This is a genomic window from Aliiglaciecola sp. 2_MG-2023, assembly GCF_030548145.1.
Lineage (GTDB): Bacteria > Pseudomonadota > Gammaproteobacteria > Enterobacterales > Alteromonadaceae > Aliiglaciecola > Aliiglaciecola lipolytica_A.
Genome location: NZ_JAUORY010000020.1, coordinates 1 through 57,671, shown reverse-complemented (window position 1 = coordinate 57,671; position 57,671 = coordinate 1). Strand labels below are relative to the sequence as shown.

Annotated in this window: 47 protein-coding genes and 1 rRNA gene (1 of these 48 running past the window's edge); 23 read left to right on the top strand and 25 right to left on the bottom strand. The window is 40.9% G+C overall.

Annotation, left to right across the window (positions count from 1 at the left end; translation table 11 throughout):
• From Q4567_RS17230 to Q4567_RS17195, 8 genes are all read left to right on the top strand, one after another.
• Positions 1 to 100, top strand: partial view of a hypothetical protein gene (locus Q4567_RS17230; protein ID WP_303501230.1) — the end only. It extends 287 nt beyond the left edge of the window; 100 of the gene's 387 nt are visible here — the last part of the coding sequence; the start codon falls outside the window, past its left edge; it ends in the stop codon at positions 98 to 100.
• Between the two features lie 186 nt (positions 101 to 286).
• A complete protein-coding gene (locus Q4567_RS17225) occupies positions 287 to 880 on the top strand; it encodes a DUF2726 domain-containing protein (RefSeq protein ID WP_216049710.1) in 594 nt (197 codons plus the stop codon).
• 171 nt (positions 881 to 1,051) lie between these two features.
• A complete protein-coding gene (locus Q4567_RS17220; RefSeq protein ID WP_216049709.1) occupies positions 1,052 to 1,759 on the top strand; it encodes a 5'-methylthioadenosine/adenosylhomocysteine nucleosidase in 708 nt (235 codons plus the stop codon).
• Between the two features lie 6 nt (positions 1,760 to 1,765).
• A complete protein-coding gene (locus tag Q4567_RS17215; RefSeq protein ID WP_303501228.1) occupies positions 1,766 to 2,725 on the top strand; it encodes a cobalamin biosynthesis protein in 960 nt (319 codons plus the stop codon).
• 151 nt (positions 2,726 to 2,876) lie between these two features.
• Positions 2,877 to 4,268: an adenosylhomocysteinase gene (ahcY, locus tag Q4567_RS17210; RefSeq protein ID WP_303501227.1), complete on the top strand. Its 1,392-nt coding sequence runs from the start codon at positions 2,877 to 2,879 to the stop codon at positions 4,266 to 4,268.
• 177 nt (positions 4,269 to 4,445) lie between these two features.
• On the top strand, positions 4,446 to 4,883 hold the full coding sequence (locus Q4567_RS17205; protein ID WP_303501225.1) for a hypothetical protein: 438 nt from the start codon (positions 4,446 to 4,448) through the stop codon (positions 4,881 to 4,883).
• Positions 4,876 to 5,445 (top strand): GNAT family N-acetyltransferase, encoded by a 570-nt coding sequence (locus Q4567_RS17200; RefSeq protein ID WP_303501224.1) that lies wholly within the window; start codon positions 4,876 to 4,878, stop codon positions 5,443 to 5,445. Before Q4567_RS17205 ends, Q4567_RS17200 begins: the two co-directional genes overlap by 8 nt.
• 128 nt (positions 5,446 to 5,573) lie before the next feature.
• Entirely contained in the window at positions 5,574 to 6,905 is a 1,332-nt protein-coding gene (locus Q4567_RS17195) for an FAD-binding oxidoreductase (protein ID WP_216049704.1), read from the top strand.
• Between the two features lie 157 nt (positions 6,906 to 7,062).
• On the opposite strand, the gene tyrS is transcribed toward Q4567_RS17195, so the two are convergent.
• On the bottom strand, positions 7,063 to 8,262 hold the full coding sequence (gene tyrS, locus Q4567_RS17190; protein WP_303501223.1) for a tyrosine--tRNA ligase: 1,200 nt from the start codon (positions 8,260 to 8,262) through the stop codon (positions 7,063 to 7,065).
• Between the two features lie 212 nt (positions 8,263 to 8,474).
• On the opposite strand from tyrS, the gene Q4567_RS17185 reads away from it, so the two are divergent.
• The 3 genes from Q4567_RS17185 to Q4567_RS17175 are packed head-to-tail and all read left to right on the top strand — an operon-like array spanning position 8,475 to position 11,420.
• Positions 8,475 to 9,770 carry a peptidoglycan DD-metalloendopeptidase family protein gene (locus Q4567_RS17185; RefSeq protein ID WP_216049702.1) on the top strand — a complete coding sequence of 432 codons (1,296 nt, stop codon included), beginning with the start codon at positions 8,475 to 8,477 and terminating at the stop codon, positions 9,768 to 9,770.
• Positions 9,771 to 9,783: 13 nt separating this feature from the next.
• Positions 9,784 to 10,896, top strand: coding sequence for an anhydro-N-acetylmuramic acid kinase (locus Q4567_RS17180; protein ID WP_303501221.1), 1,113 nt, complete (start codon positions 9,784 to 9,786; stop codon positions 10,894 to 10,896).
• 47 nt (positions 10,897 to 10,943) lie between these two features.
• Positions 10,944 to 11,420: an Lrp/AsnC family transcriptional regulator gene (locus Q4567_RS17175; protein ID WP_216049700.1), complete on the top strand. Its 477-nt coding sequence runs from the start codon at positions 10,944 to 10,946 to the stop codon at positions 11,418 to 11,420.
• A 61-nt stretch (positions 11,421 to 11,481) separates the two neighbouring features.
• Here Q4567_RS17175 and Q4567_RS17170 read toward each other — a convergent pair whose 3' ends face one another.
• Entirely contained in the window at positions 11,482 to 13,284 is a 1,803-nt protein-coding gene (locus Q4567_RS17170) for a PLP-dependent aspartate aminotransferase family protein (protein ID WP_303501248.1), read from the bottom strand.
• 154 nt (positions 13,285 to 13,438) lie between these two features.
• Here Q4567_RS17170 and Q4567_RS17165 point away from each other — a divergent pair, with 154 nt between their 5' ends.
• From Q4567_RS17165 to Q4567_RS17150, 4 genes are all read left to right on the top strand, one after another.
• Positions 13,439 to 14,374 (top strand): D-2-hydroxyacid dehydrogenase, encoded by a 936-nt coding sequence (locus tag Q4567_RS17165; RefSeq protein WP_303501219.1) that lies wholly within the window; start codon positions 13,439 to 13,441, stop codon positions 14,372 to 14,374.
• 162 nt (positions 14,375 to 14,536) lie between these two features.
• Positions 14,537 to 15,523 carry a GGDEF domain-containing protein gene (locus tag Q4567_RS17160; RefSeq protein ID WP_216049698.1) on the top strand — a complete coding sequence of 329 codons (987 nt, stop codon included), beginning with the start codon at positions 14,537 to 14,539 and terminating at the stop codon, positions 15,521 to 15,523.
• 153 nt (positions 15,524 to 15,676) lie between these two features.
• Positions 15,677 to 15,889 (top strand): hypothetical protein, encoded by a 213-nt coding sequence (locus tag Q4567_RS17155; protein ID WP_216049697.1) that lies wholly within the window; start codon positions 15,677 to 15,679, stop codon positions 15,887 to 15,889.
• Between the two features lie 325 nt (positions 15,890 to 16,214).
• Positions 16,215 to 16,595, top strand: a complete 381-nt coding sequence (locus tag Q4567_RS17150) for a DUF2750 domain-containing protein (RefSeq protein WP_216049696.1) — start codon at positions 16,215 to 16,217, stop codon at positions 16,593 to 16,595.
• 93 nt (positions 16,596 to 16,688) lie between these two features.
• On the opposite strand, the gene Q4567_RS17145 is transcribed toward Q4567_RS17150, so the two are convergent.
• From Q4567_RS17145 to Q4567_RS17130, 4 genes are all read right to left on the bottom strand, one after another.
• On the bottom strand, positions 16,689 to 19,802 hold the full coding sequence (locus Q4567_RS17145) for an efflux RND transporter permease subunit (RefSeq protein WP_216049695.1): 3,114 nt from the start codon (positions 19,800 to 19,802) through the stop codon (positions 16,689 to 16,691).
• Positions 19,803 to 19,816: 14 nt separating this feature from the next.
• On the bottom strand, positions 19,817 to 20,902 hold the full coding sequence (locus tag Q4567_RS17140) for an efflux RND transporter periplasmic adaptor subunit (RefSeq protein WP_216049694.1): 1,086 nt from the start codon (positions 20,900 to 20,902) through the stop codon (positions 19,817 to 19,819).
• Between the two features lie 220 nt (positions 20,903 to 21,122).
• On the bottom strand, positions 21,123 to 21,467 hold the full coding sequence (gene erpA / locus Q4567_RS17135; RefSeq protein ID WP_216049693.1) for an iron-sulfur cluster insertion protein ErpA: 345 nt from the start codon (positions 21,465 to 21,467) through the stop codon (positions 21,123 to 21,125).
• Between the two features lie 78 nt (positions 21,468 to 21,545).
• Positions 21,546 to 22,262 carry a DUF6776 family protein gene (locus Q4567_RS17130; protein WP_303501217.1) on the bottom strand — a complete coding sequence of 239 codons (717 nt, stop codon included), beginning with the start codon at positions 22,260 to 22,262 and terminating at the stop codon, positions 21,546 to 21,548.
• Between the two features lie 133 nt (positions 22,263 to 22,395).
• On the opposite strand from Q4567_RS17130, the gene Q4567_RS17125 reads away from it, so the two are divergent.
• The 5 genes from Q4567_RS17125 to folE all read left to right on the top strand — a co-directional run bounded on the left by Q4567_RS17125 (position 22,396) and on the right by folE (position 27,790).
• Positions 22,396 to 24,072, top strand: a complete 1,677-nt coding sequence (locus Q4567_RS17125) for a chloride channel protein (RefSeq protein WP_303501216.1) — start codon at positions 22,396 to 22,398, stop codon at positions 24,070 to 24,072.
• Positions 24,073 to 24,092: 20 nt separating this feature from the next.
• The gene (locus Q4567_RS17120; protein WP_216049690.1) at positions 24,093 to 24,521 is read left to right on the top strand and encodes a CopD family protein; all 429 of its coding nucleotides are present in this window, start codon (positions 24,093 to 24,095) and stop codon (positions 24,519 to 24,521) included.
• Positions 24,522 to 24,618: 97 nt separating this feature from the next.
• Positions 24,619 to 24,801: a hypothetical protein gene (locus Q4567_RS17115; RefSeq protein WP_216049689.1), complete on the top strand. Its 183-nt coding sequence runs from the start codon at positions 24,619 to 24,621 to the stop codon at positions 24,799 to 24,801.
• Between the two features lie 221 nt (positions 24,802 to 25,022).
• Complete coding sequence (locus Q4567_RS17110; RefSeq protein ID WP_303501215.1) at positions 25,023 to 27,056, top strand: S9 family peptidase; 2,034 nt, start codon at positions 25,023 to 25,025, stop codon at positions 27,054 to 27,056.
• A 179-nt stretch (positions 27,057 to 27,235) separates the two neighbouring features.
• Positions 27,236 to 27,790 carry a GTP cyclohydrolase I FolE gene (folE, locus tag Q4567_RS17105; protein ID WP_216049687.1) on the top strand — a complete coding sequence of 185 codons (555 nt, stop codon included), beginning with the start codon at positions 27,236 to 27,238 and terminating at the stop codon, positions 27,788 to 27,790.
• A gap of 77 nt (positions 27,791 to 27,867) precedes the next feature.
• Here folE and glnG read toward each other — a convergent pair whose 3' ends face one another.
• The 16 genes from glnG to Q4567_RS17025 form a co-directional block, all read right to left on the bottom strand.
• Positions 27,868 to 29,274, bottom strand: a complete 1,407-nt coding sequence (gene glnG, locus Q4567_RS17100) for a nitrogen regulation protein NR(I) (protein ID WP_216049686.1) — start codon at positions 29,272 to 29,274, stop codon at positions 27,868 to 27,870.
• Positions 29,271 to 30,341 carry a nitrogen regulation protein NR(II) gene (gene glnL, locus Q4567_RS17095; RefSeq protein WP_216049685.1) on the bottom strand — a complete coding sequence of 357 codons (1,071 nt, stop codon included), beginning with the start codon at positions 30,339 to 30,341 and terminating at the stop codon, positions 29,271 to 29,273. Before glnL ends, glnG begins: the two co-directional genes overlap by 4 nt.
• A 100-nt stretch (positions 30,342 to 30,441) precedes the next feature.
• Positions 30,442 to 30,957 carry a DUF4124 domain-containing protein gene (locus Q4567_RS17090; protein ID WP_216049684.1) on the bottom strand — a complete coding sequence of 172 codons (516 nt, stop codon included), beginning with the start codon at positions 30,955 to 30,957 and terminating at the stop codon, positions 30,442 to 30,444.
• Positions 30,958 to 31,038: 81 nt separating this feature from the next.
• Positions 31,039 to 32,448 (bottom strand): glutamate--ammonia ligase, encoded by a 1,410-nt coding sequence (gene glnA, locus Q4567_RS17085; protein WP_303501214.1) that lies wholly within the window; start codon positions 32,446 to 32,448, stop codon positions 31,039 to 31,041.
• Between the two features lie 306 nt (positions 32,449 to 32,754).
• Positions 32,755 to 33,993: an alginate export family protein gene (locus Q4567_RS17080; RefSeq protein WP_303501213.1), complete on the bottom strand. Its 1,239-nt coding sequence runs from the start codon at positions 33,991 to 33,993 to the stop codon at positions 32,755 to 32,757.
• A gap of 86 nt (positions 33,994 to 34,079) precedes the next feature.
• Complete coding sequence (locus tag Q4567_RS17075; RefSeq protein ID WP_216049682.1) at positions 34,080 to 34,946, bottom strand: ABC transporter ATP-binding protein; 867 nt, start codon at positions 34,944 to 34,946, stop codon at positions 34,080 to 34,082.
• Positions 34,947 to 34,959: 13 nt separating this feature from the next.
• Positions 34,960 to 35,925 (bottom strand): ABC transporter permease, encoded by a 966-nt coding sequence (locus Q4567_RS17070; RefSeq protein WP_252729346.1) that lies wholly within the window; start codon positions 35,923 to 35,925, stop codon positions 34,960 to 34,962.
• A gap of 57 nt (positions 35,926 to 35,982) precedes the next feature.
• Positions 35,983 to 37,326 (bottom strand): CmpA/NrtA family ABC transporter substrate-binding protein, encoded by a 1,344-nt coding sequence (locus Q4567_RS17065; RefSeq protein WP_216049743.1) that lies wholly within the window; start codon positions 37,324 to 37,326, stop codon positions 35,983 to 35,985.
• 390 nt (positions 37,327 to 37,716) lie between these two features.
• Complete coding sequence (locus Q4567_RS17060; protein ID WP_216049680.1) at positions 37,717 to 38,805, bottom strand: CmpA/NrtA family ABC transporter substrate-binding protein; 1,089 nt, start codon at positions 38,803 to 38,805, stop codon at positions 37,717 to 37,719.
• A gap of 8 nt (positions 38,806 to 38,813) precedes the next feature.
• Positions 38,814 to 39,428 (bottom strand): ANTAR domain-containing response regulator, encoded by a 615-nt coding sequence (locus Q4567_RS17055; protein WP_303501211.1) that lies wholly within the window; start codon positions 39,426 to 39,428, stop codon positions 38,814 to 38,816.
• Between the two features lie 172 nt (positions 39,429 to 39,600).
• Positions 39,601 to 40,650: a glycosyl transferase family protein gene (locus tag Q4567_RS17050; protein WP_303501210.1), complete on the bottom strand. Its 1,050-nt coding sequence runs from the start codon at positions 40,648 to 40,650 to the stop codon at positions 39,601 to 39,603.
• Positions 40,651 to 40,730: 80 nt separating this feature from the next.
• Entirely contained in the window at positions 40,731 to 43,553 is a 2,823-nt protein-coding gene (locus Q4567_RS17045) for a nitrate reductase (RefSeq protein ID WP_303501209.1), read from the bottom strand.
• Positions 43,554 to 43,901: a nitrite reductase small subunit NirD gene (nirD, locus tag Q4567_RS17040; protein WP_216049676.1), complete on the bottom strand. Its 348-nt coding sequence runs from the start codon at positions 43,899 to 43,901 to the stop codon at positions 43,554 to 43,556.
• A gap of 6 nt (positions 43,902 to 43,907) precedes the next feature.
• The gene (gene nirB, locus Q4567_RS17035; protein ID WP_303501207.1) at positions 43,908 to 46,508 is read right to left on the bottom strand and encodes a nitrite reductase large subunit NirB; all 2,601 of its coding nucleotides are present in this window, start codon (positions 46,506 to 46,508) and stop codon (positions 43,908 to 43,910) included.
• A 314-nt stretch (positions 46,509 to 46,822) separates the two neighbouring features.
• Complete coding sequence (locus Q4567_RS17030; protein ID WP_303501206.1) at positions 46,823 to 48,550, bottom strand: bifunctional protein-serine/threonine kinase/phosphatase; 1,728 nt, start codon at positions 48,548 to 48,550, stop codon at positions 46,823 to 46,825.
• Positions 48,551 to 48,584: 34 nt separating this feature from the next.
• Positions 48,585 to 50,051, bottom strand: coding sequence for a NarK family nitrate/nitrite MFS transporter (locus tag Q4567_RS17025; protein WP_303501204.1), 1,467 nt, complete (start codon positions 50,049 to 50,051; stop codon positions 48,585 to 48,587).
• Positions 50,052 to 50,594: 543 nt separating this feature from the next.
• On the opposite strand from Q4567_RS17025, the gene typA reads away from it, so the two are divergent.
• Together typA and Q4567_RS17015 are read left to right on the top strand one after the other, a co-directional pair.
• Positions 50,595 to 52,421, top strand: a complete 1,827-nt coding sequence (gene typA / locus Q4567_RS17020) for a translational GTPase TypA (RefSeq protein WP_216049672.1) — start codon at positions 50,595 to 50,597, stop codon at positions 52,419 to 52,421.
• A gap of 142 nt (positions 52,422 to 52,563) precedes the next feature.
• Entirely contained in the window at positions 52,564 to 53,127 is a 564-nt protein-coding gene (locus tag Q4567_RS17015; protein WP_303501203.1) for a GNAT family N-acetyltransferase, read from the top strand.
• Between the two features lie 19 nt (positions 53,128 to 53,146).
• On the opposite strand, the gene Q4567_RS17010 is transcribed toward Q4567_RS17015, so the two are convergent.
• Both Q4567_RS17010 and Q4567_RS17005 read right to left on the bottom strand, forming a co-directional pair.
• Complete coding sequence (locus tag Q4567_RS17010; protein ID WP_303501202.1) at positions 53,147 to 54,550, bottom strand: GntP family permease; 1,404 nt, start codon at positions 54,548 to 54,550, stop codon at positions 53,147 to 53,149.
• Between the two features lie 194 nt (positions 54,551 to 54,744).
• Positions 54,745 to 56,565, bottom strand: coding sequence for a DUF885 family protein (locus Q4567_RS17005; protein ID WP_303501201.1), 1,821 nt, complete (start codon positions 56,563 to 56,565; stop codon positions 54,745 to 54,747).
• Between the two features lie 236 nt (positions 56,566 to 56,801).
• On the opposite strand from Q4567_RS17005, the gene Q4567_RS17000 reads away from it, so the two are divergent.
• Complete coding sequence (locus tag Q4567_RS17000; RefSeq protein ID WP_216049669.1) at positions 56,802 to 56,948, top strand: hypothetical protein; 147 nt, start codon at positions 56,802 to 56,804, stop codon at positions 56,946 to 56,948.
• A 357-nt stretch (positions 56,949 to 57,305) separates the two neighbouring features.
• Here Q4567_RS17000 and rrf read toward each other — a convergent pair.
• Positions 57,306 to 57,421: ribosomal RNA gene (rrf, locus tag Q4567_RS16995) — 5S ribosomal RNA — on the bottom strand.
• Between the last annotated feature and the right edge of the window lie 250 nt (positions 57,422 to 57,671).

Genomic DNA, 57,671 nt, shown 5'->3' with positions numbered 1-57,671 from the left:
CAAAGGCCGCATTCTAATGCAGTATGATAGCGCCAAAAAAATCATAATCCTTTCCAAAGATGGAGCCGGTACACAAGTCGATGTGCTAGTGAAATCCTAGTACCCAGCACTTGTCCACAACCACAATTCGTCCACTTGAACGTCAACATATTGGTTTTCTAGATAATTTATACACCCGCACGCTACCTTATGGCACTGTCTTTGCTATTTCCAATTGAAATCTACAGGTTTGATGATTATTCGACGAAAGCGTCAAATTTTTGTCTCTTTTTTGAGGAAAGGTCTTATGGAACTAGCCATTATTTTAATGATGATGTTGATCATTGTAGCAATAGCTGCGCTTAAATTGAGTGACGGTGGTTTATCATTTCCGTTTAAACGAAAAACATCTTTACTCACGCAAACTGAACTCAGTTTTTTAGATTTAATTGAAAGTGCCATGGGTCAGCGATATCGGGTGCTGTGTAGAACAAGGTTGTCTGAAATTGTTTCGTTGCGTCAAAATACTGACAAACGAGCAGCCAAAAACGCACTGCTCAAAGCATCCAGTCGTCAATTAGATTTTGTACTTTGTAACAAATCCGACATGAGTCCCGTCATGGCAATTGACTTAGTGCGTGACGGTGGCAAAGATGGCTACAAAACCCAGCGTGATTGGTATGTCACTAGTGCTTTGGATGCCGCCCGAATTCCTCACTTACGCATTAAAGTAAAAGCAGGTTACAGCAAGGCAGAAATAAAAGAATGTATCGATGCAAAACTTGCCCCACTGCAACGCAAAACACCAAAGCCTGTAATGCCTGGAACTAACAATCCAGATAATCCCCGTGCAGATAAACCGAAAAGACCAATGCGTTCCACTCGTCCAGTGGCGGCCTAGTGAATATCAACGCGCTGAACAGTTAATTTAAACGCCCTTTGTTTGAAAAATCGACAAAGGGCTTTTTTCTAAGCAAAAAATCATCATCTTTTCACATAATGTTGCCGCAAACCTCGCAATTTGAGCCCGTAAATATTAAAATCCGCGCAAATTCATCCAACTAAAAATATCATGAAAATAGCAATCTTAGGCGCTATGGATCAAGAAGTAGCGTTACTAAAAGAGACGCTTGAAAACGTAGAAGTATCTGAATACGCTCACCTTAATTTTTATGCAGGTAAGTTACACGGCGTCGATGTAGTAGTCGTAAAATGCGGAATTGGTAAAGTCGCTGCATCCGTAGCCACGACAATATTAATTGATAGGTTCGCTCCTGATTTTGTGGTAAATACCGGTTCTGCAGGCGGTTTTGACACAGATCTTAGTATTGGTGATCTGGTAATAGGTACTAGTGTTCAGCATCACGATGTAGATCTCACTCACTTTGGTTATGAACGTGGGCAAGTATACGGTATGCCAGCCATCTTCCCCTGTGACCAACGTTTAATCGAAGCAGCAGAACATGCGGCTAAAGACGTGGTGCATGTTAAAAGTAAGCGCGGGTTAATTTGTACCGGTGACTCCTTCATTGGTTGTGATGACGCAGCGACGCGACTTCGAGGTTTATTTCCTGACATGCGTGCAGTTGAAATGGAAGGAGCTGCGATAGGCCAGACGTGCTATATGCTAGATACGCCTTTTGTAGTGATACGATCGCTATCAGACATCGCAGGACAGACGTCCTCCGTTTCGTTTAAATCATATATTGACCAAGCCGCTAAGAATTCTGCAGAACTGGTAATGAGTATGATTGCAGAAATGGCTCAACAGCAGATATAACCCATTATGATGGCTATTTATGAAGCCCTACAGCAATCCGGTTTTTTACCTTTATTGGTAATAATAACCGCATTGATACTGGAGTGGCTCATACCCTGGCCCGAAAAAGCTCATCCTTTGACACTATTGCGGCTAATGGCACTAAACCTGGCCGCAAGAGTGAACCCCAATGCCCCAAGAAGTGCTGCCCAGCAACGTATTTCTGGGAGTCTGGCGATCATAGTGCTGTTAGCTCCGATATTAGTGATCATTTCTATCCCGTTATTTCTTGCCGAATACCCATTATTTTTCGATACCCTAATGTTAATTGTGGCGATTCAATTTCAACCTGTACGACGCCATTTTAAAGGCGTGCAAAAAGCGTTGAAATCGGAAAAGAAAAATCTCGCAAGGCACCATTTAAATGGGCTTGTGCTTCGAGAAACCAACACACTAACACCAATGGGTATTGCTAAAGCGGCAATTGAATCCCTAAATCAACGATTCATCTACCAACAATTCGCTATTATCTTTTGGTATTTATTGGCAGGAGGATTAGCAGCGTTGGTCATTCGCATGTTGTATGAGTTAAACCAAATTTGGAACATGAAACTTGTTAAAAACCGCCAGTTTGGTTTGCCCATCGCTTTGTTAACCCAATTATTGTTGTTTGTACCACAAGTTATTTTTGCTTTGATTTTTTCGATTGGCACTGGCTTTGTAGGCGCTTACAAAGGGTTTAAGGGTGTGTCGCAAAAACAATTTTTTAATAGTTATATTAAAGCCATCATTGGTGGTGGTTTGGGGGTTCAACTAGGGGGCCCTGCAATTTATCAAAATATCAAAATACGTTCACAACGCGTAGGCGCCAGCCGAGAAGTTCGCTATGCCGATTTGCAACGAAGTTGGCAATCCATGTATCAGACGTTATTTATATTTTTAACATTAATAGCGTTAGTCTTGGCAGTCACTTATAAATTATTTTAAGTGATCTTTTCTATACTTCCTTTTCTATAATGTTAACTAGCACAAATTAATAAGTTGTAGTTTAATTGAACAGTTAACAAAAAAGCATACACTGTAGTTATCGTATTCTAGAAACGATATATCTTTCACCTTTGTAAAATCGGAAGTTTATATGAATCAAGAAAATCATGTCATGGTCACCGGCGATTATAAAGTCGCCGACATCAATCTAGCTGATTGGGGACGTAAAGAACTCACTATTGCAGAAAGTGAAATGCCTGCACTGATGAAGATTCGTGAAAAGTATCGTGCTTCACAACCGTTGAAAGGAGCCAATATTCTAGGTTGTATTCACATGACGATTCAAACCGGTGTATTAATCGAAACCTTAGTAGATTTAGGCGCGAATGTCCGTTGGTCTTCATGCAATATATTTTCTACTCAAGATCAAGCTGCCGCAGCAATTGTAGCTGCTGGAGTGCCAGTTTATGCTTGGAAAGGTGAAACCGAAGAAGAATACGAATGGTGTCTTGAGCAAACCATATTAAAAGATGGTCAGCCATGGGATGCTAATATGGTTCTAGATGACGGCGGCGATCTCACACAAATGCTGCATGACAAATACCCTCAGGTGCTAAACAATGTGCACGGCATCACTGAAGAAACCACTACAGGTGTGCACCGTCTATTAGAAATGTTAGAAGCTGGCACGCTCAAAGTGCCTGCTATAAACGTAAATGATTCAGTAACCAAATCCAAAAATGATAATAAATACGGCTGTCGTCATAGTCTCAATGATGCCATAAAACGTGCAATCGACCATTTGATGGCCGGTAAAAAAGCACTGGTAATCGGCTATGGTGACGTTGGAAAAGGCTCTGCCCAGTCACTCCGTCAAGAGGGTATGATAGTGCGCGTTGCGGAAATTGACCCGATTTGTGCAATGCAAGCCTGCATGGACGGTTTTGAGTTAGTCTCACCCTATATTGATGGCAATAATAGTGGCAAGATCGAAGACATCAACACAGCCTTATTGAGTAATATAGATTTAGTGGTAACTACCACTGGCAACGTCAACGTATGTGATTCAAATATTCTTAAATCTTTAAAATCCGGCGCTGTGGTATGTAATATTGGTCATTTTGACAATGAAATCGATACCGCTTTTATGCGTAAAAATTGGCGCTGGGACGAAATTAAACCTCAGGTTCATAAAGTCTTTAGAAGTGATGATGAACAAGATCATTTGTTATTACTATCCGAAGGCAGATTAGTCAATTTAGGTAATGCGACAGGGCATCCCTCACGTATTATGGACGGCTCTTTTGCGAACCAAGTTTTAGCCCAAATCCTGTTGTTCGAGCAAGGTTATGCCAATCTTGATGATGTGAAAAAGGCCGAATTGCTGCGAGTAGAAGTGCTGCCAAAACATCTTGATGAAGAAGTTGCTCGTTATATGGTGGAAGGTTTCGGTGGCGTGATCACCAAATTAACCCAGCAACAAGCAGATTATATCAATGTACCTCTGCATGGTCCTTTCAAAACCGATGCCTATCGCTATTAAACCTTATTAAATACGATTTTTATCGGTTCCTAGATAACTGACTGTCATTTGCGACACCAAATAATGGTCGGTTATTAACCTACTTTAGTCTAATTGCATAGATACTCTGTTTGAAAATTCGCGCTAAGTGCTATTATTAACCTAGTATAATCTGAACTTTGAACCAGAAGAGAAACGATGACTGAATACTCAGGAAGAGATAGGTTTGCCAGTTACACATTGTCTTATAGTGACAAAATTCTTACGGGTGTAGTTACCGGACCAATAGGATTCCAATTGGCCACTCAGTACGATCGAGATTTGACTAAAATATTACAAACTATCCCAGATAAATACTTTGGATATGTCGGTGATTTCTCAGCTTGTCAAGCATATACCGACGATGCAACGAGCGTCGTTCATATAACTCATCAAAAGACTGAACAAGCAGGCTGCGTGGTTGACGCCTACTGCGTAGGCACAGCATTATCTACCGAGCAGCTTCGTCGCATTCGCAGCGCGGCGAAAAATCCAGCATCATTAGATGAAAGGGTTTATGAAAATTACCAACAATGCGTCAGTTTTGTTCACTCAGTTTTACAACAAATAGAGTCCTCCATTGAACCTAATGCATAATCAACAAATTCAATTTTGTCCTTTAGACCCTTCACATTTCGAGCGCGTTCTAAATTTGGCCAATCATGTTCATGGAGCTAATTATCTTAATCAAAACGCGATAGAAACTTTATACAAGCAGTCTTTCGCAAATAATATAAATGCGAGCTTTGTGTCACTAATTGGAGACGAATTAATCGGTTTTAGACTGACAATAGCGGCCAACAACTGGATTCCAGATAAATGGTGTACGCCAGAGCGATGGGGAGTGCCTGTAGAGCAAGTTTGTTATTTTAAGTGTAACACCGTTAACGACAACTACCGCGGAGCAGGTATCGGCTCTAAATTACTTTCATTGTCGATTAAAAAAGCACAACAACAAGGTGCATTGGCTGGTCTGGCACATATCTGGCTAGCAAGCCCTGGGAATAGCGCATTTCGGTATTTTTCCAAATGCGGAGGAAAGCTGGTAAAGCAGCATCCAGGGAAATGGCAATCTTCCAGTATTGAAGACGACTATGTTTGTCCCGTTTGCAAAGACCTCTGTGAATGCGTCGCCGCTGAAATGCTTTTGAAGTTCTAATATTTATCCCTTGAAGTTTCTAACGCATAAAGGCAATTAAATTTATCGGTCTTAGAATGCACGAGGTCCCTAATTAAAATGAAACTCAATCTTTATAAACGACATATACAATAGGCACTTAATAGAATATGTATGATCCTATCGTTGAGCCATATCCAAAATCTCATCAACAATATCCCGATTCATATTGGGCTAAAAGTATCGAAAAATTTCCAGAAACAACGTCATTAGTTAATGATATACAAGCTGATATCGCCATCATAGGCGCCGGATATACAGGCCTTTCCTCTGCTTACCATCTAGCTAAAAAGTATGGCAAGTCTGTGGTCGTAATTGAAGCCAACGATCCTGGTTGGGGTTGCAGCGGGCGTAATGCCGGTTTCGTGCTGCCAGGAACTGGCCGATTATCACTGCTTGATATGGAACAAAAATGGGGCAGAGAGACAGCTCAAAGTGTTTTCCAAGAATATATGGAGTCGATTGACACTGTTAACGACTTTATCGAGCAAGGTAATATTGATTGTGATAAAACTCCTGGCGGTTACCTTAAACTTGCCCATAAACGCGCAAAAGTAGAAGGGTTAAGAAAGCAAGCTGAAAAATTAAGTGAGCGCTACGGTGAATCAGTCAAGTTCGTTTGCAGTCAGGAAGTAAATAACGCGTTTTTAAAAAGTGCCAATATGTTCGGTGGTATCTATTTTGATAAGAGTTTTGCAGTCAATCCAATGAAATTGGTGCTCGGCTATTATCAAATGGCAACAGAAGCTGGAGTTAAGGTTTTTTCTAATTCACCGGTGATTAATTGGCAGCAAAAAACCAATCATCATTGCCTATATACTCAAAATGGCCGAGTAACCGCGGAAAAAGTTATTATTGCCACTAATGGTTATACGGGCTCAAAGATGCATCCGTTAATCGCAAACCGTCACTTCCCAGTGCTCTCTAGCATCATTGTGACACGGCCTCTTAAAATTTCCGAATTGGCGACCATCCAGCTCAAGGCAGGTTTAATGGCAATGGATACACGCCGTATGAAATACTATTATCGATTGCTACCGGATAATCGAATCTTATTCGGCGGTAGAGGCGCGATAAATGGCAAAAAAGCCAACAACCCAATCAATAAAAAGCGGCTCGCCCAAGGCCTTAAAAATACTTTCCCAGTGTTAGATAAAATAGATATCGATCATTTTTGGAGTGGTTGGGTCAGTGCGAGTTACGACAATTACCCAAGAATTAATCATAGTGAGGATAAGAGCATCCATTACTCGATGGGATACTGCGGTTCGGGATTGGCTTTTTCGACGCTGGCAGGCAAACGTCTTGCGCAAAACATCTGTGAGCCTGAAAGCTTACCAAACTTACCATTTTGGCAGTCGCAATTACCCAAGTTTCCATTTTCTCAATTTCGGCGTGTTGGGCTTAGCGCTTATTACGCGTTAGCTTCACTACGAGATTAACCCCCTAGTGATAAGGCGTTCGCCTTGTCACATCGCCGACCTCTTGCAAGGCTACCCTCGCCTTTCAAATATGCTGTTGTCTCTAAAAAAATAATGCGCAAACATTGCTGTATGCGCATTATTCGAAACCTAGCATAGTTGTTAAACTTGACTAGGATTAGCCTAGTTTTATCTTTGCAAATTTACGTTTACCAACTTGATAAACCGCTTCGCTACTATTGGCGATTAACAAACGTGTATCCTCGACCTTTTCACCGTCTATTTTTACCGCGCCTTGTTTTATCATGCGCATAGCTTCTGAAGTTGAGCCAACCAAGTTTGCTTCTTTTAATAGATTAGCAATAGGCATTCCTTCACCTTCTGGAACCACTTCAATTTCAGGAATATCATCGGGAATCGCATTTTTTTGGAAACGCTGGATGAAATCCTGATGAGCTCCTTCAGCAGCTTGCTCTGAATGAAAACGCGCAATAATTTCTTTTGCTAATTCAATTTTAATATCTCGAGGATTTGCGCCACTTTCCACTGTTTGTTTAAGTTGCGTTATTTCCTCGATCGGTCTGAAGCTAAGTAAATCAAAATAGCGCCACATCAGTTCATCAGAAATAGACATTATCTTACCGAACATTTCATTCGGTGCATCGGTTATACCAATGTAATTCCCCAAAGACTTAGACATTTTCTGAACACCATCGAGACCTTCTAAAAGCGGCATCATCAGCACAGTTTGTTGTGACTGACCTTCGGCTTTTTGTAGTTCCCGCCCCATCAACAAATTAAATCGTTGATCTGTACCACCTAGTTCCACATCCGCTTCCAACGCCACTGAGTCCCAACCTTGAACCAATGGATATAGAAATTCATGGATTGCGATAGCTTGGCCATTATTATAACGCTTTTTAAAATCGTCTCTTTCCAACATACGAGCTACGGTTTGTCTAGCGGCTAGTTTGATCAAACCTGCTGCGCCAAGATTATCCATCCACTCTGAATTAAAGCGAACCTTAGTCTTTTCAGGATCAAGAATTTTAAAGACTTGCTCTTTATAGGTTTCGGCGTTCGCAATAATATCTTCACGGCTCAACGGTTTTCTGGTTGCATTTTTTCCCGTAGGGTCTCCAATCATGCCTGTAAAGTCACCAATCAAAAATATGATTTCGTGTCCAAGAGACTGAAAAGTGCGCAGTTTGTTAAGTAATACTGTGTGCCCTAGGTGCAAATCCGGTGCTGTGGGATCAAAGCCAGCTTTGATTTTTAAAGGTTTACCCTCTTTTAACTTGGCAATGAGTTCTTCTTCGATCAAAATTTCGTCCGCGCCGCGCTTAATCTCACGAATTGCGTCCTGCCAATTTGTCATTTTGCTACCTCAATTTTCACACATTAGTTTTTTATCAGCCGCGCATTTTACCCATGCAGAGTCGATTGTGAAAGGAATTCTGTATATTTTTATATAATCATGTATCCTGTAACATGCTCACTTAACTGGTTATTATTTAACCTGAAACTAGAAAATTAACTTAAATCGTTATATTCTCAACTTAGCTAACTAATTCAGAGATTTTCGTTACAGTGGTACAAAGAACTTTAAAACGCTTACCAACCAAACACAAAGCCTTATTATCTGGCTTTGCGTTATTTTTCTTACTCTTGTTGTTCATCCCGACTGAATCCGCTAAAGCATCCAAAAACAGTCAAATATTAGAAGTTGGCAAAAGGTACGAAGTACCGCTTACTATCAACTCTCAACAACAGTTAACAGAAGCTTTGGATGAAGAACCTTTGCAGTGGCAATCTTTCACTGTTGCTAAAGGTGATAACTTAGCCAAGATATTTAAGCGCGCCAAGCTTACTCCGCAGGAAACCTACTATGTTAGTAATGCCGGCGATGACGCAAAAAAATTACTCAAAATTCGACCTGGTCAAAGCTTACAATTATTAATTGATGAGCAAGGAAAACTTGAATCGTTAAGTTATGAGCTATCTTCAACTCAAACCTTATATATCAAACGTCAAGAACAGAATAGTTTTGCAAGTAATATCGAAACTAAACAGTTGGATACTCGTTTCAACTACGCCCAAGGCGAAATAGAAAATAATTTCTGGAATGCTGCCGTAAAAGCTAATTTATCAGAAAAGCACATTATGAGCTTAGCTGGCATTTTTGGTTGGGATATCGACTTCGCGTTAGGATTGCGTGAAGGTGATAGTTTTAATGTGGTATTTGAAGAACACTTTATCGACGGTGAATTTGTTGAAAGTGGTAAAATAGTTGCAGCTGAGTTTATTAATCAAGGTCAATCATTTACCGCAATACTATATGATGACGGCAATTATTACACACCGGAAGGACGCAGCATGCGCAAGAGCTTTTTGCGTGCTCCAGTGAACTTCAAATACATCAGTTCAAGCTTTAAGAAAAGACGTTTTCATCCGGTTCAAAAACGCTGGAAGGCCCATAGAGGCGTTGATTACGCAGCAAACACGGGAACGCCAGTCATTGCAGCGGGTGATGGTAAAGTTATTCGATCAACCTATGATAAATACAACGGCAACCATGTGTTTATCCAGCACGGCGAAAAATATGTGACTAAATACTTACATTTTTCTAAACGAGCTGTGAAAAATGGCCAAACTGTTAAACAAGGACAGGTTATTGGTTATGTAGGTTCAACAGGATTAGCCTCAGGTCCGCATTTGCATTATGAATTTTTAGTCGACGGAGTTCATAGAAACCCACGTACAGTGACTTTGCCTAAAGCTCAGCCGATAGCAAAATCTGAAGCGCCTCTATTTGCAAAAATTGCAGAACAACGAGTGAATCAACTTAACAATACAAAACGAATTATGCTTGCAATGAACCGTTAGCATTAGGAGCATTATGTCAAACCTTTATGTAGGCTTGATGTCTGGCACCAGTATGGATGGTGTTGATGTAGCGATTGTAGATTTTTCGAAAATTAAACCCTCTATCATAGATTGTAAAACCTATGACTATCCTCCTGCATTAGTACGCACTTTGAATTCATTGTGCGCTTCCTCGGGCAATGAGTTAGTGGCTATGGGACATGCTGATCGTGAAGTTGCTGAGGTCTTCGCCCATGCTGTTAATGACATTCTATTGAAGAATGAAATATCAGCATCCAAAATCGCCGCAATTGGTTCCCACGGGCAAACAATTCGACATCACCCATGTGGCAACAATGGATTTACCCTACAAATTGGCGATCCGAATACCATAGCAGTATTGACGGGTATTGATGTAATTGCAGATTTTAGGCGTAAAGACATCGCCTTAGGCGGCCAAGGAGCTCCATTAACACCGGCATTTCACCAAGCGATATTCCGTCACTCACATCATTCAAGAGTGATCCTAAATATTGGTGGTATTGCTAATATCACTCATATTCCTAGTGATGCACAACAATCAGTCTTAGGTTTTGATACCGGTCCAGGAAACACGCTAATGGATGCTTGGTGTCAAAAACATCTCAGTCTACCTTACGATGCAAATGGCGCTTGGGCGGCCAAAGGAAGTCACGACGCGCAACTTTTAAAGAAGCTACTTAATGAACCTTTTTTCACTTTACCGGCACCCAAAAGCACTGGCAGGGAATTATTCCATTTAGCTTGGTTAGAGCAACACCTTGCGGATTATCCCAAAAGCGTTTCCAAAGAATGTGTGCAAACCACACTTGCCATGTTGACCGCATGCTCAATAGCACAACAAATCAACCAACTTGAGGGTGTTGAAGAAGTTTTTGTCTGTGGTGGTGGTGCGAGCAATGATTTTTTGATGGAATGTTTAGAAAACGAACTTGTTGAGTGCGACTTGCGTACAACCGATGACCTTGGGGTTTCCCCCGACAGCGTAGAAGCGATTGCGTTTGCTTGGTTAGCCTATGCATTTAATCTAGACATGCCAGGGAATTTACCTTCAGTAACCGGTGCTAGTCGTCCAGCGGTGTTAGGCGCTTATTTTCCCGCCCATTAGGTTAGTAAAAATGCATAAACAACCCTTAACTAAATTGAAATTATAACGTGAAAAATCCACAGCGAGCGCTAGATAAAATAGACTTAGAGATCTTAGCAACCATGTATGCAGATCCCAGTTTAAGTAATAAGGACATCGCCGCGAAAGTTAAGTTAGCGCCATCTTCAAGTCTGGAAAGAGTTAAAAAATTACAGTCTGATGGCATTATCGAAAACTTGAGTATGCAAGTTAACTTGAACGCTCTAGGAGGGCATATTCAAGCAATGATTTCGGTACGCTTAAAGGATCACAATCGCGCAACAGTAGACAACTTTCAAACATCACTATTACCAATGGCCGAAGTGTTAAATATATTTCATATGGGCGGTGAAAATGACTTTTTTGTACATGTGGCGGTAACTGATTCCATTCATCTCAGAGACTTTGTGTTCAATGCAATTACTGCCCGAAAAGAAGTTAGCCATGTGGAAACTGCGCTGGTATACGAGCATCAAATAAGCCACACCCTACCTAACTTCAAATAGCGAAAAGTAACGCCGTTTATAGGGTTACTATTTGCGCTTTAAAACTCACCTTAGTGTATGCTTATTTGGGCATTTCTTGATGTACTAATCCATGCATTTTAGGTCCTGAACCATAATGTTGCTGACAAACTTGCATACATATTTCCATATACAATTTATCAATTTCTTCTAGGCTCATAAATTGCTGGCTAAAATTCGCAATACAGGGATCAATATGCAATTTTGCGCTATTGATTAAATGAGCCATTAACTGTTTAACGTTATCGGTTCCCATTGCAATACGCATGGTAGTAGGGTGAATCCCACCTTTTTGTTGTTCTGCAGTTGATAGCTCAGAGTGTGAGGTTAAAGCTGGACATAAGATAATCGTATTATTTTGTCCAATACTTACCTGATGACTAAAAGCCGGTTCCAATGCGTCAAAGAAGCGAACAAATGCTTCTCGGGTTAACCCCGCCTTTTCAAGATCGATGGTGAATAATGCACAGGGCCAACCATGCCGCATTTGGTTCTTTCGTAATTCAGCATTGGGGTGGTTTGGTAATGCGTGACTATTTACATTAAATAAAGGATGGGCCTCTAAGAATCGACTAAATACTTGGGTATTTATCACCTTATTCATTATTCGTTGCTCAAGTGTTTTCATACCACTTAAGACATCAAAAGCTTTTTCCGAATCAAGAAAAGCCCCTTTAATGTAATATACATCCCAAAACATTGTACGCGACCAATCAACTCCATTGACACAGCTTCCCTTAGGTTGAAACATTCGAAATCCTTCGCCTATAACTACACCTGCTGTAGTTGCTCCCGTTCCACATATGTCTTTGGTATAACTGTGTACTACATAATCTGGTCTTTTAGATTTATCTTTTTGCTGCAATGGCTGATGTAAAATGGGCGTAGCCAAGGTTGCATCTAGCATTACTAAATGATTTTCTCTATGGGCAATTTCGCAGATGCCTGCCACATCCAATACGTAACCATGAGGGTTACATGGTGATTCCAAATACACATGTAGGTTTTGTGTTTTTAAGCTAATTTTATGTTTGCTTTTAACCTGCTTAATAAAATCAGAAAACTCTTCTGCACTGTAACCATCAAACCACTCTAACTGAATATTCATTCTATTTTCACGGGCAAAATAGTCGTGTAAAAGCTGGTAAACACCGCCATATACATTGCGCGAAACAATTAATATATCCGAGTGGGAAAGTACATTTGAAAGTAAAGCGTCAATCGCAGCCATGCCAGAGTTGAAATTCCATGCCAAGTAATCAGCTGAATAAGGGCCTGCTTCTAAATCAACAATCGCATTAGCTAAAGAGATATTGGTAGGATTGAGTAATCTTGAGTATATTTGGTGAGTAAATTCTTTACCGTGAAAAGCATCATCGACCCATTCAGTGCACGCGTAAACGTAAGTTGCAGTGCGCACGATCACTGGTGTAGCAGAAAATAATGCTGGAATATTGTCAAACAATGGGTAGTGACTTTTAGACACCTGTGAGCCAGATTGTTGAGTCATGCTCTGATAAGTTGCCCTAAAAGGATTCTGCAGAGTGTCGAGTATTTTCGCAATTTGGAATGAAAGAAACTTCTTCGCATTAAAATAAGCCAACTTGTTTTCTTTGCTTAAACCATCCAAAGTCTCATTGGTTATTGTCCAAAGTCTATTAACATCAAGTTGGGCTAAGTAAAGATGTTTGGCTGTAGCAAACAATGCTTTACCATACTCAGAGTGAGGCTCAATTCCGAAATGTGCCAACTGCTCTTGTGCAAGTTCATCAATACTAACAGCCTCTGTAGTATTACGTCTTGGAGAAAGTAATTTAGCTTGGTTTACTTGTTGCTCATTTTCCATAAGGTTACTCTGCATTCAGTTGTTACTAAAACGTATAATGTTTTGTTAAAAACAATATTAAGCAATTAAATAAGCAAATTTAAACAATATTACGAATATAATTTTGATAAATTCGGCAAAAATAGGAAAGTTAAGTTTACTATGAGAGAACTAAATGATTAATTTATTGATTAGTAGCAAAGATGCAATTGACTATGTAGAGCATATTGAACGGGCTAAAATAGCTGATCTCAGTATTCAAATTTGCCCCAAAGATCCGGCCTTAATTTCCGACGCTCACACTATTGATGTAGTGCTAGGCGAGCCTAATCTGTGTATTGATGTTTTACCCCATTGCCCAAATGTGAAGTGGATTCAATCGACTTGGGCAGGCATAAAACCGTTTTTTGATTCGGCTCCCCACGATTTTAAATTGACTGGTGTAAAAGATATTTTTGGGCCGCAAATGCGTGAATATGTGTTCAGTTATTTGCTGTATTTCGCAAGAAGAATTCAAACTTTTAAAGACTTGCAGACAAATCGAAATTGGACGCAACCCCTTTGCGCTCCTTTACAGGGAAAAACCATTGGTATTCTGGGTATGGGTTCAATCGGTACAGAAATAGCGAAAACTGCTAAACACTTTGGAATGCACGTCATAGGTATTGCACAAAACATACGACAATTGGATTTTGTAGATGAGTTTTATCAACTTAATCAGCTTCAAGAATTTGCCCATTCATTAGACTACCTCGTTGTACTATTGCCACATACAGATAATACTGAAAAGTTAATAGACAAAGGGGTTCTGTCATTATTAAACCACCAATGCATATTAATAAACGCAGGTAGAGGCCAAGTTATTGATGAGAATGCGCTGCTTCATGCTCTTTCACATAATCAATTACAGGCCGCGGTTTTAGACGTTTTTATTAAAGAACCATTAGCTGAAGATCATCCGTTTTGGGGTTTAGACAACCTCTATATCACCCAGCATACTGCGGCGATTTCTAAACCAGACGAAATATCTAAAATCTTTCTGCAAAATTTGCGCTTATTTAATCGAAACGAAAAACTAATAAATTTAATCGATTGGGAAAAAGGCTACTAATAACTCAATTGTTTCCGGTAAAATTACAACTGACTATGGTTATTAAAGATGACTATATTAGTGTAAATAATCATAAGTGGCGTCCTTATACTTTGATATGCTGTATTAAACCTATACAGAGAATTATTAAGTGGTTTAAGCATCACGGAGGATGCAGAAATTATGATTACTCATTCTGCCCCCATAAAAAAGCGTAGTGCTGAAGAAAGCATTATCCTTACTCTCAGCGGCGCAAGTACGATCGGCGTATTGCCTTTTGCTATCTATCGAATCATGGAACAAGATTGGGCTGTCGCGTGCTTAGATCTATTTGCGGTATTCGCAATAGGTTCTCTTTTTGTTTATGTTTACCGAACTCATCAGACCCTGATACCTGGCCGCATACTAGCTTTTGTTGCCATGTTTGTTGTGTTTGTAACTATATTGCTCAAAGGTATAAGTCAATTGATGTGGATTTTTCCAGCATTGACCGCCATATTTTTCTTATTACCTGCAAACATGGCTGCGATATACAGCTTGGTGATTTTACTCTCTATCGGATATGTGCTGCGCGAACAACTCACTGTATTTTTGGCTTTAGAGTTCTACGTAACAGCAATAGCGACTTTACTATTTAGTTATGCATTTGCAGATCGCATGCGCAAACAGCAACAACAATTGACCGAGCTGGCCACTAGCGATCCGTTAACCGGAGCCGGCAATAGACGAGCAATGGAAGAAAAATTATTAGATGTGATTGCGTTTCAAAGAAGAGAACAAAGCTTACCTGTTTCCCTTATATTGATGGATCTAGATAACTTCAAAAAGGTCAATGATGCTTATGGTCATGCTAAAGGCGATGATATTTTAAAGGCATTTGTGGAAACCATAGAAAAGCGCATTCGCTCTACTGATAAACTGTATCGGTTTGGTGGCGAAGAGTTTGTGATTATTGCCGAAAACACCCCTCTCAAAGATGCAATCAAACTAGCGGAACAGTTTCGCTTTGCTATTGAAAATGAAGGTTGGTTAGCTAAACACAATATTACAATTTCAGTAGGCACAGCCAAATACGAGCCCCACGAAACTGCTTTTGAATGGTTGGGTCGTGCTGATCGGGCGATGTACCAAGCAAAGGATTTGGGCCGAAATAATTGCTGTGTCGCATAAAAACAATCGATTGAGATTAGTTTGTGGGATATTTTGAAATAGATTTTTCTCCCACTCGTTTACCTCATCTAATTAACCTTTAGTTATTGCACATGGCACTCAATAAGATCAAAATGTCACATCTTCTCATTTACGATTAATAAAGATAATTTCATGGCACCTCCACCGGAAAGTAAACCCAACTTCATCACAAAGTATCTAAATAAGATGGAATTATTTGGCTGGTTATTGTGTGCATCCTCAATGTTGACCATAGTATTTGCTAAAGAACTCAATCCGCAAATACTGCCATTTGCTTGGATAGGCGCAATTCTTGGTGCTGGCATCATTGGCTGGGGGGCGGGCCAAAAACACAAAAGAAAGTAAGCCGCACCAGCCAGTTTAGAGTTAGTACTTACTACCTACATATACACAAATTATTCAAGCATTGATTAAATATCAGTTGTGCTTAAATTTGTACATTCCAGAATGACAAAGAAAATAATCGCTACTTTGTTCTAGACTATTAATAATGCAGAATCAGAATTCCATTGCTAAATACTAGTATCACCATGGGTTTTAGTGATATAAGTCTGTGCATATTCATATGCGCTATTTAATCCATAGTTTCTCAACCAGGTGTTTTGATTTTTTTAACACCAATATTGGATTTATCTTGTACCTAACTTCTGCTTCTTATAAGGAAACATTTATGCCTTCGCAACTTAACGATGTTATTCAAATGTCCCCAGAAAAACGGCATGCCTACTTGTTAACTCAGGTAACAATCAACCAAAAAATTTGGATCCTCACTGACGAGCATGGCTGCGTTATGCTTAATAGTGAAGATGAGGACTGCGTGCCAGTATGGCCTTCTGAAGAATTTGCTGAATATTGGGCAACGGGTGATTGGGCACAATGCACACCTAAAGCGATTCCATTGCAAGATTGGTTCGAGCGCTGGACTGGCGGTCTAGAGGAAGACGGGGTAAATATTGCAGTTTTTCCAAACCCTGATGAAGAGGGAATTGTTGTTTTTCCAGATGTTTTTGATTCTGAATTAAAACAAAGAAGTCAGTCTAAATTAAACTAAAGTTAATTTTTGATAAAACCTATCATTAGAGTGAGGCGCAAGGCCTCACTCTAGATAATCTATCTCAGCAAATTCGCGATTCCCAAATAATGATTATTCAATTGCAGTCCGTGGTTTGGGTAAATATGCTCGTAAATTATCTTTAAACGCCAACATGCATGGTGTTAATACTAGTGTTAACACAGTCGCAAAGGCTAATCCACCAGCCACTGCCGTAGCTAACTGAGACCAATATTCAGTTGATGGACCACCAATATCAACATTGCGCCCCATGAAGTCGATATTAACACCCATTACCATTGGTAATAACCCGAGAATGGTCGTCACCGTAGTCATCATTACGGGTCTTAAACGTTGTGCTCCTGTGCGCAATATTGCCTCGGTCGTTTTTAGCCCTTCACTTTTTAATATGTTGTAGGTATCAATCAACACAATATTATTATTCACCACGATCCCGGCTAGGGCGATAACACCCACTCCAGACATGACTATGCCGAAGGGTTTCTGGAATATAAGCAGACCGAGTACCACACCTACAATTGAAAATAATACCGCACTCAAAATTAAGAAAGCCTGGTAGAAACTATTAAACTGCGTCACTAAAATAATAGCCATAACAAACAAAGCTATCAAAAATGCATTGAGCAAGAATGCTTGGGACTCTTCTTGTTGCTCATTTTGGCCTTTAATTGTGATCTCTACTCTGGGATCTATATTCAACTTAGGTAGCTGCTCCCGTAGCTCAGGCAAAGCAATGCTTAATAACTCGCCAGGTACCATATTCGCTTCAACTTGCAACACACGTTTGCTATCCACATGACGAATTAAATCGGTTTTCAATTGGGCAGTGCGTTCTACAAAATTACTTATGGGTACCAGACCATTTGCTGTTTTTAATCTCAATTCATCAAGCTTACCAATGTACCTGTCAGTGCGTGGAAATCTAACCCGAATATCTAATTCATCATCCACGTCATCTGGTCGATATTCCCCGATTCGTAAGCCTGTCGTCACAAATTGTACCGTGTTACCCACTAAGGTAGCATCAGCGCCAAACCTTGCAGCATCACTTCTATTAACTTTCAACTGCCACTCAATACCGGGCTTTGACGCAGTGTCACCGATAGACGTAAATTTCGAGTTCGCATCTAACGCCTTACGAATTTTTAATGCTGCATCATTCAATAATTCAGGGTATCGAGAAGATATTTCAATTTGTAAATCTTTACCAGACTGAGGCCCTTCTTGGTCAGGTGCGACTTCTATGTCGAGCCCAGGCATATCTCCAATTCGTTTTTCTACGTCAATTAAAACCTCATCTGAGTGGGCTCGTAAATGCCAGTCGAGAAGGTTCAACCGCAGCGTTCCAATTTGATCTTGACCACCAGAACGAGAATACAAAGTATCGATTTCAGGCATATCAATTAACTTTGCTTCCACTTCTTTGATGATATTGTCTTTTTCGTAAACCGAATAATCACCGGTAGATCTCACTGTGATGTTCACGCCTTGACTATCGGCCTTTGGAAAAAACTCCACGCCTAAGCCTGATGAAATATATAAAGTAAAAATCACTAGACCAAAAACAACAGCAATTGATAAACTTTTTAAAGGGTGAGCAATGGCCTTTGATAAAAATCGAATGTAACCACCGGTGTATCCATCAAGTGCAAGCAGATCGCCGTGTTCAGCTTGTTCAAGTTGTTGTCTGGTTTTCTCACTGATATATCGAGGTTTACCAAAAGCGGCTCCTAAAGTTGGTACAAATACCAATGCCATTAACAGTGATGCGGTTAATACTGCTATCAGGGTAAAAGGTAAGTACTTCATGAACTCACCCATAATACCCGGCCAGAACATTAACGGAGCAAACGCGGCTAACGTCGTAGCGGTAGAGGCGATTATTGGCCATGCCATGCGCAGAGCTGCGTTTTTGTAAGCACTTTTCTTGTCTTGACCTTCGCTCATGCACCTATCGGCATATTCTGTCACCACTATGGCACCATCGACCAACATACCAACAGCCATAATTAGAGAAAACAAAACCACCATGTTCAAGGTATAGCCAAACAAGGAAATAACCAAAATACCGGTTAGAAAAGAACCTGGTATAGACACGCCCACCAAAAACGCGGTGCGCACGCCTAATATAGCAACTATTACTATAGCCACTAAGACTACTGCACTGGTGACATTATTCTGTAGGTCACCGAGCATCGTATTTATGTTTATTGACTGGTCGCCTGTGTATGTAACATTCACACTATTCGGCCAAATTGAAGACCCTTTGGCTTGCTCCACAAAGGCTTTGACTTTTTCCACGGTAATCAGCAAGTTCTCACCCGGACGTTTTTTTATTTCAAGCGACACTGAGGGATGAGAATCTAAACGAGCAAAGCCTGCCGGATCTTTATAAGAACGGCGCACCTGAGCTACATCTTCAAAGGTGATCACTCTGTCACCATCAACTTTTATTGGCTGTTCCAATACGTCTTTAACCGTTTCAAAAACCGACGGAACTTTAACCGCGAAGCTACCAACTCCGGTATCCATAGTACCCGCAGGTACCAATCGGTTGTTGCGAGATAAGAGGGTTAAAATTTCACTTTGATCAAGCCTGTAAGACTCCAACAACAAGGGATCGACAATAATTTCCACTAAGTCTTCACGGTCACCACCAATGTCCACCTCAAGCACTTCAGACAGTCCTTCAAGTCCATTTTGTAGTTCTCGGGCGGTGGTTATCAGTGCTCTTTCAGAAACAGGGCCAGACAGCACCACCGTCAAAACGGCCTGCTGCCCCGCCATTGTAATTTCGTGAATCGTTGGCTCTTCTGTCTCTTCTGGGAGTTTCGCGCGAGCCACTGTAACTTTATCGCGCACATCTGCTAACGCTTCTTTGGAATCAAAACCAGCAACAAATTCCATAGTAATACTGGCGAAGCCCTCGCCTGCTGTTGCTTTCATTTCTTTTAAGCCGTCAATGGAGCGTAATTCCCTTTCCATTGGTTTGACGAGCATTCGCTCAGCGTCTTCCGGCGCAATGCCATCATGGACAATCGAAACATAGATGAAGGGAATAGGTACATCAGGATTTGATTCTTTGGGAATATTTAAATAGGTTACTGCACCAGAGACCAGCAAGAGTACAAAAATCATTAATACTGTGCGCGTGTGGTCGATGGAAGCGGATATAATATTTTTCATAGGAAATAATACTGCTATTTTTCAGACATTGAGTCGTCAACAATTTCTACTTTATCGCCATCACGAACAAATCCTTGCCCTCGGGTAATAATGCGCGCTTTTTCACCTAATCCTGATAGCCAGACACCTTCACTGTCACTCTTAACAATATCGATTGGCACAAACTTAACAATGTCACCTTCAACGGTTTTAACACCTAAATTACCTTGTTCGTCCAAAGCCATCACCGCTGGCGTAATCTTAATTGCCCAATCTTGTTGCAGTGGTATTTTTAATTCTGTGCTCATTCCTGCCAACAATGCACCGGTTGGATTAGCCACTTCAACTTCTAAGTTAAATGTATTGGTACCGGTATTTGAAATACTGGAGATATAACGAATTTTCCCTGAAGCAGTCTGCCCTGTAGTAAGTCTGCCACTTGCCTGCTGGCCAAGGTGAATTTTTTGAATCCAGTTTTCAGTAACATCTGCGGAAATAACCAAAGGATCTAAATCAACCACAGTAGCGATGGTATCGCCATCTCTGAGTAAATCGCCAATTTCAACTTCACGGGTATTCAGTATTCCATCGAAAGGCGCAACAATAGTGGTTTTAGTTATCGCCAATTCTAGGCGCTCTATTTCTGCTTTTGCCAGCTCTACATTGGCGTCAGCTTGAGCCAAAGCAGATTGCGATTGGAATCCTTTTTTACCCAAAGACTGCGCGGCATCAAGTTCAATTTCTCGCTGTTTTAAAATCGATTTCGCCGAGCGCAAGAGAGCATTAAGATCATTTCCATCAATGCTCAGAATCTTCTGCCCCTGCTTTACCGCCTCTCCTTCCTGCACAAAAATGTCAATGACTTGGCCCTTAATTTCCGAGCGCAAAGTAGCAATTCGGTCCGGTTCAGTGCGACCGTAGACGCTCACTTCGCGACTGACTTGCTGGGCATAGAATGTGTCGACCTTAACTTTGGTCAATGATTCTTCGGCTGACTCTTGTTTGCTTTCGACTTGCTCATTTAGAAGATGTCCAGAGGCAACCCATAAAGATAAAAGTATGAAAATAAACAGCGCTATCCAAGCCGGTTGGCGTCGAATTTTAGTTAGAACATTTGACATTTTATCTCCTAGTCCGATAGAACCAACGTTACTACTGCTAAACTGATACTGCCAACTTTAAATCGTATCGAAATGTGAACGACTAGGAGTGACATTCTAATACTCAGTTTATGAACGAATAAAATCACTTATGAATACGTTAAATAAGCAACAAAAGTTTTTGAACAGACACAAAAAAGCCAGCTTGAACGCCGGCTTATTGTAGTTATTAGTTGCTTGATTAAACGCTAAAAGAAGAACCACAGCCGCAGGTAGTTGTGGCGTTAGGGTTGTTGACTAAAAATCGAGACCCTTCCAGCCCTTCAACGTAATCCACAGTCCCACCAACCAAATACTGTAGGCTCATAGGATCAACGACCAAGGTGACTTCGTTTTTATCGATAGTCATATCGCCTTCATTTACTTTTTCATCGAACGTAAAACCGTATTGAAACCCAGAGCAACCTCCTCCAGTGACATAGACCCGTAGTTTCAGATTTGGATTCTCTTCCTCTTCTATTAACGTACGAACCTTTGCGGAGGCGGCTTCAGAAAATTCAATTGGCACCGCCATTTCTACCGACATATATTACCTCTACCTTTGCTAACAGGGGAAATACCCTATTTATATGCTAATTATCTAATACCTGAGTAATCTAATCAACTATTCTGTGCTGGTTTGTAATGTTTCTATATTCCAATCAAAGGTTCTTTCCAATTCGCCGCGTTTACGCTTGAATTGAAAAATTTTAGTTTTCACCAGTATTTTCTCAGGTGAAAAGTTTTCTGGCAAGATCATTTCCCCTTGAATAGTTTGGAAGTACTTGAAACTAAAGCTTAATTCAGATGATTCTTGGGTGACAAGTTCGGATAAATTATATTGTTTAGGTTTACCCGCTTCACTGCCAATTATACTTACCTCGATTGAACCTTTTACGACATTTTTAATTTTGTCTTGCTGCATTAACACCAGTTCAAACCAATATGCTCGGTCACTGAGGGACTTTTTAATTTCGAATGCCTCAATCACAAAACCATCTTGCTCCAATTCAGGGGCCATGACTCTTTGATAAAATTGGATTTCTTCTTTAAGTTTAGCTTCATTAGCTAACCCTTGCTCAAGCATCTGCTGGGATTTTTTAACCGCCAATCTTTGTACTTCCAACTCTACGCCAAGAATATTTAACTGTTTAGTTAAACGTTGATTATCAAGTGATAGGTTTTCTATTGTATGTTCAAGGGTGCTGATTTTTGCATTTTGGCTTTCAAAGTGCGAATTGCCGTACATAAATGCAAAATATGCCGTGCAAATAAACAAAATCAGCAAAACTGTATAAAATTTAAATGCACTCCACGTTTTACGAATTTCATCAGGTATCACTACGTATTTTTCCTAAAATAATTTTATCATTGTTTACAAGCACTTGTGGTAAGCTAAATTTGGCCTAAGGGTGCAACGGAAAATCAATACAGAACACCATTATTACCCATTGAAAGTATAAGCCCAACAGATAATGACATTAAAATCTTTCAGACAGGAATTAGCGAATCCTCGCACATCAATTCAACTATGTATATTAGGCATAGTGGGTGGGATGAGTGCTGCATCTTTAATTATTGTATTTCGACTCTGTGTTGAGTGGATACAGTTATCTTTTTTAGAAGAATTAAACCGCTATTCTGACTTAACGCCAATCGCACGTTTTGCATTGCCTATAGCTGGCGCCCTGCTGATTATCTTGTTTGCCTTTCTAACTGGTTTTAAACACTATCGAATGGGGATTCCATTCGTTATTCACAGACTTAAACAACGATACGGACATATTCCTTTTCGCACCACAATTAATCAATTTTTTGGTGGCATGATAGCGTTGGCCAGTGGATTTGTTGTTGGTCGAGAAGGTCCTTCTGTGCATTTAGGAGCGGCTGGCAGCAGTTTCATTGGACACGGTTTAAAATTACCCTATAACAGCATTCGTATTTTATCCGGTTGCGGAATCGCTGCGGGGATATCTGCATCCTTCAACACCCCTTTTGCAGCCGTTATTTTTGTTATGGAAGTGGTACTTCGAGAATACCGTATACATTTATTTATTCCAGTGATGTTAGCCGCGGCTTGCGGTTCATTAATGACGAGGGTGGTGTTTGGCCAAGTCCACGAATTATCCTTTTTATCATTTCAATATATCAACCATTGGCATTATCCGTATTTAGTCATTTTAGGCATTTCATTAGGCTGCCTTGCCACCCTATTCAATAATCAATTAATGAATGTCATTCGCCTATTTAGACCGGTAAAAATGATTTGGCGAATTTTAATAGCTGCACTGATAACTGCAATATTCGGCTATTTTTTACCTGAATCTCTAAGTGCAAGTTTAGATACCACACACTCGTTCGTAAGTGGTGAGACTACAGGTATGTTAATTGCCATATTAGTTGCCAAATTTATATTAGCTTTGGTGGCAATAGGCTTAGGTGTTCCCGGCGGGCTTATTGGTCCGGTATATGTTATTGGTATGCTGGCTGGCGCGGTGTTAGCTATTCCTTTGGGCTTCGTTTTATCTGAAAGTATTGATTACAATAATAGTTTTGCTTTACTGGGTATCGCAGGCATGCTCACCGCAGTATTACATGCACCACTTGCGGCCTTATCTTCAATTATGGAATTGGCTTACAACGCCGACGTAATTTTACCCGCTATGCTGGTCATAGTGCCCGCTTATGTCACATCTACACAGCTATTCGGAAATCGTTCTATATTTATCCGTCAGCTGGAATATCAAAAACTGTCTTTCACGATATCTCCAATTCGTGAAGCATTACAGAAAACCGGTGTGTTGGCGGTCATGGATACCGAATACAAACTATTTATTGATGCGCCAGATAAGCACATAATGGAATTTTTAGACACATCACCGAATCATCCTGTTGTGCTGCGGTCTTCTTTTGAAATTGACGTGCAGTATTCACTGGTACAGTACGAATTAAGTTTAAATCACAATAGTGCACCATTGGCATATTTCGATATGGAAGGTGTGCCCAGCCAATCTACGTTGGCGGAGGTATACGAAATATTGCAAGTGAATAGAGATGGCGCTGTCTACGTATACGAGACAACCCCCTCAAGTATTGTCGGCGTGATTACGTGGAATACGTTACGTAATTATTTACATCAAGAAAAGTTCTAATCAATTTAAGAAGGTAAACAATGTTGTTTTTTTGGATAAAAGCGCTCCACATATTTTTTATGATTGCTTGGATGGCAGGCATTTTCTATTTACCTAGATTATTTGTTTATCACGCGCAAACAAACAACCAAGACGTACGGGATCAGTTTAAAGTAATGGAACGAAAACTATGGTTTTTCGTGACCCCATTTGCGCTCCTTACCCTAATTTTTGGCGTTATCTTAATTTATATGCACGGTAGGGAATGGTTTGCAGTATCAATGTGGCTGCACGTTAAATTAAGCTTAGTAATCTTAGTTTACGCTTATCACGGTTATCTTTATTTGCAGATGAAAAAATTCGCCAAGGATATCATTCCTCATTCTTCGCGCTTTTATCGTTTCTTAAATGAAGCCCCTGTTATAGTGCTTTTTGCAATCGTTGCTCTAGCCGTGTTGAAGGCGTTTTAACCATTAAATAAGTTTAAATTTAAGATTAGATTTGCTTTCAGTTGTATCATTAGCCAATATATAGGTAGGGAAATTTTTTAATCGGGAATAAGACAATATGGATGTCAGCAATCGGCAACTCGCCTTACTTTTAGATAAAACGGATTCCACATTCAAACTACTTCGTGATAACCCAAGTTCAGTTGAATATAGCAACGCTTACGAAGAAGCGAAGCAAGAGCTGGACTGCTATCTAGACAATATCCGCGACTCACTGAAAAAAAAGTACAAAGATTTTTAGGCTCGTAGATAGATTCGAGCACACCATCGAACATACCACCGCATTTCATCTCTCTCTGCCTGTCATGCTGCATACGAATATATACCTATAACAAAATACTATGCATTTTTAATTTACAAAATCCACTATCAACTCCTACAATGTTAACCAAGTTAATATAATGTTAACATTGTTTACATATAATTTTAGGTTCTAAGCTTGAAATAATAATTGGAGTCGATTTGAAACGGTTAGTTATTTTATTCGTAATTTGGTCTTGCGCACTATCTGTTTTCGCAAAAACGCCATTGTCGTTAGAAGATTTAAACCAAATTCGAAAAGTTAAAACAGTCACATTTTCACCGGATGGAAGGCTGACGGCTGTCACCCTGAATTTACCGGATGATAGCTATGATGGTATCGATTTAGTGAGTTTGAGAGAGCTGTACGTGGTTTCCAAGAGAGGAAAAATATCGCCTGTGATTTCCGGCGGAAGACCAATGGGACATGTAAGATGGAGCCCCCAGAGCGACGCGCTATATTTTTTAGCCAAAATGCAAGATGACCAAACAGTTTCCCTTTACCATATCGAAATTGGAGACACTGACCCCATAAAAATTTACAGCGCTGATACTGATATCAAGGGCTTTGATGTTAATGAACAAAATGATGCTGTGATCATTTGGGGTTACTCAACTCCTGATCATCAACAACAGTTATTAAATGATGTTGGATTCAACGCAACCGTATTTGATGAGTCTGCTAGAAACGCGTCTTTATGGCGGCTAAGTTTAGAGAACCCGAGTAAGAAGGCACGCCTACTTTACAATGATAGCCACGTGTTGAGTGCCAAATGGATTCCGCGCTCAGAACAAATATTGCTACATCACTCACCTTCTTCACTTACCGATGATGTGGTAATGGAAAGTTCAATATCGGTATTAAAGCCAAATGGGCAAATGCTGATAACCAATTCTCATCGGGGAAAGGTCGGAGAAATGAGTGTTTCTCCTGACGGAAGTCATTACGCTTTCATCGGTGGAGAAGATCAGTCTGATCCCGCTGAAGGTAGACTTTATCTGAGCCAAGTAGTATCTGAAACCCCTATTGATATATTGCCTGACTTTGATGGACATGTTAGCGCTGTTAATTGGTTTAATTCTTCAACTGTTGGTTTTATTGGCGCTCAAAACCTGACTACTTTCATTGGCAATAAGGACATAGAAGATCTAGCCGGTTCATATCGAGTTCGAGTCAAACATGATGGAAAGATTAGTGCACTGAGTGTTGATAGCAAAGGTTACAACATTGCATACATCGCCGATTCCCCTGAGCATCCTGCCGAGCTGTTTTTAAAAACTAAACACAGTAATAAAAGAATGACCAACTCCAATGTTTGGCTGAAAGATAGAATTTTACCTAAACAAATTGAGGTTTCTTATACTGCCAGAGATGGGACTATAATCGATGGGATTTTGGTTGAACCAATTGACGATTCAGCCCCCACTTCATCAGCGATTATTTTTGTACATGGAGGTCCAGAAGACCATTTTTCTCTGGGTTGGAATAACCGTTACTCGTATCCCGTTGCATATGCTGCTAGCAAAGGTTTTTATAGTTTCTTACCAAACTACAGAGGATCAACTGGCAAAGGTGTCGCCTTTTCAAAGTTGGGTCAAAAAGATTATGCCGGTGCTGAGTTTAATGATCTGTTAGATGCCCGCACCTTTTTAATCGAAAATTACGGTGTGGATCCGCAAAGAGTAGGTATTACAGGTACATCATACGGCGGCTATGCTGCTGCATGGGCAGCAACCAAACAACATAATTATTTTGCTGCGAGTGTGGCAGGTATGGGTGTATCCAATCAAATTTCCAAATTTGGGACAACTGATATTCCATCAGAAATGCTCAAACAGCATGCCTTAATAGCACCTTGGCAAGACTGGACTTGGTATTTAGAACGAAGCCCAATTTATCACACTCAAAATGCCACAACGCCACTTTTGTTGTTACACGGAAGCCGTGATACCCGAGTATCTGCTAACCAATCTAAAGAGCTTTATCGCTATTTTAAATCCAATGCAGATGCGCCAGTTAGGTTAATACTGTACCCGAATGAAGCCCATGGCTTGGCGTTAGCGCCAGCAAAACTAGATTACAGTATGCGTTTGATGCGCTGGATGGATCATTTTGTTATTCAACAAAATAAGTCGAAACCCAATCAACAACTCCCTCACCCTGATCTGCCGGAACCAGAACTCCAAAGCGAGTGAGCCACATAAAGATCCATTTTCATCAATTTAGCGTATGAATAGCCTAAGCCAGATACACCAGTTAAGTTTACTTGGTGTATTTGGTTTTTCTAACTTCCACATAATGTTATGATGTTGGGCTACTTAACGAAATTTGGCATTCTGAAAAATCAGAATAATGCAAACGAGACCACTAATAAATGTCACAAGAACTACAAGATCATTATGCAAGCATTCTCCAACTTTTAGGAGAAGATACCACTAGAGAAGGTTTGGTTGATACTCCAAAAAGAGCAGCGAAAGCAATGCAGTTCTTAACGGATGGGTATGAAAAAGACATTCAAGGCGTTGTGAACGGAGCCATTTTCGAAGCTGATACAGACGAAATGGTTATCATCCAAGATATCGAGTATTACTCTTTGTGCGAACATCATGTGCTGCCCTTCATTGGACGTTGCCATATTGCATACTTACCAGATGGTAAAGTGCTTGGTTTGTCTAAATTCGCACGAATAGTCGACATGTTTGCTCGCAGATTGCAGATACAAGAAGGACTGACCAAGCAAATTGCTGATGCGGTTTTGGAAGTCACTGGTGCTAAAGGCGTTGGCGTTGTCATGGAAGGTAAACATATGTGTATGATGATGCGTGGAGTGCAAAAACAAAATTCGTCAATGATCACCTCGGTGATGCTTGGTTCATTTAGAACTTCTCAAGCAACTCGAAATGAATTTTTACGCTTAATCGGCAAATAACAAGTAACCAGCATTACTTGAGCTAAAATTAAGGCGCTTTTTAAGCGCCTTTTTAGTGCTTTGCCAATTGCTTTGATTTACATATCGAGTTCTTTTAGTTTACGGGTTAACGTATTTCTGCCCCAACCAAGCTTTTTAGCTGCATCTTGTTTATGACCGTTAGTATATTGTAAAGCTCTTTCCAACATGATTTTTTCAAAGTCATGGGTGGCTTCATCTAAAATATTCTGACGACCAGAGTGAAGTTGTTTATCAGCCCAGCTCGCCAGTAGCGTTTTCCAATCTCCTTCCTGATTAGCAGATTGCGTACTGGCAGGTTGAGTGCTAATTTCTGGCGGTAAGTCATTAATTAAGATTTCTTGACCACTGGCCATTACCGTTAACCAACGGCACATGTTCTCCAATTGGCGCACATTTCCCGGCCATGATAACTGTGAAAGCACATTGGCGGCTTCTTTACTAAGCGACTTCGCATCCACTTCTAACTCTTTCGCGGCACGACTCAGGAAATGCCTTGCTAACAAAGGTATATCTTCTCGACGTTGAGCCAAGGTCGGAATATGAATTTTAATCACGTTAAGACGGTGGTAGAGGTCTTCGCGAAACTTTCCATCTACAACACGTTGTTCAAGATTTTGATGAGTAGCGGCAATGATTCTTACATTAACGCTAACTGGATTATGCCCGCCTACTCGGTAAAATTGACCATCGGCCAATACGCGCAATAATCGGGTTTGCACATCCAACGGCATATCACCAATTTCATCTAAAAATAGAGTCCCACCATCCGCTTGCTCAAACCTTCCTTGGCGTGCAGATTGCGCGCCTGTAAAAGCCCCTTTTTCATGGCCAAACAATTCAGATTCGATTAGATCTGCGGGAATAGCAGCCATATTCAATGCGATAAAGGTGTTGGCTTTTCGAGGGCTGTGGCGATGCAATGCTTGAGCAACTAGTTCTTTACCTGTTCCTGATTGACCGTTGATCAAAACACTAATACTAGATCTTGATAGCCTTCCAATGGCACGAAAGACCTCTTGCATTGCTGGCGCTTCACCAATAATTTCGGTGTCTTTAACTTCTGGTTCTACTTGACGTTGTGAGTTTTGTTCTCGCGAATGAGCCAATGCGCGCTGGACTAAATTCACCGCTTCATCGATATCAAATGGCTTTGGTAAATATTCAAACGCCCCACTTTGATAAGCATTAACAGCGCTGTCTAGATCTGAATGCGCGGTCATAATAATGACTGGAATATCAGGAAAGTGACGATGCACTTCTTGCAATAACGTCATGCCATCCATTTGTGGCATTTTAATGTCAGAAACGATTACTTCTGGTTGTTGTCCTGAGTGTAACTGCAAAAGTAAATCTTCTGGATTCTCAAAACTAAAACAGGGAATTTGCGCCGACTGCAACGCTTTTTGTAACACCCAACGAATCGAGCTATCATCATCTACGACCCATACTGGTTCAGCGTTCATTGATTTACGTCCTTTTTCTCTATCGGTAAATAAATTTTAAATGCGGTGTGACCTGGCCAACTTTCAACATCGATCTTGCCTTTATGATGATCCACCAAAGATTGTGCGATGGACAGACCTAAGCCTGTTCCGTTTGATTTCCCTGTTACCATTGGATAAAACAAGGTGTCTTTAAGCTCTACTGGGATCCCGGGACCATTGTCGATAATCTTGATTTGTGCAACTAGCGGGTATTTCACGCCGTGTATGGTAAATCGGCGTTTAATTCTGCTACGAATAATAATTTCAGGCTCATCATTGCTTCCGTCTAAAGCCTGAATACTATTAGTGACAATATTTAACACCGCTTGCTGCAACATATCTTGGTCTAAAAACAAGTCAGGGATACTGGGGTCATAATCCCGTTCAATAACGATATTATGAGTGGCATCCAGCTTCACTAAGGTGCGAATTTTCTCTAGTACTTTATGTATGTTCACCCATGCAAAATTGGGCAAAGAATTAGGACCTAACAATCTATCGACCAAATTTCGCAATCTATCTGATTGGCCAATAATAACTTGAGTAAACTCTTTTAACTCAGGGCTATGTAATTCTTTTTCGAGCAATTGAGCAGCCCCACGTACACCACCAAGTGGATTTTTGATTTCATGGGCTAAGCCGCGAATTAACTCTCTAGCAGCTTGAAGTTGAGCCCATTGTTGACTCTCTTGACTGATTCTCTTCTGCTGATCTATCACTTTCATTTCCAGCAGAAGTGCTGGTTTTTGTTCAAACTCAAATGTCGTAACAGTTACATCTGTTAATACATGTCGACCGTCGGAAAAAGCAAATAAAACTTCGCCATCAGAAAATCCTTGATCTCGGTCCATTGCATCCTCTAACCGCGCAAAGGTCACGCTGGAATGAGACACAAACTGAGTCAATGGAAAACCAAGTAATTGATTTTCGCCAAACTCAAGTATCGACTGCGCAGCCAAATTGACGTAGCGGATTGAGAGGTTCTCATCCAACACCAATACAGCGGTGGCTAAGCTTTCCAAAAGGTATTTAAATTGTTCACTCAAAGAATTTCATCCAATAACATTGTTGCACCACATCAGTGCACAACATTAACTTGTTAAAGTCAATGTCAATTAAGAAGCATGCTACAGGCTTCTAAAACGTTTAATTTGGATTGATCAACGTCGAGGCCTGATGCATGTAAAACACTCTAGGCTTAGACAATGCAAGGATCTTGCCTGTATGGTGAATAAATTTTACTTGAATTGAATGTTCTCCCCGCACTACATTCTGTAGCTGAAAAGAAGGGGCTGGACTTGTCTGTACTAACTCACTATCTAAATAAATTTCGAACTTACCATTGCCCACAGGTTCGAGCCTTGCTGAGACTAGAACCTTACCTGAATTGTGACGAATTGTTTCTTCCTCAGCAGGAGATATTATCTCAAGTTGATAATCAGGAAATTCTAAACGACTTTTTTTAACCTGCTTATTGGCTACACCGTTTAGCAAAGAAGGCATAACAGCACTATTAGCATCCTCTAGATCGAGTTGCACAGCACCACTTTGCGGAGTGTCAGTATAAGTAACTGAGCCGTCCGCATTAATCACTTTGTATAGCTTCTCACCATTGGCGGTGACAGCAAACAATAACAGAGAAACAACAATGGTTTTTTTCATACCCTAGAGTGTAGCCTTTTCTAGAACAAAAAAAAGCCCGCAATAATGCGGGCTCGTATAAAAAACAATAACTATAGCAATTTAGCAGCTGTAGTACATGCCAAATTCTACTGGGTGAGTAGAAGAGTTAAGTAACTCAACTTCTGCAGATTTAAGCTCAATATAAGCATCAATCATGTCATCAGTCATAACGCCACCAGCAGTTAAGAATTCACGATCACTATCCAAAGCTTCTAGCGCTTGTTCTAATGAACTTGCAACAGTTGGAATTTCAGCCGCTTCTTCTGGAGGAAGGTCATATAGATCTTTATCCATTGCATCGCCAGGGTGGATCTTGTTTTTGATTCCATCAAGACCAGCCATTAACATTGCAGTGAATGACAAGTATGGGTTACCAGTTGGATCAGGGAAACGTACTTCGATACGACGAGCTCGTTCACTGTTCACGTGAGGAATACGGATAGATGCAGAACGGTTACAAGCAGAATATGCTAGCATTACCGGTGCTTCAAACCCTGGAACCAAACGCTTGTAAGAGTTAGTCGAAGCATTAGTGAATGCGTTAATAGCACGAGCATGCTTAATAATACCACCAATGTAGAACAAGGCGTCTTCAGACATACCAGCATATTTGTCACCAGCAAATACGTTTTTACCGCCTTTGCTAATTGATTGGTGAACATGCATACCTGAACCATTATCGCCTACTAGAGGCTTAGGCATAAAGGTCGCTGTTTGGCCATATGCATGAGCTACGTTATGTACTACATACTTATAGATTTGAACTTCATCAGCTTTTTTAACTAGAGTGTTAAACAAACAAGCGATTTCGTTTTGACCTGCTGTTGCCACTTCGTGGTGATGAGCTTCAACAGTTAGTCCCATTTCTTCCATAACAAGACACATAGCAGCACGAGTATCATTTGATGAATCAACTGGAGGTACTGGGAAGTATCCGCCTTTGATACCTGGACGGTGACCCATGTTGCCGCCTTCAAACTCGGCACCTGAATTCCAAGAAGCTTCTTCAGCATCAATTTTGAAGAAAGAACCTGACATAGTAGTGCTATATTTCACGTCGTCAAACAAGAAAAACTCTGGCTCTGGACCGATATAAACTTCGTCACCAATTCCAGTAGATTTTAAATATTCTTCCGCGCGACGAGCTACAGAACGAGGATCTCGGTCGTAACCTTGCATAGTTGAAGGCTCAAGTATGTCACAACGAATGTTAATTTGAGTTTCTTCTGCAAAAGGGTCTAGGACTGCAGATTCTGGATCAGGCATAAGCACCATGTCAGATTCATTAATGCCTTTCCATCCAGCGATAGAAGAACCATCAAACATCTTACCTTCTTCAAAGAAGTCTTCAGTTACTTGATGAGTTGGGATAGAAACGTGTTGCTCTTTACCTTTAGTGTCGGTAAAGCGTAGGTCAACAAATTTCGCTTCGGTTTCTTTGATAAGGTCTAAAGCCTTTTCTACTGACATTGTGTCCTCCTGAATATAATCAAAGATTATGGTGTTTTTCAAACTTGCAATACTAGTTGCTGAACTAAGCGATTTTCATGCCATATGCATGATGACCCTAAAATGCCTATTCTATCGTTGAAATGGTGAATTATAGACTCATAACCCACCACTTCCTGCACCACCATGAAGCATCTCCGTCCAATGTGGTGCATTAGTTATTACCTACAACAACTAGTATGCTCAGATTAACCTAATAACAATTAGATAGATGTATTATTTTGATATTTGCTATTACTAACTAATTATCAAAATTGTGCACCTTTATTAAAATTTCGCACCAAGCCACAGCCAAAGTTTATCGGTATCAACCCGGCCGCTCTCACCAGAGTAGGCTGCGTACTTAATTCCCATAGAATAGTTGGCTGATATTTTATAGGCATACTGTAGATCAATTTCACTTCCAAGGTCATCAACAGACTCACTAGCATCATCGGCCTCAAAGTCGTGATAAGTCGCGGTCAAGCTTCCACCAGCCACTTGACCAGATAAAGTCACGGATAAATCCACTAATCCCTCTGCTGGTGTGCCTAAAAAAACATCAGCCCAACCGTTAAACTTATGAAGGGTCGCAAGAGGTGTAGAAAATCCGTAATTGCCGTCATCAGAGCCTAACACTTCATAACCAACTTTTGCAGTCACTCCTGAAAATACACCACCGACTTCTAACATCAAATAATCTGCATCAAAACTAGTGGTGGCTGAATCACTGCTTTGTGTGGCGTATTCAGCTGTATAAATAATCTTGGTATCGGCAACTGAACTGTCGCCGGAAAAGCGAATACCAAAAGTATCTAGAGAATTTTCCACATTATTATCTATCTCTAATAAATATCCATAGGCCGTTATTTTCCCCAAAGAAGAATTATATGAGGCATTTAGTAGGTGATCTTTAGCATCAAAATCAGCCGCCTCAGCAAAAATTCTATTTCGCTGGGTTAGATAAGCATATTTTAAAGAGACCGCTTTTGCTGGGCAATAGTTCACGCTAATACCATCAAAGGTTTGGCGATCCTGACGCCAACCTACGTGTCCGATAAATCGGTGATTATCCATGGTAATAACTTGGCGACCGAGTTTGGCTGTGAAATTGTCTTTGGAGTACTGAATATATCCTTGATCCAATTCTGTGTGCTCAGGGTCTGCAATCACAGAATACATACCGGAGTTGTAACCTGTTGGTCCAACAGTATAGTCCCCTTGCCCCAACACAATGCGAGTATCTTCCACTTCAATCATTGCGGAAAAATTCTTATAGCTAGCCGATTTGTAGCTTAATAATGTGCGTAAGGTTAACGCACTTGCATCTTCAACTGCATTGTCTTGATCAACCGATTCATAACGCAGGTTAAAATTAACCCCAGCGGTGCCGCTTGTCATGGCTTTAGCGATAGATTCTTCAGCATTTACAGAAGCACTAGAAACGCTCAATAAAGCGACTGCTACAGCAACGTTAAGTGTTTTTTTAGTCATAGTTTTCATCATCTTCTCTCTTATTCCAGACATGACTTCGCCGAGACCTTCGACTCGCTATTAAATTTAATGGCTAAAATCGAGGTCTTGGTTTACATGGTATTTAAAGGTTAATGTGATTAAATTTTGTCAGAACCCGTTTTCAAATTTTCAGTGCGTTCACTGCTAACTTTGTTTTTTCGATGAGAGTCCACCGATTCCACTTTTCGCTGCTTTTCATACAAAAATTTGAGTACTTCATGTCGATAGTGGTTGTACTGAGGATTATCAGCCAACTCAATTCGATTTCGCGGTCGCTCTAATTCAACCTGCAAAATTTCACCAATAGTTGCAGCTGGACCATTAGTCATCATCACGATGCGATCGGAGAGTAAAACCGCTTCGTCCACATCATGAGTAATCATGATCACGGTATTTCCCAGTTTGTTGTGAATTTCCATCACTGAGTCTTGCAGGTGAGCACGGGTTAACGCATCGAGTGCTCCGAAAGGCTCATCCATTAACAATACTTTTGGTTGCATAGCCAAAGCTCGAGCAATCCCCACACGCTGTTTCATACCGCCAGATATCTCAGAAGGTAATTTGTCAACGGCGTGACTCATGTGAACTAATTCAAGATTGTGCTCTACCCATTCCTTAATCTCTTTTTTAGAGCGCCCAGAACGCGTTTGTTTAACCGCTAACTCAACATTTTTATAAGCAGACAACCAAGGTAGAAGAGAATGATTTTGAAATACAACGGCCCGTTCAGGACCAGGTTCATTCACTTCCTGACCTTCAAGTATCACTCCACCAGTTGTGGCTTGATACAGTCCGGCAATGAGGTTCAGTACTGTCGATTTGCCGCATCCCGAATGACCAATCAAGGATATAAACTCACCTTTCTGAATTTTAAGATTGACATCTTGCAAAGCAGTAAAAGGCCCTTTGGGAGTAGGAAAATCTATAGCTACTTGCGTTAATTCAAGTTGATGTTTAAACGTCATGTTAATTTCCTCTTTAGCGTAAGGTCGCTGACTTGTCCCAACTTACCCATTTCTGAAGCTGCAACATTAATCGATCGAGTATGAAACCTATGATTCCAATAGTGAGTACCGCAACCATAATACGAGCCAAAGATTCAGAACTACCATTTTGAAATTCATCCCAAACAAACTTTCCAAGTCCCGGATTTTGCGCCAACATCTCTGCGGCAATCAAAACCATCCAGCCAATTCCCAGAGAAAGACGCAAGCCAGTAAAAATAGCAGGGATAGAGGAAGGCATAACAATTTTCAAGACATGCTGTATGGGATTTAATCTCAGTACTTTACTTACATTGATTAAGTCCTTATCAATACTCGACACGCCTACTGCAGTATTAATCAAGGTCGGCCATAAACAACACAGCGCCACTGTTGCAGCAGAGGTAATAAAAGACTTTGAGAACATAGGGTCATCCGACACATATGCGGCACTTACCACCATAGTAACTAGCGGCAGCCACGCAAGGGGGGAAATCGGCTTGAATAGCTGTATTAAAGGGTTTATTGCCGCATAAGAAGATTTGCTTAAACCGCACAGTATGCCTAATGGAACCGCAATTAACGACGCCATAATAAAGCCAACCATGACCGTATAAAGGCTAGTCCAAATTTGTTGAAAGAACGTTGGAGCGCCAGTAAAAGCACGGATTTTTGGTTGATAGGTGGGATCCTTCGCTACCCGTTCAGCATTGCGCTTTTGTTGTCGTTCATAAAATTCAGTGGCTTTATTTTTCTGCGCATAATGCTCATCGACTAACACAGTAGCTTGCTCCCAAACAGCTGCGGTGCCAGGAAACTGCCCCAGTGAGGTATCAATATTTTTCGCCATAGCGTTCCATAAGCCAATAAACAACACCAATCCGATTAATGGCAACATAATCGTTTTTAATAACCCTGTTAGCTTTGCTAAATCAACGCTAGTTTGCTTCTCAGTTAGCATAGGAATAGCTGCTTGTTTCGACATTTTCTTTCTCCGTCAGGTCAAATCACTTAAGCCCTAGAGCTTAGTGCTGCCTTTTAATCCAATGTTGAATTTATCCAAATAAGCATTTGGCTGAGTTCCGTCATACACAATATTGTCGATAAAGTGTTTCTGAGCCGGTTTGTAGCCTGTTTCAGTGGCAAACTCAGGGAAGTCTTTCGCTGATGCTTTGCCTTCAGCGATTAGGGCTTTTGCAGCTTGCGCGTAAATGTCTGGGCGATACACTTGCTTAGCAATATCTTTGTACCAAGAGTCAGGTTTTTGCTCGCTAATTTGGCCCCAACGACGCATTTGAGTTAAGTACCATATGGCATCACTGTAGAATGGATAAGTCGCGTTGTAACGGAAGAAAACATTGAAATCAGGCACCTCTCGCTTGTCGCCTTTTTCATATTCAAAAGTACCTACCATACTGTTTGCAATTACTTCAGCGTCGGCACCAACATAAGCACTCTTGGCTAGAATTTTGACAGCTTCAGGGCGGTTCGCATTATTGTTTTCATCTAACCATATGGCTGCGCGAATCATCGCTTTAACCACGCGGATATGAGTATTCGGATTTTCCTCAGCCCATTTTTTACTTACACCAAAGACTTTCTCAGGATTGTTTTTCCAAATCTCATAATCAGTTACTACCGGAACACCAATACCTTTAAAAACAGCCTGTTGATTCCAAGGTTCGCCAACGCAATATCCTTCAATTGTTCCAGCTTCCATTGTGGCAGGCATTTGTGGTGGAGGCGTTACCGAAAGTAAAGCGTCTGCGTTAATCTGCCCACTGGTGTCGCCTTTATGGGGCGCATAATAACCAGGGTGAATATTACCGGCAGCTAACCAATAACGAAGCTCATAGTTGTGCGTGGATACGGGGAATACCATCCCCATGTTGAAAGGTTTACCGGCATTTTTAAAACCATCAATTACCGGCTTCAAAGCATCGGCTTTAATCGGATGCACAGGTTTACCATTTTCATGGGGAATATGGGGTTTCATTTGTTTCCAAATGTCATTGGAAACAGTAATGGCGTTGCCATTTAAATCCATACTGAAAGCAGTAATAATATCGGCTTGAGTACCAAAGCCGATAGTCGCCCCTAATGGCTGACCCGCTAACATATGCGCGCCGTCCAATTGTCCATCAATGACTCTGTCGAGCAAAACTTTCCAATTTGCTTGCGCTTCTAAAGTGACATATAACCCTTCATCCTCGAAAAATCGCTTTTCGTAGGCTATGGCGAGCGGCGCCATATCAGTTAACTTAATGAATCCAAATTTCAGTTCTTCTTTTTCTGGGTAACCCACTTCCTGAGCATGCAAACTTGTGCTGCCAATCACCACGGCGATAGGGGCCAAAATCATGGTTTTTCGAATCGATGATACCAACTTGATAACTGCACCCGACCATTTTGTTAAAGACATAATCTACTCCGAATTTTTTCCAAAAAAAAACCCACGTCAACTCCAAAAACTTGAAGTTCACGTGGGCTACTTTGCCGTATCAAATAACTGCAACTCTGCAGTCAGGTGACATTATGTTAGATGGACAACGCTTAGGTTATTATTATTGCTTTAAGCTATTGTCACGAGCGTTACTAAGCATTACTGATGCCAACTTTAATTTTTTATATTTATCAATAACTTATGAAATACTATGGTTTGTGTATCACTGCTCAAAAGCCATAGTAGTGCAAATTGCACTATGAAATTGCCTCATAAAAGTGCTTTCCTCGCACTTTTTTAGTATTGGCACTAACCAAGAGCATTTAAAAGAGGCGCGATTTGGCGATAAATATCACTACGATAAATACCTTCAATACACCCTTTAGTGTTTATATTGTCAGCAATTTGACCGCTACTTTTCATTTTCTGCAATAACCATTGTCCATACTCAACATCAGGGTTGTTCACATCATTCCCATCGACTGTAGTTGAAAATTGATTATAAGAAGGCACTGAGCGTGGAGAAAGCTTAGCTTGGGTTAAACAACTGCCTAAAAGAGATGGGGTAATTATCTCCAAAGGTTCCCCTAAGAATCCTTCTTGACTCATCATCACTGCGGTTTCAAAACGATTAGGTACAGAGTCTAACCAATTGCAGGCTTGTTTTAGGGCTGCACAAATTGCAAGAACAGTATTCGGTTTGCTTTCGACAAAAGAAGACAGAAATCCGAGGACTTTTTCTGGAGAGTCTTGCCATATATCGGATGAAGTAACTACTGTCACCCCGCAATTACCACGCACAGCTTTTGCGTTCCATGGGCCGCCAACACAAAAACCATCGATGTCGCCATTTAACATGGAATCGACCATATTAATTGGTGGGACCACGCTGATGTTCACATCGTCAAAGCTGATCCCGCCACTGAGCAACCAGTCTTTAAGTTGATAATGATGACAGCTATACGGAAACACAGTCGCAAAAGACAGTTTGTCTTTGTTTTCTTGAACGCGATAATCAATCACGTTTTTTAGTAATTTAGCGTCTAGGGGAAATGCCAATTGAAAGATTTTGTTAACCGCCAATACTTCTTCAATCAAGGCTTCAGACAATGTAATGCCATTCCCATTTTGACTTAACACCATGGGTGTCACCACATGAATGGGTGAGACTCCCAAACCTAAAGTGCTGGCAATGGGCATTGGGGCGAGCATTTGTGCCGCATCCAAGATCCCTGCATGTAATTTATCCCGTAACGTCGCCCAAGAATTTTGTTTTTGCAGAGTAACGTCTAATCCCCAATTTTCGAAGTAACCGAGATTTTTTGCCACTACAAAAGGAGCGCAATCGGTAAGGGGGCTAAATCCGAGGGTTAATTTTGTTTTTTCAGGTTTAATCATGATTTGCTTTACAACGAGTTAAACATCGAAATGATGGTCTTGGCCACATCATCTAGCTTTTGACCGGTATCCATAGCCGTTTTTCGCATGGTATGGAACGCTTGATCTTCACTGATATTTTTATTTTTCATTAGTATACGTTTAGCCTGGTCAATATTCTTTCGAGAGGTAAGTTGCTGTTTGGTGTCGATTAATTCGGTTTTTAATTTTTGGAATTCTCGAAATCTAGCCACAGCGGCATCTAAGATAGGTTTCACTCGATGGGGTTCGAGATCCCCCACCACATATGCACTAACACCAGATTCAATGCTCTGGTTGATGGTGTCTGTGTCTTCTTCACTAGAAAACATCACAACAGGTTTGGGATCAATATTTTTAATAGTGTGCAGGCTTTCCAGAATATCACGACTAGGTGACTCAATATCAATAACGATAATATCCGGCTGCAACTGGTCTACTTGCTTTAATAAAGTGCCGGATGGACTAGCTAAATGACTAATTTCATAGCGAGAATTTCCCAGCGCTGCGGTTACCAAGTCTGCTCGATGTGTATTTTCGTCGATTAGCAGAATCCGTAAGTTCTTCGCGCTGTGAGCTACATTTTTTTTGTCTTTATTACTCACCAAAACTCATTTCCAGCTCTGAATTGAAGAGGTTACTATCGGTAAGCGAAGGAAGAGCAATCTCCACACCATAAATATATAACCAAGATATTCAATTACTTACAATTATTCATCTAATCAAATCACATAAACTTATGTAATAACCGTGCAACCGCACCAACTGAGTGCAAAACTAATGAGCGTAGTGTTTACCGGTTGTATCAAATAACGGATTTTCAACTGTTTTTTGCAGGCTCGTTGCTGACCATACTTTATTGCGCATTGACCACAAAGCTTTCGCTTGATTGAAGGCCTCTGACCAATCAAGGTCTTCCATAAGCACCAGCATAATACTGAGCGTTCCAATCACTGCATCATGGGCATAAGTATTTTCTTTACCTTCCCAGAACTGAATTAATTCACTAGCAATGAGTTGTCGTGGTTTCGTCATTCTGCTTTCGTTAAATGCCTCAACGTTAATCACTTTATGTTCGGTATTTCGGCAAATATGTAAGGCAACGTCGCGCTCGGGATTAAATTCAATTTCGCCTCCTTCGCCTCTAAAACACAACATATTTGGATCTTCTAATAACGCCGCGGTTAGACGATGTTTTTCATCTACTTGACGATGAAACACCCCTTGTAAACTAAAGTTAGCTTTCGACGGATTAAGAATTCTCGCTAAGGTGTTAGCGCAGGAACGAAGTCCAAATTGAGCCCGTAACTGAATTATTTTATCCAACTGCGGATTCACTTGTTCCAATTCCATATAACTAAATCCAAGGGTGGCAAGTTGTTCGGCAACCATTTGAGTTGAAGTTGCGACACTGAAACCTAAATGTGGCATCACTTCATTCAAATATAATCGTTTAGAGTCCGGCTCATTAGTGCCGTGTAGAAAAATTCGTTTCCCTTGTTGAGCCAATACTAAAACCGCCAATAAAAACCAAGGTAACTGTCGTCTTTTCCCAGCGTAACAACCCATGTCTAAATCTACATGTAGTGAATCTAAGCCAGCAATAGTATGTTGTCGAAATGCTTGGGTAAAACCAGCTAACTCCTCTGGCGTCTCCTCTCTCACTCGCAGCAACATAAGAAAAGCCCCTTTTTGCTCAGGCGTCACACGTTCTTCGATTACCATCGTCATAGCATCAAATGCTTCTTGTTGAGTTAAGGTACGCCCTGCTCTCTGGCCTCTGCCAATGATCCGGATAAAATGTTTAAATTCCTGATTTTCGTTCATTCGAGTAATGTACCTTAGTCGACTATTGCGTTGCGAGCTGGGATAGCAAGGAGCTAAAATTTAGATGCATAAAATACATTTTATGTTCCGGTTTGCAAAGGTTTAAGTTCAGCATCGAGAATAGTTATATTTCCCTCATAAGTATGGCTTTTAACTAATTGCTTAAGCTCTGTTTTACAGGAACCACAGTTAGTACCACATTTTAGTTCATCACCTAATTTATCTACCGAATTACAGCCCTGCTTTATTGCCTCTACAATGGTGTTTTCTCCGACTTTGAAGCAGCTACATATCAATCGACCTTGAGCGAACGCTGGATCCGGTGTAGCCCTCAATAACGCCGATTTCTGTTCATCTAGTAACGCCGTTTGCTGCAACAAACTATTTATCCAATTAACATCCATTTGCGGGGCATTGGAGTCCCAAAATAGAGCTAAATCTAAACCACCATCGCGGAGTGCGAAAATATTTCTTTTGTCGCCCAGCTCCGTTTTTTGCCGGGAAGAAAACCACTCTGTGCATAATGGTAAGTTAACCTGCAATTCAGAGACCATTTCAGCATTATCTGAAGCAAAATAAACTAAATACCCCTGATCGATAGCAATTTCGCTCCAATATTCGGCGACTTGATTCAACAACCTATGGTCTAGCTTTTTTCGAGTAAATAGTTGACCATGCAGTGGATAGTTACACAACTTCACATTCACCGCAGAATGTTTTAATTCGGGCTGGCCAGAAACCGCATCTGAAGCATCAGAGTAGAGAGCTGCGATAGCGGAAGAGGATGAATTAGTGCCACTCCAATGAATAGGCGCAAACAACTCCCCTGTTCGTTGTTGTGGCTGCAGTTTAACCGGCATTATGACTTTTTTATGTTGCTCAGTTTGTGCGTGCTTTTGCGAAATGGCAGAGGTTATTTCTAGGAAATCTCCATCACATATTCCATTTTGTTTGGCATCAAGGGGGTGCATATGCACAAAAGCGCGGTCAATGTGACCAGTCAATTCGGCTGTTTTTCCAGTACGAGTCATGGTATGCCATTGATCTCTAATACGACCACTATTTAAAACAAATGGAAAGTCCGCACTGGTAGCTACTTCGGGGGCTTTAGGTTGCAGTGCAATAAATTGTGCCTTTTTAGACGCAGTATAGAACTGCCCATCGGTAAATAGTCGTTGAGTGCCAGAGCGATTGTTTGCATTAATCGGCCATTGAACCGGCTTTAATCTGTCATATTCTTTTTCACTTATGTGCTGCAAAGCCGACAAGTCGAGGGCCCTGAGTCCATGATTTTTATAAGCGGTTAAACCTGCGTGTTCACGAAATATTTCGGATGGGTTGAGATAGTTAAAACCTTGTTCGAATCCCATAGCTTTAGCAACGTCACAAATAATCTGCCAATCATGCTTGGCAAGTCCTGGCGCAGATAAAATGCCCCGCTGTCGAGAAATACGTCGCTCTGAATTGGTGACTGTGCCATTTTTTTCTGACCAACCTGTAGCAGGTAGCACGACATCGGCCATCGCTAGTGTGTCATTTTTTGCCACACAATCAGACACCACTACAAACTCACATTTTTGCAAAGCGCTAGCTATTTTTCCTCGATTTGGCATGCTCACCATGGGATTTGTTGCCATGATCCAAATCGCCTTAATATTGCCTTTATGCACCTCGTCGAACATATCTACAGCTTTCAAGCCAATAGTTTTTGGAATAGCTGGCGATTGCCAATAAGATTGTACGATTTGTTGATGCTGCGGATTATCGATGTCCATATGCGCGGCGAGCATATTGGCCAAGCCGCCCACTTCCCTGCCGCCCATTGCGTTTGGCTGTCCTGTGAGGGAAAACGGACCACAACCTTCTCGTCCCAACTTGCCACTGGCTAGATGACAATTAATGATGCTGTTAGCTTTATCGGTGCCAGAGCTGGACTGATTTACTCCCATAGTATAGGCCGATACAGCTTTATCTGAATCTGCGAATAAAGTATAAAACTTGGCAACGTCGATTAAAGGGATATCACAAACTTGCGCGACCTTTTCTAATGTCCATTGTTTTGCACAGTCTAAAGCTGCATCAAAACCTTCTGTATTAGCATCGATATAATTTTGATCTAGCTTGTTATGCTGCTTTAAGTAATGTAATAAACCATTAAATAACGCGGTGTCTGTACCTGATTTTATTGCCAAGTGGAGATCAGCAATCTCGCCAGTGCCAGTTTGGCGAGGATCAATAGTGACAATCTTCATTGCTGGATTTAGCTTTTTGGCACGTTCTATTCGTTGAAATAGAACGGGGTGCGTCCAAGCAGCATTAGAGCCAATAAAAACAATAAGATCAGCAAGCTCTAAATCTTCATAATTGCACGGTACTGCATCTGCGCCAAACGCACGCTTATATGCAGATACGGCTGATGACATGCACAAACGTGAATTGGTATCGATATTTGCGGTACCAATGTAGCCTTTCATTAATTTGTTGGCGACATAGTAATCTTCTGTCAATAATTGACCTGAGACGTAGAAGGCAACAGCACCGGGTCCGTGCTCAGCAATAATTTGCCTAAATTTGTTAGCGACATGCTGTGTAGCTTGTTGCCAATCGACATCTTGACCTTGGATTTTAGGACTCAATAAACGTCCTTCAAGGCCATTAGTTTCTAGAAGTTTACTGCCTTTAACACATAACCGTCCAAAATTAGCCGGATGATCAGAGGAGCCATTCACTTGGTTTAATCGATACTCCCCGCCGTCGGCAGGTTTCTCGACCTGAACGTCGACACCACAACCGACACCACAATAAGGACATGTGGTTTTTGCCAGTGTTGGCGATGGTTGACAATCAAAAGCTCGATCGTTTTCGGTCGCAACTATTGAACTACGCGGAATATGAGCACTCATTTAATTCACTAATTGAAGCTGGACTTGTTGATCAACAATACGTGCTGGATAAACCGCAATTTTTACGCTTTCGTCATCTATACACTCTCCAGAGATAAGTTTAAAACGCTGCTTATACAATGGTGACGCGACAAAAGGTTCATTGGATACAGAGCCCACTAAACCTCGGTACATGACATTAGCTTTACCGATAGGATCCCAATTACTCACGGCATAAAGACTTAGTTTATCGCCCTGACAAATTTTGAATATTGCCACTTGTACGTCGTTGACTAGGGCACATACACCGGAATTATCAACCAAGTCGTTAGGTTCACACACGTTAATCCAATTATCACTCATGCTCATAATTCCTTACTCCACTTCTACGATATTGATAGATGAAGCAGTTTCAACAACCGGCTTCACTGTGCCTAAAATTTTATCAACTTCAGTTTCTGTTGCTGGACGAATCTGCTCACGCTCTTCCACAAAGATAATGTTGCTATCAGTTTTTTCGCTATTCACAAATTGACGGAAGCGTTTGCGAGAGTTTTCTGCTGTTATGGCCGTCTTCCATTCACATTGATAACTATCGACGACGTGTTGCATTTGCTGTTCGAGTTCAGCACCGAGTCCCAGTGAGTCGTTAATCACTACCTCTTTAAGATAATCAAGCCCACCTTCCATATTTTCCATCCATACAGAGGTTCGCTGCAATCTGTCTGCAGTGCGCACATAAAACATCAAGACCCTGTCGATGTATTTAATTAACGTTTCGGTATCCAAATCAGTAGCGAATAGGTCGGCGTGTCGTGGTTTCATTCCACCATTACCGCAAACATATAGATTCCAACCGTTTTCTGTGGCGATAATACCGATATCTTTACTTTGCGCTTCGGCACATTCGCGGGTACAGCCAGATACGCCGATTTTCAATTTATGGGGTGAGCGTAGGCCTTTGTAGCGGTTTTCGATATCAATAGCCTGACCAACTGAATCTTGTACTCCGTAGCGACACCAAGTGCTGCCAACACATGACTTAACGGTTCGAAGAGATTTGGCGTAAGCGTGACCGGTTTCAAAACCTGCATCAATTAGTTCTTCCCAAATAAGAGGAAGTTGTTCAACTCTGGCACCGAATAAGTCAATTCGTTGTCCGCCGGTCACCTTAGTGTACAAATTATATTTTTTCGCTACTTGGCCAAGCACAATGAGTTTATCAGGGGTTATTTCTCCACCAGCGATACGCGGAACCACCGAATAAGTGCCGTTCTTTTGCATGTTGGCCAAATAAGTGTCGTTGGTATCTTGCAAAGTGACATGGGGAGTTTCCAGAATAAAGTCATTCCAGATAGACGCCAAAATAGAAGCTGCTGCTGGTTTACAAATTTCACAACCTAAGCCGGTACCGTGTTTTTCCAATAATTCATCGAAGGTTTTGATTTGGCCCACTTGAACCATATGGAACAACTCTTGACGTGAATAAGCAAAATGCTCACAAATATCCTTCTTAACTTCCACGCCTCGTTTTTCAAGGTCATTGTCTGTAACCGACTTAAGCAATGCTGCACAACCTCCGCATCCGGTACTGGCTTTAGTGCAGCTTTTAACAGCGGCTAAATCGCAAGCCCCAGCATCAAGGCTGGCGACAATGTCACCTTTAGTAACGTTGTGACATGAACAAATTGTTGCCGTATCAGGAAGCGCATCAGCTCCTAAAGTGGGAGCGCCTTCACCGAATGAGGGTAAAATTAAGCTTTCTGGGAATTCAGGTAAATCAATTTCATTTAACGCATATTGCAATAAAGTATCGTAATCACTGGTATCACCTACTAATACAGAACCAGTTAACTTGTTGGTGTCAGCATTGACAACGATTTTTTTGTAAACGCCTGTAACTTGATCTTCATAAGTGTAGGTTAATGCGCCATGCTCTCTGGCGTGAGCATCACCGATAGAGCCAACTTCGACCCCCATCAGTTTTAATTTAGTGCTCATGTCAGCACCTTCAAATAACACATCCCCACCAACAATATTACTGGCTGCGGCTCTGGCCATGGTGTAACCGGGTGCGACTAAACCAAAAATAAAATTGTTCCAAAGGGCACATTCGCCAATGGCATAAATATCCGGGTCGCTGGTCAAACAGTGATCGTTAACTACAATTCCGCCGCGCTCACCGATCTCGATGCCAAATTCTCGAGCTAACTTGTCTTGGGGACGAATTCCGGCAGAGAATAGGATCATATCGGTTTCGAGGATTTCACCGTCTGCGAATACCATTTTGTAGCGACAGCTATCGCCAGCTTCAATACTTTGCGTAGCTTTTTGAGTATGTACTTCAACCCCTAGATCTTCAATTTTGTCCTTCAGTACACGGCCACCGCCAGTGTCTACTTGGACAGCCATTAATTGTGGGGCAAACTCCACAACATGGGTTTTCAATCCAGCTTGTTTAAGGGCATTAGCCGCTTCTAACCCCAACAAACCGCCACCAACAACTACACCAACTTTGCTTACTTGAGCAGAAGCACTAATGGCTTCCAAGTCTTCAATGGTTCTGTAAACAAGGCAATGAGGTTGATCATTGCCAGGAATTGGCGGCACAAATGGAAAAGAGCCAGTGGCTAAAATCAACTTGTCATAAGTTAAGACTTCAGCGTTTTCAGTAGTCACTTTTTTGGCTTGTTTGTCGATGTTATTAACTCGTGCGTTAACCTGAAAATTAACCCCAAGTTGCTGATAATGTTCTGCACTCGTTAAAGAGAGTTCATCCGCTGTTTTGCCAGAAAAATACTCTGATAAATGAACACGGTCGTATGCCAATCGAGGTTCAGCAGATAACACCGTAATATGAAAACGATTTTTGCCGTATACCTCTTCACTTTGTTGAATAAGCTGCTCAACAAAATGGTGTCCTACCATTCCGTTTCCGACTACGACAATGCGAGTTAAATGTTCATTTGTGGTCATAATATGCCTCTAATTTATTAACCCCAGAAACGAAAAAAGCCCGCAGTATCTGCTAAACAGATACTGCGGGCTTCGTTGCCGGGTATAACTAACCGCCATGGCTAGCTATTGAATTTTGTGTAATAGATTGAGCGAATCAAAATGCAGCAATCTACCTCTGAACATAGATAAGCATTTATTAGGCCAAAAAATTAATTCTATAATTATCAATAATATAGTTTATTTAAAGCCCAGATTAATGTCAGCTAGTGCCGTTTCTTGGTGCAACTTTTAACTAAAATAGGGCATAACCATCAAAGGAATTTATATTATTTTTAGGTAAAATAACTTAGTAAGAGCAGAATGATAATGAACTCAACCAAGGCAATAAATTTAAATAAACGCAGTGGGTTTCGTTGAATTAGCGGCTGATGCTGAATTTGACTCAGCATAGTGGTATTTGGTTTGGACAAATCCGTAAAAAATTCCGAAAACGCCTGATAACGCTGCTCTGGATTAATTGCCAAACCTTTTGCCAATGCGATATCTAACCATTGTGGCAAGTCAGGTCTAAAATTCCTTAATGAAATATACTGCCAATTATCAACACTTAACTTTGTTGTTGATTGAGGGGTAAATGCTTTAAAGGGCAAATGTCCGGTCAACATTTCGAAACACACGACAGCCACAGAAAATAAGTCAGAGCGAAAATCGAATTGATTATTGAGTAGATATTCTGGAGCGATATAGTTCACCGACCCCACAGGTACACTCTCTTCTTGCAAAGCTTGAGTTTCCGCCATTGCACCAACATAAACCGTACCGAAATCGATTAACTTAACCTCGCCCGTTTTGGTAATCATCACATTTTCCGGTTTAATATCACGATGAACCATATCTTGTCGTTGAAAAATGCGAAGTGCTGCTATTAGCTGCTTCATTATACTTCTGACTTCAACAATGGATGCAGACGGATTATCTAGCAGCCATTGGCGCAAAGTTTGCCCTTCAATAAACTCACAAATGTGATACATAAATTTAGCGTTATCTGGACGCGGGTTTATGCGCATAATATTTACGTGTTGGAGTTTTTGACCTATCCACTCTTCTCGTAAAAAACCGCTTAAATAGTTGGGATCATCAACAAAATATTGAGAAGGGGTTTTTAAACAAAACAGTTCTTGCGTGTCTTCCTTAATAACTTTATACAAGCTACTTCGTGTGCCATTGAAAACCTGTTCCAGTACCCGATATCCCTCAAGCTTCATCCCCTCTTTTAGCGCAGGCGGCATCGCTAATCGAGTAAGTTGACGATGATATTCGTTGATGTCGGCATGAGGCAGTTCAGCAACTTTAACCAACAAACAACTTAGATTGTCGTCACTACCGGCTTCAATCGCTAATTCAACGATGCTTCTGGCGAGGTTTTCTAAATCAATTTTTGGTTCTGCCAACCATTGATTGAGTAGCAGCTGTATTTGTTTTGAACTAATAAACTCATGCACACCGTCGGTTGACAAGATAAAAAGGTCATCTTTGTTGAGCTCAAAAGTACAAAAATCCACATCGAGATTAGCTTCAATACCAATGGCACGACTTAATACTTTTTTGTTGCCAAACCGAGCATGATGATCGGTAGAAAGTTGCTCAAAATCCCCCTGCTGCAGTCGACAAATTCGACTATCGCCAGCATGAAATAGGAAACCAGTGGTAGACTTGAAGATTAATGCGCTAAAAGTAGTGACCATTTGACTATGGTCACCTAAAGCATACTCATGTTGGCCTGCGCACCAACGATTCAAACCTTGTAAAACTTGCGTAGCGGCCCTTTTTACCGTCCACGTTTCTGGGGTTTGACGGTAATCCTGTATGAAATTAGTAGCGCAGGTTATAGCGGCTTCTTTTGCCCTGCTGCACGAGCTAACACCGTCAGCGATGGTTGCGACAGCTCCTTTACTCGTTAATTCAGCACCCACTGGCAACCAGGCTGCAAACGCATCCTGGTTTTCCGTTTTCACACCAGCCGTTGAATAACCACCAAATTCAAGGTGAAGTTTTTCCAAGCTAAAATACCTGAATTAAATAGAACGATTCATATTATGTGACGTTTATCAGTTCGACACTACCATCTTCTCTGACTTCAGTAATTGTACCGCTAGGCTCTTTCATAAACAGTAATGCTACGAAGCCCAACACAGCCGTAGAAGCAATCACAATGAAGAAGGTTGACGTGTCGACAAGAGAGTAAACCGTTAAATATACAACGGCACCAACGTTACCATAGGCCCCTGTCATACCCGCAATTTGTCCAGTTAGGCGACGTTTAATCAGAGGAACCACAGCAAAAACCGCGCCTTCACCAGATTGCACAAAGAAGGAACATGCCATGACGACCACAACAGCTAACCAGATTGGCCACGTAGCATCAATAAAACTCATTGCAAAATATCCCAGAGCTAAGCCTGCGGTAAGAATCAACAATGTTGGTTTACGACCAAATTTGTCAGAAATTAACCCACCACCAGGCCGAGACATTAAATTCATAAATGCATACATACCTGCTAATAGTCCGGCAGTCGCCATATTTAATGTGAATGTATCGGCAAAAAATGCCGGTAACATCGAAACCACAGCTAATTCAGAACCAAATGTGGCAAAGTACAATATATTCAGCACCGCAACTTGTTTAAATTCATACTTGTGAATATCAGGTACAGGAGTAACAAAAATATCTTTATTTACTTGATAGGTTTTATATACGTCAAATATATAGAGTGCGACAAGACTCAAATACAACAGGGTTACCACGTCGTGGCTTAATAAAGAAACGCCACTTGGTGAAAGCTTCCAGTTAAGTAAAGCTAAGGCCAAATACATTGGCGTTTTCATAACTAATAAAAAATAGAAATCTTTGACACTAGTGACTTCTAATCCGCCAAGGTTTTTGGGACGAAAATAAGTTGAACCTTTGGGTGTGTCTGTGGTGTTTTTGTAATAAATAACACTAAAAATCAAACTCAAAACACCGGTAATACCAATGGCATAACGCCATCCATCCTCGCCTCCGAACAGCAATGCAATGGTGGGTAATGAAAAAGCCGCTGCGGCTGAACCGAAGTTCCCCCAACCACCATATACGCCTTCTGCGGTACCCAACTCTTTCGGAGGAAACCACTCACTTACCATGCGAATACCAACAACGAAACCAGCACCAATACATCCCATGGCAAACCGGGCAATTAACAATTGTTCGAAGCTATTGGCTAGGGCAAACGCAAAACAGGGGATAGCACAAATAGCCAGCAATGCAGAATACACCAGCCTTGGGCCAAACTTGTCGGTTAATGAACCAATTAACACTCTAGCAGGTATGGTTAAGGCAACGTTGATGATTAACAGTGTTTTCCATTCACTTAATGTTAATCCTACGCCGTCGACGATAGCTTCTTTGAGTGGCGCCATGTTAAACCAAACTACAAAGGTGATAAAAAAAGCCATCCAAGATAGATGCAAGGTTTTCATTTTGCCGGTAAAAGACACTAGATTAAATTTTTCCGCATTCATTTTTATTTCGCCTAACAGGTTTAACCTTTCATTGAACAAAAAAAAACCCACTCAACTTTCCAATTATCGGAAAATTGTGCGGGCTTCATTGCCTAACGTTCATCAGACAACTTTGTAGATGACGTTAATTTGTTGGTTTCGCAATAGATCTGTATTTTTGCGTTTTAGTTAACCAAGCAATAATCAATCCAACGATGAAAAACAAATTTAATTTCATAAATTCAAATACTTAATTGTAAAACAAGTAATATCAAAAGAGAGCTTACTATTCGTTTTGGTGCAACAGCGCACGGTTTAGGTGATTTTAAATGCTTGTATCGACAGGTGGATTTCTAAGATTAAGCCACAGCGAATTTACAAATACCTAAGATAAGTAGGGAGAAGGGGCAGTTACTTGCTCAATATCACAAATAAATAGGGCGCTGCTCATTATTTACCTGTATAATCCGCGCCCAAACGTAACCCTCGGCAATCCCAGTGAATAGAATTGGGTATTAATGGCAATCCGAGAGCATATTTAAAAGTACAGGCTTACCGAACAAAATGAAAGATATTAGTAAATTAAGAAACATTGCAATTATTGCACACGTTGACCACGGAAAAACAACCTTGGTTGACAAGTTGTTGCAACAGTCAGGCACCTTGGAAAGCCGAGGCGAAGCTGAAGAGCGCGTTATGGATTCTAACGATATTGAAAAAGAACGTGGAATTACCATACTTGCAAAAAACACAGCAATTAACTGGAATGATTACCGTATTAATATCGTTGACACTCCTGGACACGCCGACTTCGGTGGTGAAGTAGAGCGTGTTATGTCGATGGCTGATTCTGTACTTCTATTAGTAGATGCCCAAGAAGGTCCAATGCCGCAAACTCGTTTTGTGACACAAAAAGCTTTCGCTCAAGGTTTGAAGCCAATCGTAGTAATCAATAAAATTGACAAACCAGGTGCTCGTCCTGATTGGGTAATGGATCAAGTATTTGACTTGTTCGATAACCTTGGCGCAACTGATGATCAGTTAGACTTCCAAGTAGTTTATGCATCAGCACTTAATGGTTGGGCAACAAGAGAAGCAGACAAGCAAGCTGAAGACATGACGGATTTGTTCCAAACAATCGTTGATGTAGTAGAAGCGCCTGATGCAGATCCTGAAGGCCCGTTCCAAATGCAGATTTCTCAACTTGATTACAACTCATATGTAGGTGTTATCGGGGTTGGTCGCGTAACTCGCGGTGCAGTTAAACCAAATCAGCAAGTCACTATTGTTATGGCTGATGGCACTAAGCGCAACGGTAAAGTAGGTCAGGTACAAGGTTACCTTGGTTTACAAAGACATGAAGTTGATTCAGCACAAGCTGGTGACATCATTGCAATTACCGGTTTAGGCGAGTTAAAAATCTCTGACACCATTTGTGATCCAAATGCTGTAGAAGCTTTACCGCAGTTATCTGTAGATGAACCTACAGTAACCATGACTTTCCAAGTTAATACTTCTCCATTTGCGGGTAAAGAAGGTAAGTACGTTACTTCTCGTAATATTCTTGAGCGTTTACAAAATGAATTAATTCATAACGTAGCGTTAAAAGTAGAAGAAACTGAAGATCCGGATAAATTCCGTGTTTCAGGACGTGGTGAACTACATTTGGGTATATTGATTGAAAATATGCGTCGTGAAGGTTACGAATTAGCGGTTTCTCGCCCTGAAGTAATTTTGAGAGAAATTGATGGCGAAATTCACGAACCATTTGAAACATTAACTATTGATGCTGAAGAAGAGCATCAAGGTTCAGTGATGGAACAAATTGGACTTCGTAAAGGTGAACTTACTAATATGTCTCCTGATGGAAAAGGACGTATTCGTATGGACTTTATGATCCCTAGCCGCGGATTAATTGGATTCCAAACTGACTTTATGACGATGACTTCAGGCTCAGGTTTGATTTATCACACATTCGATCATTACGGACCGCATAAAGGTGGCTCAATTGGTCAACGTAAGAATGGCGTATTGATTGCCAATGCAACAGGTAAAGCATTAACCAATGCTTTATTTAACCTTCAAGAACGTGGTCGTTTATTTATCGGTCACGGTGTAGAAGTTTATGAAGGTATGGTTATCGGTATTCACAGTCGTGATAACGACCTGACGGTAAACGCACTTAAAGGTAAGCAATTAACTAACGTTCGTGCATCTGGTACTGATGAAGCACAAACACTAGTTCCGCCAATTAAAATGTCTCTAGAGCAAGCTCTTGAGTTTATCGATAACGATGAATTGGTAGAAGTGACTCCTGTTAGCATCCGTATCCGTAAAAAATTACTAACTGAAAATGAAAGAAAACGCGCTGGTCGCAGTAAAGAATCATAGTAGTTAGTTAATACTTAAAAAAGCCGGCTGATTATGTCGGCTTTTTTGTATCATCGTTTTAAGTACAAGGCCGACTACGTTGCATATTCCTGTATATAGTTAATAATAACTACCAGATTTTCTAACCACTTAGACATAATGAATGCAAAATAGAACATTCCCAGTATTTGAAACACAACGACTTAGATTAGATCAATTAACTAAATTGGACAGACAATCTATTTTTGAGGTCTTCTCAGACCCAAAAGTTGTGGAACATTATGACGTTGAATTGTTTAAAAACATTCACGAAGCCGATAGGTTAGTAGAGTATTTTGATTCTAGATTTACTAGTGATAATGGCATTCGCTGGGCTATTCGCGACAAGCAAACGGGTAGCTACATAGGTTCATGCGGTTTTACCCATTGGAATAAGTATGACCATAGTGCCGTTATCGGATACGAAATTAGTCAGAGAAATTGGGGAAAAGGGTTTGCTAGTGAAGCCGTAAAACGAGTTGTTGACTTTGTATTTTCCCCTGATTTCCATTTCTACGTGCATCGAATTGAAGCTTTGGCTTTGCCTTCAAACATTCCTTCAGGCTCATTGCTAACCAAACTAGGGTTTAAATTAGAGGGTACATTGCGCGGAAAATGTTATTGGAACGACGATTTCCACGATATGAATATGTACGGTCTATTACGTGAAGATCGCCCTGATAATTAAAGCCATGATAATTCTTGGGCTAAAAAATCAAACTCAATATCCAAGCGAAAAGAAATGCGATAGTCCCTAGCAGCGTTTCCATCACGGTCCAGGTTTTAAGTGTTGTTTTCACATCCATGTTTAAAAGACGACTCACTAGCCAAAAACCTGAGTCATTAAAATGCGAAAGCACTGTTGAACCACCGGCGATTGAAATAACAATAAAGCATAAATCTAAGGAGCTTAAATCAGGGGCTACAGTGACAATAGGCGCAACTAATGCAGCGGTGGTAGTTAGGGCGACAGTTGCCGATCCTTGGGCCACTCTCAAACTGGCTGCAATTAAAAAAGCAGCGACTATTAATGGCATACCCGTATCAGCTAATATGGAGGCGAGTGAATCTCCAATCCCACTGGCTCTTAGCACACCACCAAACATTCCTCCTGCACCTGTTACTAAGATTATTGCGCATATAGGTGCTAATGACTCTGCGCATAATTGCTCTAATTTTTCTGCACCGTACTGCTTTGAAAATATAATTAAGCAACTAAGCAGGGTGATAAGTAAAGCAATAGGTGTCTGCCCTATAATGATAAACACATGAGAAAGTTGGTGCTCACTATTTATTAAGCCTGCGATTATTAAAGTACTTAAAACGGTATTAAACGAAATTAAAACAACCGGCAACAATAATATGAACAGTACTGTGCTAAATCTAGGGTATGAACTATTGTCTGCTGGCGTGTTTTGTCCAAATAAGTCGTTATCAATAGGAATATGAAACTTTTTTCCACAATACAAAGCAAACAGATATGCGCCTAAATACCAGGTTGGTATCGCAATTGCTAAACCTACAATGAGAAGAAGCCCAATATCAGCTCCTAAAAATCCGGATGCAGCTACAGGTCCTGGATGAGGCGGTACAAAAGCATGCATTACTGCAAATGCGCCAGCGCAGGGCAGCGCGTAGACTAATAGAGATCCAGAGAAACGTTTTGCCACACTAAAGATAATCGGCATTAACACTATTAGACCGGCATCAAAAAAGATCGGAAAACCAAACAAAAGAGATGCAATACCTAAAGCTAAAGGCGCTCTTTTCTCGCCGAACCGAGTTATTAATGTGTCCGCCAAAATCGTTGCACCACCACTATGCTCAAGGATTTTCCCAATCATGGCCCCCAAACCAACCAATAACGCGATAGACGCTAATGTCCCACCAAAACCTTGGGTTAGTGTTGAAAGTAGTTTTTCAGATGGTATACCGGCGGCGATTGCTGTAACTATGCTTACTAGAATCAACGCTATGAAAGCGTGAATTCGAAATTTAACAATGAGAATTAATAGCGTTAGAACTGAAAGGACTGCGACTGTTAGCAAATAAACTGAGGATTGAGCGGGCGCTAATATATCCATATACCAAAAAACCAACCATTGTGTCATGCGCTACCTTGTCACAATAAACAGGTTTATTTCAAGTTTCGCTTTCGATTTTCAATTTATTAGACTGCAAAAAGATCTCAGAATAATAAAAATCTTAAGTCCGACACTGACTTTGAATTAGAAAACACTTTGTTTAGGAGCTGCTTTACTTCTTCACAAAGTATTTTCTATCTAGCTATGTAGTTCGATGTAAATTAGTTCGCTTTACTTTGGATATAGTCGTTAACTAGACGTTCTAATATATCCAATGGAACTGCGCCATTTTTAAGTACGACGTCATGATAATCCGCTAACTTAAACTTATCACCTAACTCCAATTTAGCCTTTTCTCGTAACTCTAGGATTTTCATCATGCCCACTTTATAAGAGGTTGCCTGACCTGGCATGACTATATATCTTTCTATTTCTGAGACAACATCACTTTGTGCGATCCCAGTATTGTTCGCCATATACTCTATCGCTTCTTCTCGCGTCCATCTTTTAGCATGAATTCCGGTATCTACCACTAAACGAACAGCTCTAAATAACTCAGCTTGTAAACGACCAATATTATCGTACGGGTCATCTTCAAATCCTAATTCCCAAGCTAGACGCTCGGCATATAATGCCCAACCTTCAGCATAAGCGGTAAATGGCGATAAGGTTCTGAAAATAGGTAACCCCTCTAGCTCCATAGAAATACTTACCTGAAAGTGATGGCCTGGAATACCTTCATGATAAGCTAAAGTGCGCATACCGTATTTAGGCGTAGCTTTAATATCATACAAATTAGCGTAGAAGACGCCCGGTCTAGACCCATCCATAGATGGCCGTTGGTAATATGCACCTGGTGCTGTTTTTTCTTTAAATTCTGGTATGCGCTTAACTTCCATGCCAGCTTTAGGCAGAACATTGAATACTTCTCCCATTGACTGGTTAATTTCATCAAGGATAGTCTGGTAGTCGGCTAGTATCTGAGCACGACCTTCATCAGTATCAGGATAGTAGAAACGTTCATCATTTTTTAATGATTCAATTGCAGTAGTGAAACCATCGGTAACGTCAAACCCTTCTGATCCTAAGATCGTTAGTATTTGTTGCTGAATGCGTTCCACCTCAGACAAGCCGGTCTCATGTATGTAGTCAGCACTATAGTTAGTAGTGGTAAAAAACTCTAAAGCTTGTTTGTATGCAATATCACCGCCTTCTAAACGCCATAAACCATCGTCTGTACCAGCTTTGTTTTGTAGCTTTTCAAAATAATCAATATATGATTGATAGGCGGGATAGACATGTTGGTTAATAGCTTCTGCCGCATCTTTTAGTACTTGTGATTTATCTGCATCGGAAAAATTTGCAGCTTTATCAATTTTGCCCTGTAAGGAAGTATATAATATGTTTTCTTCAGCGGGTGAATCCACAAAAGCTTGCATTTCAGAGAGCACTCGGTCGATCACAAAACTAGGCGGTATAATATTATTTTGCTCTCGAACAATTAAACCCTCCATATTTTGCGCAAATTTAACGTCTGCCTTTTTTAGTCTAGATATATAATTTTGAGCATCTTCAAGCTCGTTTACTTGATGTGTTGAATCCATGAAGCTTGGAAACTGACTTTGTAGCCCAAACAATTGGTTTACAGGATAATTGTGAAAACGATATGGTTCAGACTCTATCTGCCCATCTATCAGGTAAAGAGCAATTTCTTTTGATAATCGTTGTGATTCATCCAAAGAATTATCTGAATAAGCTAACAAACCTTCACGTACCTCTTTCATAAGTACGAACATTTCATCAGCCTTTTCCAAGCTGTCATCATTTAATTCAGCATTGTGACCTTTAAAGCCCATACCATCTAGAACACCAATACTGGTTAATATTTCTGGGTTATCTAAGGCAAACTTAATTAAAGTACGATCTAAAAAAGCGCGAAAGAACAAAGGCTTTTTCGCATACCACTCATGGGCTCCTAACGCCCCTCCAAACAAAGTAACAGTCAGAAGCAGCAGACCAGTCCATTTAAAAAACTTTTTCATTATTTTTCCATTTGTTATTTTTTATTTCCCACTCCAACTATGACAAAGTAATTATTTTTATGGAAACAAAATTTCACTTCAGGTGACAAATGCCCCCATGAAAAGTGTAACAACCATTGTCATAAGTTTTGAGCAAGATAGAGGCAGTTATTTGGGTTTAAAAGAACCCAGATTTCATATCAAGATGCCACGGGCTGAAGCCCGTGCTACAGAGTTAAGCATCTTTTGGCTCTCACATGGGGGTGGAGTCGGTTGTTTTTAGCTTCGCAGAAGCGTTAAGCGACGGAACGGGCAGCATGGATGCTGCACTGGAGATAGCCACAGGGGTAAGGCTGGTATCTTTAGGAACGCAGTTCCGCCCAGCCGCACGACAGCCTCTTTAACGTGGACAGACATGGCTTATTCCACGGGCTAAAGCCCGTGCTACGGGATTGTACATGCATTTTCTCTCACATGGGGGTGAAGGAGGCTGTTCTTAGTTGCGCAGCAACGTTAGCCGACTGAACGACTCGCATGGATGCGAGGCTGGACGAAGCACCAGGGACGGTTAACACCTAGCGTTTTATTACATCGTCAGGTATTGCATAACACTTGATGGGTATGGTTTCTCTTGGGGTGTTGTTGCGCGGCAGCGCATAGAAGGAATGCTACCTATCTCGATGCTCATAAAGGCGCTTCGTTAGGTAAATCGCAGGCATAAAAAAAGGCTACCTAAATAGGTAGCCTTTCTTCTAATGGGAGTCTGGCGATGTGCTACTCTCACATGGGGAAACCCCACACTACCATCGCCGCTAACACGTTTCACTTCTGAGTTCGAGATGGGATCAGGTGGTACCGTGTCGCTAAGGTCGCCAGACATAAATCGTGCAAACTCATCTTTTCAAGATGACATTTGCGCAAGGTGACTATCATTACCTACATTCGTTTAGGTATGTCCTCACCTTGTTAATAAACATGTCGTTTTTAACAAACTTGGAAGCTGTGTAATCAAAGAGTATGCGTACTCTGTGCTCTATCGAGCTAATTTTGTGTTGTCTTGTCACTCTTACAACACCATGCTTCTTACGAAGACATTTGGGCGTTGTATGGTTAAGCCTCACGGGCAA

Coding starts and splice junctions, on each gene's coding strand:
- Q4567_RS17090 (WP_216049684.1), bottom strand. CDS start 30,957: ATGAAAAAAACCATTGTTGTTTCTCTGTTATTGTTTGCTGTCACCGCC.
- Q4567_RS17225 (WP_216049710.1), top strand. CDS start 287: ATGGAACTAGCCATTATTTTAATGATGATGTTGATCATTGTAGCAATA.
- Q4567_RS17070 (WP_252729346.1), bottom strand. CDS start 35,925: ATGCTAACTGAGAAGCAAACTAGCGTTGATTTAGCAAAGCTAACAGGG.
- Q4567_RS17025 (WP_303501204.1), bottom strand. CDS start 50,051: ATGAATGCGGAAAAATTTAATCTAGTGTCTTTTACCGGCAAAATGAAA.
- folE (WP_216049687.1), top strand. CDS start 27,236: ATGTCACAAGAACTACAAGATCATTATGCAAGCATTCTCCAACTTTTA.
- glnG (WP_216049686.1), bottom strand. CDS start 29,274: ATGAACGCTGAACCAGTATGGGTCGTAGATGATGATAGCTCGATTCGT.
- ahcY (WP_303501227.1), top strand. CDS start 2,877: ATGAATCAAGAAAATCATGTCATGGTCACCGGCGATTATAAAGTCGCC.
- erpA (WP_216049693.1), bottom strand. CDS start 21,467: ATGTCGGTAGAAATGGCGGTGCCAATTGAATTTTCTGAAGCCGCCTCC.
- Q4567_RS17010 (WP_303501202.1), bottom strand. CDS start 54,550: ATGACACAATGGTTGGTTTTTTGGTATATGGATATATTAGCGCCCGCT.
- Q4567_RS17155 (WP_216049697.1), top strand. CDS start 15,677: ATGGCACCTCCACCGGAAAGTAAACCCAACTTCATCACAAAGTATCTA.
- Q4567_RS17160 (WP_216049698.1), top strand. CDS start 14,537: ATGATTACTCATTCTGCCCCCATAAAAAAGCGTAGTGCTGAAGAAAGC.
- Q4567_RS17170 (WP_303501248.1), bottom strand. CDS start 13,284: ATGGAAAATGAGCAACAAGTAAACCAAGCTAAATTACTTTCTCCAAGA.
- Q4567_RS17215 (WP_303501228.1), top strand. CDS start 1,766: ATGATGGCTATTTATGAAGCCCTACAGCAATCCGGTTTTTTACCTTTA.
- Q4567_RS17205 (WP_303501225.1), top strand. CDS start 4,446: ATGACTGAATACTCAGGAAGAGATAGGTTTGCCAGTTACACATTGTCT.
- tyrS (WP_303501223.1), bottom strand. CDS start 8,262: ATGACAAATTGGCAGGACGCAATTCGTGAGATTAAGCGCGGCGCGGAC.
- Q4567_RS17180 (WP_303501221.1), top strand. CDS start 9,784: ATGTCAAACCTTTATGTAGGCTTGATGTCTGGCACCAGTATGGATGGT.
- Q4567_RS17015 (WP_303501203.1), top strand. CDS start 52,564: ATGCAAAATAGAACATTCCCAGTATTTGAAACACAACGACTTAGATTA.
- glnA (WP_303501214.1), bottom strand. CDS start 32,448: ATGTCAGTAGAAAAGGCTTTAGACCTTATCAAAGAAACCGAAGCGAAA.
- Q4567_RS17195 (WP_216049704.1), top strand. CDS start 5,574: ATGTATGATCCTATCGTTGAGCCATATCCAAAATCTCATCAACAATAT.
- Q4567_RS17140 (WP_216049694.1), bottom strand. CDS start 20,902: ATGTCAAATGTTCTAACTAAAATTCGACGCCAACCGGCTTGGATAGCG.
- Q4567_RS17045 (WP_303501209.1), bottom strand. CDS start 43,553: ATGAGTGCTCATATTCCGCGTAGTTCAATAGTTGCGACCGAAAACGAT.
- Q4567_RS17005 (WP_303501201.1), bottom strand. CDS start 56,565: ATGAAAAAGTTTTTTAAATGGACTGGTCTGCTGCTTCTGACTGTTACT.
- Q4567_RS17120 (WP_216049690.1), top strand. CDS start 24,093: ATGTTGTTTTTTTGGATAAAAGCGCTCCACATATTTTTTATGATTGCT.
- Q4567_RS17115 (WP_216049689.1), top strand. CDS start 24,619: ATGGATGTCAGCAATCGGCAACTCGCCTTACTTTTAGATAAAACGGAT.
- Q4567_RS17150 (WP_216049696.1), top strand. CDS start 16,215: ATGCCTTCGCAACTTAACGATGTTATTCAAATGTCCCCAGAAAAACGG.
- Q4567_RS17050 (WP_303501210.1), bottom strand. CDS start 40,650: ATGAACGAAAATCAGGAATTTAAACATTTTATCCGGATCATTGGCAGA.
- Q4567_RS17075 (WP_216049682.1), bottom strand. CDS start 34,946: ATGACGTTTAAACATCAACTTGAATTAACGCAAGTAGCTATAGATTTT.
- Q4567_RS17080 (WP_303501213.1), bottom strand. CDS start 33,993: ATGTCTGGAATAAGAGAGAAGATGATGAAAACTATGACTAAAAAAACA.
- Q4567_RS17220 (WP_216049709.1), top strand. CDS start 1,052: ATGAAAATAGCAATCTTAGGCGCTATGGATCAAGAAGTAGCGTTACTA.
- Q4567_RS17165 (WP_303501219.1), top strand. CDS start 13,439: ATGATTAATTTATTGATTAGTAGCAAAGATGCAATTGACTATGTAGAG.
- Q4567_RS17125 (WP_303501216.1), top strand. CDS start 22,396: ATGACATTAAAATCTTTCAGACAGGAATTAGCGAATCCTCGCACATCA.
- nirD (WP_216049676.1), bottom strand. CDS start 43,901: ATGAGCATGAGTGATAATTGGATTAACGTGTGTGAACCTAACGACTTG.
- typA (WP_216049672.1), top strand. CDS start 50,595: ATGAAAGATATTAGTAAATTAAGAAACATTGCAATTATTGCACACGTT.
- Q4567_RS17145 (WP_216049695.1), bottom strand. CDS start 19,802: ATGAAAAATATTATATCCGCTTCCATCGACCACACGCGCACAGTATTA.
- Q4567_RS17000 (WP_216049669.1), top strand. CDS start 56,802: ATGGGGGTGGAGTCGGTTGTTTTTAGCTTCGCAGAAGCGTTAAGCGAC.
- Q4567_RS17200 (WP_303501224.1), top strand. CDS start 4,876: ATGCATAATCAACAAATTCAATTTTGTCCTTTAGACCCTTCACATTTC.
- Q4567_RS17060 (WP_216049680.1), bottom strand. CDS start 38,805: ATGATTAAACCTGAAAAAACAAAATTAACCCTCGGATTTAGCCCCCTT.
- Q4567_RS17065 (WP_216049743.1), bottom strand. CDS start 37,326: ATGATTTTGGCCCCTATCGCCGTGGTGATTGGCAGCACAAGTTTGCAT.
- nirB (WP_303501207.1), bottom strand. CDS start 46,508: ATGACCACAAATGAACATTTAACTCGCATTGTCGTAGTCGGAAACGGA.